The organism is Actinomycetospora termitidis, from assembly GCF_030286555.1.
Lineage (GTDB): Bacteria > Actinomycetota > Actinomycetes > Mycobacteriales > Pseudonocardiaceae > Actinomycetospora > Actinomycetospora termitidis.
Genome location: NZ_JASVWF010000007.1, coordinates 57672 through 115342, shown reverse-complemented (window position 1 = coordinate 115342; position 57671 = coordinate 57672). Strand labels below are relative to the sequence as shown.

Genomic DNA, 57671 nt, shown 5'->3' with positions numbered 1-57671 from the left:
TTGCGCGAGTAGATCGGCCGGATGATGTGGTACTGCGTGTCGAGGGTGATCAGGATGTCCTCGATGGTCTCGCGCAGGCCCAGCTTCGCCATCACGTCGAACTTCGCGCGGACGACCTCGGAGTTGCCCGGGGCCGCGACGTCCAGGTCGAACTCGGCGCTGCCGCCGCGGGAGCCCAGCGTCATGCCGCTGTCGTAGTCGACCAGGGCCACCGCGAAGGCGCCCTTGATGTTGGTCGCGGCGTTGAGGATGTAGTCGATGTCGGCCATGGGTGTCCGTCCTTCGGTACTGCTCGGGGGATGTCGGGGATCAGGTGAGGCGCCGCAGCCCGAACAGCAGGCGGCGGAGCACGGAGGGTTCGGTACTCCAACCGGGGACCCCAGCCGGCGCGGGAGCGGGCGCGACGGTTTCGGGCGGGACCGAGGGCACCGCGAGGCGCTCCCCGGGGGCGCGGCGGGGCAGGCCGGCGTCGGTGACGGCGGGCTCCTCCGCGGGCACCGGCTCGGGGGCCGGCTCGAGCGGCGGGGCGGTGATGATCGGGTACGGCACCGGGGCCGGGACCTCGGTCGTGTCGTCGTCCACCGGCGACGGCGGGGGCGGCACGACGACGACGGGTGCGAACAGCGACCCCGCCACCCGCGGCGCGGGGATCACGGGGACCGGCGCGTCCTCGGCCGACTCCCGCGCGCCGGGCACCTCGGGGGCGGAGCGCCACGTCGCGGCCTGGCGGACGGTGAGCGGACGACGGCGCGGGTCCCAGAGGCCGGGCTCCTCCTCGGCGGCGCCGTCCTCGGTCTCCGACGATGGCGCGCTGGTCCCGTCGGATGCGTGCAGGTCGCCATTCACACGCGGCGCCGCAGACTCCTCCGCCGTCGACGATGGCGCGCTGCTCCCGTCGGATGCGCGCAGATCGCCATCCACCGGCCCCGCGGCGGAGTCGCCCGCCGTCGACGATGGCGCGCTGCTCTCGTCGGATGCGCGCAGGTCGCCATTCACAGGCGCCGCCGCGGAGTCGCGGGCACCCGGTACCGCCGACGATGGCCGATCCCTGGCGTCCAGTGCGCGCAGGTCGCCATTCACCTCGACCGGCGCCGCCGGCGGGGGCGGCACCGCCTCCGGCGAGCGCAGGGCCCGCGGACCCGGGGCCGGCGGGAGGAGCGCGAGAGCGGGCACGCCGGGTCCCGCAGCGGGTCGGGTCGGCTCCGGGGCCGTCCGGGGTGCCGGCGCGAGCGGCATCGGGGCACCCGCCGACGGCATCGCGGCGGGCAGCGAGCCCGTCATCGGCGCCGACGCCGGTGGGGCGGCGGGGCCGGGGGACGAGGGACGGCCGGACACCGGGCGCGCGGGCGACGGTGCGGCCTCGAGCCGGCGCGGGCCCGGCACGGCGATCCGGTCGGGGGCCGACAGCCCGGCGAGCGCCCGGCGGGCGAGCGCGAGGTTGCCCCGCTCGCGGTCGATGCGCAGGGCGACCCACACGTCCTCGCCGCGGACCTCCGGGACCGCGCGGACGAGGTGGAACGCGGACTCCGTCGTCAGGACGACGTCCTCCATCGCGCGCCCGCGCTCGCGCGAGACGTCGGCCAGGCGGCGGGCCCAGGTCAGGACGGCGAGGTCGGCCTCCGGCGGGCCGCCGAGCTCACCGCGTACCCGCTCGCCGGACGCGTCGACGACCAGCACGTAGCGGGCCCCGGGCAGGTCGACGAGCGCCGCCACGGCGGGGGACAACCCACCGGGCGCCGACAGAGGCGTGGGGACCGCGTCAGCGGGGGACGAACCCCGACCGAGAGCGACCACGCGTTCTCCCGACATCCCGACGACGGCTTGGACCGACGCACAGTAGGTTCGCTGTGAGTGAGCAGCAACGAGTCCGATCGGCCCAACAGCCCGGGGTTCACCCGAGTGCCGAGCAGCGCTGCGTCGGTTGGCCACCCCGTGCGGGAACCTGCACGTCATTGATCCGAACGATGGATCTGCGGCAGCAATCGCACGAACGACCATGGAGGCGTCCGGCTACGTGCTAGGTCTGATCGGCGCAGCCTACGAGCACCGATCAGTCGCTCGCCCTGCTCCGGACGGCCCTGACGACCGCCGGTGACCGTCCGGACACCGACGGGAAAGTGCACCGGATCGGAGCAGTATCCGATCCCCCACGCAGCCCCGCGTCGATCATCCGATCGTCAGCGCACGGACGACGTGCACGCGACCTCGGCGAGGACCGGGTCGCGGGGGAAGCGGAGGTCCGTGCGAGCGGGCGCCCCGAGGAGGTTGTCCCGGAACCGTGTCCAGGTCATCGGGGCGGACACGGAGTCCCGCAGTTCCACGATCGCCGGGCACCGCAGCGCCCGGGACGCGGCGGCGACGTCCTCGCCGGAGACCGCCCGGCTGTCGCCCGCCGTGCCACCGCCCGCCGCCACGAACCACGCCGCAGGGAGGTTCTTGTCGTGTCCGGTCCGCCCGTCGGGCACGTTCGTGGTGTGCGCCGCGAGCGGGTCGGCGAGACCGACGGTGTCGGTGACCCGCACGTCCAGGGGCGTCAGGGCGCCGGCGGCGCCCAGGTTGAGGAAGACCAGCCCCGACGGACTGTCCGGCGCGAGCGGCACGAGGTCCCACTCCGGGCCCGCGGGCCCCGTCCCGCGGGCCATCAGCGCGACGACGGGCCGCGGGCTCTTCGCGACGAGCGCCGCGCCGCCGGCGACGTAGGGATGGGCGCGGTAGTCGTCGGCGGTCAGGGGGTGCGGGTTGCCCAGCAACTGCGTGTAGAAGCCGCGCTCGTCGGCGATGCCGGAGGCGGAGATGCCGTGGTAGTTCGGGCGCGCGGTGGTGCCGACGATCCCCGCCCAGACCACCAGCACCACCAGCGGCGCGACCGTCAACCGACGGACCGGGAGGGCCATCACCGGCAGCAGCACGCAGAAGATCGCCGGCAGGAGCATCCGGGCGTGCATGAAGTCCCCACCGACGCGGGTGACGTACCCGAGCATGCCGACCCCGGCGAGCACCGGCGCCACGGCGACCGCCACGGTCCCGGCCCGGTCCCACGCGCGGGTGCGGCGCACGTCCGGCTCGCCGGCCACGTCGTGCCGGCGCGCCCACCAGGACGACCGCGACACCCGCTGCGCGACCAGCAGCAGGGCCGCCGCCCCGAGGACCAGCGCGGGGACGAGGAGCCAGTAGGTGGCCACGGTGTCGCGCAGGTAGGAGTAGCCACGACCCCACCGCGCCACCCCGGCCTCCTTGGCCAGGGCGGTCGAGGGCACCAGCAGGCCGTAGTAGCCCGCCCGGAAGACCTCGTAGACCAGGGCCGGCGTCACGCAGATCGCCCCGAGCCCGACCAGGCGCGTCACGCCCCGCCGGTCCCGCGGCTGCTCGAGCACCGCCAGCGCCAGCCCGCCGAGGGCCGCCACGAGGGCGAGGTCCGGGCGCACGAGCGGGCCGAGCCCCAGGGCGAGCGCGACCGGCCAGGCCGCCCCGGGCCGCCGTCGGGACCCCTCCGCGGCGAACAACCGCGGCTCGCGCTGGGAGCGGCGCACCAGCAGCCACCAGGAGAAGGCCAGCCACCAGAACGACAGCCCGGTCTCCAGACCCGACGTCCCGAAGTCCCAGAACGGCGGGAGGGCGATCACCACGAGGGCACCGGCGGGGACGACCACGCGGCCCAGGCCGGTGAGCCGACGGGCCCCGTCGACCGCGAACCCGAGCGCCACCACGGAGAGCAGCCCGCCGACGACGAGCGCCGCGATCTCCGGGCGGCCCGGCAGCACGGAGAGCGGGATCAGCACCAGCGTCCACAGCGTGGAGGTGTTGGTCTCGACCCGCTCCCCGATGTTGAACACCGGGCCGTGCCCGTCGAGGATCTGGCGGACGGTGCGGAGGAAGATCAGACCGTCGTCGGAGATCCACCGGCGCTGCCAGACCAGGACGCCGTAGACGACGACGGTCAGCGTCAGGACGACTGCGGTGACCGTGACCGGACGCCGCCGCGCGCGTCGGGCCAGGTCGGCGGGGAACTCGCGGACCCGGGCGGGCGACGGCGGGACCGACGTCGTCTCGCTCAACGTCCCTCCCCCGGCCCGCCACGATGCTTCTCCGACCACGACCGGGCCTGCGCATCGGTGAGGACCGCGACCTGGTCGACGACGACGCGCAACCGCCCCGGGCCGTCCCCGGCAGCGTCCCATGCCGGTCGGAACGCGGGGTCCAGCGCGTCCGGTGCGCCGTCACACAATCGCCCGACCAGGTCCGCGAGCAGACCCCGCTCGACCTCCTGGGCGGCCAGGCGGGCCGGGTCGGACATCACCCACCGCACCGCGGCCGCCTTGAGCAGGGTCACCTCGGCGCGCGCGCCCGGCGGCACGACGAGGTCGTCGGCCGGGTCGAGCGCCTCCCGGCCGGTGGCGGCGAAGGTCCCCTCGACCGCCGCGACGACGAAGCGCCCCACGAGCTCGCTGGTCAGGCGCTTGAGCGCGACCTGGGCGGTGAGTGAGCCCGGCGAGGCGAGTTCCGCGACCGCGCGCAGCGGCGGGTAGGCGGCGAGCCGTTCCGCGGCGTCGGCGAGTTCGGCGGCGTCCCCGCCGAACGTCGCGGCCGCCAGGGCGATCAACCCGTCGTCGGGAACGGCGAGGCGGGCGGGCTCGATGCGCCCGGCGAGGATGGCGTCCTCGACGTCGTGCACGGAGTAGGCAACGTCGTCGGCCCAGTCCATGACCTGGGCCTCCAGGCAGGGACGGACGTCGGCCGGGTCGCGGATCCAGGCGAACACCTCGACGTCGTCGGCGTAGACGCCGAACTTGCGGGCGGCCCCTCTGGTCCAGGGGTACTTCATGCAGGCGTCGAGCGTGGCGCGCGTGAGGTTGAGCCCCGAGGCGGGGCCCTCCTCCAGCGTCTTCGGCTCCAGGCGGGTGAGCAGGCGCAGCGTCTGGGCGTTGCCCTCGAACCCGCCGGCGTCGGCCGCGACGGCGTCGAGCGCCCGCTCGCCGTTGTGCCCGAACGGCGGGTGGCCGATGTCGTGGGCCAGGCCCGCGGTGTCGACGACGTCCGGGTCGAGGCCGAGCTCCTCGGCCATCCCGCGCCCGATCTGCGCGACCTCCAGCGAGTGCGTCAGCCGGGTCCGCGGCACGCCCGTGACCTCGGCGTCCTCCCCCGGCCCGACCACCTGCGTCTTGCCCGCGAGCCGTCGCAGCGCCGCGGAGTGCAGCACGCGGCCCCGGTCGCGGGCGAACGGCGAGCGCCGCTCCCGGCCGCGCTTGGGCGGCTCGGGCAGGAAGCGCTCGTCCCTCGCTCCCCGGCTCACTGCAGCCCGGGGTCGGAGAAGTCCGACGAGGCGTGCGCCAGGTGGTAGTAGATCAACCCGGCGGTCTCGCGGACGATGTAGAAGAACTGGGTCCGCCGGGTCTGCGACACCGGGCCGCCCTTGGCCGGCGAGGTGGTCGCGTCGAGCCCGACGTCGCGGGCCATCGTGCGGGAGCGCAACGAGTGCCAGGGGTCGGACACGATCACGGCGGAGGCCCACCCGCGTTGCCGCGCCACCGACCCGACGGCCTCGAAGCTGCCGAGGGTGTCGCTGCCCTCGTCGATCGCGAGGACGTCCCGGTTGGGCACGCCGTGCTCGGTGAGCCACCGGTCACCGCTCTCGGCCTCGGAGAACTGGTCGCCCGCCGCGGCCCCGCCGACGGTGACGATGCGCGGGGCGACCCCCTGGCGGTACAGCGCGAGCGCGTGCTCCAGGCGGGCCTCGAGCACCGGGGACGGCCGTCCGTCGTACTGCGCGGCGCCGAGCACGAGGATCACGTCGGTCGGGGCGCGCTCGTCCACCCGGCCCAGCCACCAGACCCGTGCGGCCGTGCCGCCGACGAGGAGCAGCGCGATGACCAACGCCCCGACGACGACCCGGGGCGCCCACGTGAGCGCCGCCCGGGAACGCGTCGCCCTCGTCGGGGCGCCCTGCCCCGGCGCGCTCACGCCCCGATCTGCCCGCGGCCCGCGGACAGCGCCCCCGGGTCCCGGCCGGACCGCACCGCGAGCACCTCCGCGACGACCGACACCGCGGTCTCGGCGGGGGTGCGGGCGCCCAGGTCGAGCCCCACGGGCCCGTGGATCGCCGCCAGCTGCTCCTCGGTGATCCCGGCGGCCAGCAGCCGCTCGCGGCGGGCCGCCTGCGTGCGCCGCGACCCCAGCGCCCCCAGGAACCCGCGGCCGTGGCGCAGCCCCGCGATCAGGGACTCGTCGAACGCCGGGTCGTGGTCGAGCAGGACGAGCACGTCGGCGTCGGTGAACGCCTCGACCGCGGCCGTGGTCTCCGCGACCGTGGCCACGGCCCGGCTCCCCCAGCCCAGCACGGCGGCCTGGGCGGCGAGGGCCTCCCCGAGCGCCCCGGCGCCCACGACCAGCAGGGACGGCACCGGCACCCAGAGGTCGACCAGGACCTCGACGCCGGCCAGCTCGGTGCGGTCGGTGGCGGTGGCGCCGCGGCGCAGCAGGCCCCGCACGTGCGCGGCCGCGGCCTCGTCCAGCTCCGGCGACCCGAGGCCGCCGTGGGCCTCGTCGAGGTCGTTCCCGACGACGACGAGGGTCCGCTGCCCGTCCACGGTCGACACCAGGGCCGCCGGGACGCCGCCCGCGAACGCCCGGCCGAGCGCCCCGGCCGGGTCGGCCTCCAGCGGGTGGGCCAGCAGCGTCGCGCCGCCCGCGCAGGCGAGGCCGGCCGCCACGGCGTCGTCCTCCGCGACGTGCGCCTCCTGCGTGGCGGGCGCCGCGAGCGCGCTGCGGGCGAGCTCGACCGCGGGCGCGTCCAGCGCGCCACGCAGCAGGTCACCCGCCGTCACGACCTCGCCCATCAACGTCCCGCGCGCGGCCAGCAACTGCCCGGGCTCGACGGTGCCGAAGCCGTGCCGGGCGAGCACCCGGACGACCCCGACGGGCGCGGCCGGATCGTCGCCTCCGGCGAGGACGTCGCTCAGCTGGGTCACGACGGCCAGCGTAGGTGAGGACACCGACAGCCTCGCCGCACCCGTCGTCGGGACAGCGCCCCGGGACGAGCGAACGGCACCCTCGCAGCCTCTACGTGCGCGAGAGTGCCGTTCGCTCGGAACCGACGGGAGCGCCTCAGCAGCCGACCAGGCGGGCGGCGAGGTAGCCCTCGAGCTGGTCGAACGACACCCGCTCCTGGGTCATCGCGTCGCGGTGGCGCACCGTGGCCGCCCGGTCCTGGAGCGAGTCGAAGTCGACCGTGACGCAGAACGGCGTGCCGATCTCGTCCTGGCGGCGGTAGCGGCGCCCGATGGCCCCGGCGTCGTCGAAGTCGACGTTCCAGTGCTGCCGCAGCGTGGCGGCGACGTCGCGGGCGACCGGCGAGAGGTCCGCGTTCCTCGACAGCGGGAGCACCGCGGCCTTGACCGGCGAGAGCCGCGGGTCGAGCCGCAGCACCGTGCGCTTGTCGACCCCGCCCTTGGCGTTCGGCGCCTCGTCCTCGGTGTAGGCCTCGAGCAGGAACGCCATCATCGGGCGCCCGACGCCGGCGGCCGGCTCGATGACGTAGGGCTTGTACCGGGAGTCGGTCGCCTGGTCGTAGTAGCTCAGGTCGACGCCGGAGTGGTTCGAGTGCGTCGTGAGGTCGAAGTCGGTGCGGTTCGCGATGCCCTCGAGCTCGCCCCACTCCTGGCCCGCGTTGAACTGGAAGCGGTACTCCACGTCCACCGTGCGCTTGGAGTAGTGGGAGAGCTTCTCCTTGGGGTGCTCGTAGTGCCGCAGGTTCTCCCGGTCGATCCCCAGCCCGGTGTACCAGCGCGTGCGCTCGTCGATCCAGTACTGGTGCCACTGCTCGTCGGAGCCCGGCTCGACGAAGAACTCCATCTCCATCTGCTCGAACTCGCGCGTGCGGAAGATGAAGTTGCCCGGCGTGATCTCGTTGCGGAAGCTCTTGCCGATCTGGCCGATGCCGAACGGCGGCTTCTTGCGCGCGGTCGACATGACGTTCGCGAAGTTCACGAAGATGCCCTGCGCGGTCTCCGGGCGCAGGTAGTGCAGGCCCTCCTCGGACTCCACGGGGCCGAGGTAGGTCTTGAGCATCATGTTGAACTCGCGCGGCGCGGTGTACTGGCCGCGCACGCCGCAGTTCGGGCAGGGCACCGTCGAGAGGTCGTAGCCGACCTTGCCCTCGGCGTCGACGGTCTCCAGCGACGGGCCGCCGGTGCGCTCGGAGAAGTCCTGGGCGAGCTGGTCGGCGCGGAACCGGCGGTGGCAGTTCGTGCACTCGACCAACGGGTCGGTGAACACGTCCACGTGGCCGGACGCGACCCACACCTGGCGCGGCAGGATCACGCTGGAGTCCAGGCCGACGACGTCGTCGCGACCCTGCACCATGAACCGCCACCACTGGCGCTTGATGTTGTCCTTGAGCTCGACGCCCAGGGGCCCGTAGTCCCAGGCCGACCGGGTACCGCCGTAGATCTCACCCGAGGGGAAGACGAACCCGCGGCGCTTGCACAGGTTCACCACGGTCTCGATACGGGCGCTGCCGGTGGGGGTGGGCACTGAGAACTCTCCTGATGCTGCTCGTTCGGCCTACCCAGCGTAGCGAGCGGGTCCGGGCGGACCTCAGCCGAGGATGCTGGGGTGCTCGACCCACCCGCCGTCGGGAAGGGCCGTGGTGTTCCGCTCGAAGACGGCCTGGTCGGCCGTGGACGCCTCGGACAGGAACGGGACGACGTGCTCGCGGACGTCGAAGGGCGACAGGGCGCGGCGGTAGTCGGTCAGCGAGGCGAACACCGCGACCAGCACCCACTGCCCCGGCGCCTCGACCGCGCGGGCGAGGTCGACCCGCTCGCAGTTCGGCTGCGCGGCCAGCAGGCCGACCGCACGGCGGGCGCGGACGAGGAAGTCGGCCTCGTCGTCCGGGGAGAATCGGCACACCAGGAGCACCGGGCGGAGCTTATCGACACCGGGTGTCGGTATGGGATCGTGGAGGGCGACGAGAGGAGCGTCAGGTGCCGAGACGGACGCGCCGGGATCTGCGGGGCGACCTGCGCCGGCCGCTGCTGCCCGGGACGGGGCCGCTGGCCGGGGTGTCGCCGGTGCTGGTCTTCCTGGTCGTGGCGGTGCTCTTCGCGGTCGGCGTGATCGTCGGCGGTCCGGTGGGGGCGCTGCTGCTGGGGCTGCTCGCGATCGGGGTGGCGGTGCTGCTCGCGACCACGTGGGGGCGCATGACGCCGCCGGAGCGCCTGGCGCGCGGCGTGGTGCTCGTGGTGCTGGTGGCCGTGACGATCGGGGTGGCCCTGCGATGACCGTCTCCCACGACGCCCCGGTGTCCTCGATCCCGCCGGACGCCCCCGCACCCCTGGACCCGGCGACACTCGACGCCGCCGGCGAGTTGCTGCGGGCGCTGGCCGCACCGGTGCGGATCGCGGTCGTGATGCAGCTGCGCCGCTCGCCGCGCTGCGTCCACGAGCTGGTGGACACCCTCGGCGTCACCCAGCCGTTGATCAGCCAGCACCTGCGCGTGCTCAAGGCGGCGGGCGTGGTCCGCGGGGAGCGGCGCGGGCGCGAGGTGGTGTACCGGTTGGTCGACGACCACCTGGCCCACATCGTCGTCGACGCGGTCGAGCACGTGCAGGAGGAGTCGTGAGTGCCGAGTCCCGTCCGACCGTCGTGCCCGGGCAGCGCTCCACCCGCCAGCGCGCGGCGATCGGCGACCTGCTCGACCAGCTCGACGACTTCCGCTCCGCCCAGGACATCCACGAGGAGCTGCGACGCCGCGGCGAGGGCATCGGGCTGACCACGGTGTACCGGACGCTGCAGGCGCTCGCGGACGCCGGGGAGATCGACGTCCTGCGCACGACGGCCGGCGAGGCCTCCTATCGCCGCTGCTCCGACACGCACCACCACCACCTGGTGTGCCGCTCCTGCGGGCGCACGGTGGAGGTGGAGGGCCCGGCGGTGGAGCACTGGGCCGAGAAGGTCGCCGTGGAGCACGGCTTCGCCGAGATCGACCACACCGTCGAGATCATCGGGCTCTGCTCGGCCTGCCTCGCGGCGCGGGGCTGACGTTCGAGCGAAGGGCCCCTTCGGTCGAGTAGATCGAGCGAGGGCGCCCTTCGCTCGGGGCGGAGTGGGGGTCGCGCCTCGCCGAGAGGTACGTGAGGCACCTCGGGCGGCCCGCCGAGGTGCCTGGTGTGCCTCTCGGCGGCTGACGTCAGGCGCGCGAAACGGCGCCACCCACCCATCGGGCCGGCGAACCGGACGATGTGCGAGTGGCGCCGTCCTGACGTCAGGTGTCAGTTCCGTGCCATTGCCGGCACCGGGCGGGGGCTACTCCCGGTCGGAGCGCGGACGCCCTGCCGGCTCACGGTCGGCAGCACCGCCCGGGCCGACCTGCAGGGTGTCGTCGACCCCGTCGGCGTCCGCGCGGCCGACCTCGGCGGGCTCGGACCCGTCGGTGTCCCGGAACGGGTCGCCACCCTTGTACACGTCCGCGTACGTGACCCGCTCCTCGCCCGTGTTCGCGGTGCGCCACGGACCGTCGGCGTCGGCCGGGAACGACTGCACCCGCAGGTAGAAGTCGTCCCCGTGCTTGTCGGTGCCGTAGTCGATGGCCTGTTCGATCACCTCGGTGCCCTTGATCTCGCGCAGCACGACGGGGTCGTGGTTGAGATCGCGGGTCAGGGCGATGCACAGCAGGATCATGATGACGACGAACGGCGCCGCCACGAGGATCGTCAGGTTCTGCAGGCCGGAGAGCGCGTCCTCCCCGCCGACCAGCAGCATCACCATGGCGACGAGACCCATCGTGGCGCCCCAGAAGATCACGACCCACTTCTTCGGCTCGTCGGTGCCGCGCTGCGAGAGCGTGCCGGTGACGATCGACGCCGCGTCGGCGCCGGAGACGAAGAAGATGGCGACCAGGATCATCACGAGGATCCCGGTGATCGTGGCCAGCGGATAGGCCTGCAGCACCGAGAACAGCTGCGCCTCGGTGTCCGCGCCGGCCGGGTTCAGCCCCTGCTGCTGCTGCGTGATGGCCGTGCCACCGAAGATCGCGAACCACACCAGCGACACCAGGCTCGGCACGAGGATCACGCCGCCGACGAACTGCCGGATCGTGCGGCCGCGGCTGATCTTCGCCAGGAACATCCCGACGAACGGCGTCCAGGAGATCCACCAGGCCCAGTAGAAGACCGTCCACGACGAGAGCCAGTCGAGCATCGGCGCGCCGCCGGTGGCCTCGGTGCGCCCGACCATCTCGAAGAACTCGGAGAAGTAGGCGCCGACCGCGGTGGGCAGCAGGTCGAGGATGATCACCGTCGGGCCGACGACGAACACGAACAGCGCGAGCACCCCGGCGAGCACCATGTTGATGTTCGAGAGCCACTGGATGCCCTTGGCCACGCCCGAGACCGCGGACAGGATGAAGGCCGCCGTCAGGACGATGATGATCGGGACGAGGACCTCGTTCCCGGCGTCGGGCAGGAAGCCGGTCGCGTCGAGACCGCCGCCGATCTGGAGGGCGCCGAGCCCGAGGGACGCGGCCGACCCGAACACCGTCGCGAAGATCGCGATGATGTCGATGACCCGCCCGACGGCGCCGTTGGCCGCCTTCTCCCCGATCAGCGGGATGAACGCCTGGCTGATCAGCTGGCGACGGCCCTTGCGGAACGTCGAGTAGGCGATGGCGAGCCCGACGACGGCGTAGATCGCCCACGGGTGCAGCGTCCAGTGGAACAGCGACGTCGCCATCGCGGTGCGCAGCGACTCCACCTGGTCGCCGTTCGCGACCGACCCCGGCGGCGGCGAGGTGAAGAACGAGAGCGGCTCGGCGACCCCGTAGAACATCAGCCCGATGCCCATGCCGGCCGAGAACATCATCGCGATCCACGAGACCGTGCGGAACTCGGGCTGCTCGTCCTCGCCCCCGAGCTTGATGCGCCCGAACTTCGAGAACGCGAGGTAGAGGGCGAACACCACGAAGCCGGTGGCCGCGAGGATGAACAGCCACCCACCCGCCTGGATCAGGCCGCCGATCATGCCGCCCGAGACCGAGCTCAGCGTCTCCGTGCTGAGGATGCCCCAGAGCACGAAGACGACGGCGAGGACGGCGCCGACACCGAAGACGACCTTGTCGACCGGCACGCCCTTCACGTCGGCCGCGCTCCCGCCCTGCTCCTCCGGGGACTTCGGGGGCGGACTCTCCTGTTGCTGTGTCATACCGGTACGCCCCCCACTGCTGGTGGGCGTCCTCCTCTCCGGGTTCGACGTCCGTCGGAGCCTACGGGAGGAAAGGGACATACACCGCGCAATCGGGGGAATTCGCACCGTGACCCGGCGTCAGGAACCCTCCGTCAGATCCGCGCGGACCTGCGAGGCGGTCGACACCACGAGCATCAGCAGCGTGCCGAGCGGATCGGGCGCGAGCCCCTCGGCCGGGAAGGCGTAGCGCAGCGTCACGTCCCAACCGGCGTCGGTGTGCACGACACCGAGGGTGCCGAACAGGCCCTGACCCGCGCGCTCGGCGACCCGGCGCGGGACGTCCTCGCCCGGGAGATCCCAGGCCACGACGCACGTCAGCGAGAGCACGGCCAGGCCCTCGACCAGTTCGACGCCCTGCACCGCGCACGGCACGTCCCCGTGGCGGAAGGAGAGCGCGCCGTCGTCGTCGACGTGGACCTCGACGAACTTCTCCAGGGACTCACGGGCGGTGATCAGCAGGGTGGCGGTCGTGGCGGCCTCGCGGCTCACTCCCCCACCTCCGAGGACTGGTCCACGGCGCCACCGTAGCGACGGTCACGGGAGGCGTAGATCTCGCACGCCTGCCAGAGGTGCCGGCGGTCGAAGTCCGGGAAGAGCGTGTCCAGGAAGACCATCTCGGCGTACGCGGACTGCCAGAGCAGGAAGTTCGAGGTGCGCTGCTCCCCCGACGAGCGGACGAACAGGTCGACGTCGGGCATGTCCGGCTCGTCGAGGTGGCGGGCGATCGCGCGCTCGTCGATGCGCTCCGGGTCGATCTCCCCGCGCGCGGCCCGCCGCGCCAGCTCGCGGGCAGCGCCGACGATCTCGGCGCGCCCGCCGTAGTTGACGCACATGGTGAGGGTCACGACGTCGTTGTCCTGCGTCATCTCCTCGGCGATCTCGAGCTCCTTGATGACGCTGCGCCACAGCCGCGGCCGCTGCCCCGACCAGCGCACCCGCACGCCCATCGCGTGCATCTCGTCGCGGCGGCGGCGGATGACGTCGCGGTTGAACCCGAGCAGGAAGCGGACCTCCTCCGGGCTGCGGCGCCAGTTCTCCGTGGAGAACGCGTACGCGCTGATCCACTTCACGCCCACGTCGATGCACCCGCGCACGACGTCGAGCAGCTGCGCCTCGCCGTGCCGGTGGCCCTCGATGCGCGGCAGCCCGCGCTGGTTGGCCCACCGGCCGTTGCCGTCCATCACGAGCGCCACGTGGTTCGGCACGAGCTCGGCCGGGATCGGCGGGGCGGTGGCGCCGGAGGGGTGCGGGGTGGGCGCCATGACCGTGGGGTCGCCCGACCCTCGCAACCGGGCCCCCGACCGGCCGCGGGGCCGCTCGGCGCGTTGACGCAGGGGACTCACACGGCTCCTTCCCGTTCGCTCTCCTCGGGTGCCGCCGGCAGCCCGTCGTCCAGGTCGACGCGCGGCGCTCCCTTGCGATCGACCAGCGGCAGGGAGCGCAGCTGGCGCTCGAGGTGCCACTGCAGGTGGGCGGCGACGAGGCCCGCGGCGTCCCGGCGGGCGTCCGGCGGGCTCTGCTCGGCCGCGGTCCAGTCGCCGTCGCGCAGGGCCTCCAGCAGCCGCCACGTCCACCACGAGGGGACGACCGCGCCGCCGGGGCGGCAGGCGTCGCACACCGCACCCCCGGCCGCGACGGCGAACCGGCGGTGGAACCCGTGCGTGCCGTCAGGGGCGTCCAGGGGTGTCTCCGGCTCGGTCCCGCACCGGGCGCACTCGGTGACGGCGGGCGCGTAGCCGGCGATGACCATCGCGCGCAGCAGGTAGGCGTCCAGCACGAGGTGTGGGTCGCGCCGCCCGGCCGCGAGCCCGCGCAGGGCCCCGACCAGCAGCAGGAACAGCTCCCGCGCCGGCTCGCCCTCCTCCGGCGTGAGCCGGTCGGCGGTCTCGAGCAGCGCGCACCCGGCGGTGTAGCGCGGGTAGTCGGCGACCAGGTCCCCACCGAAGGCGTCGATCGTCTGCACCTGCGTGACGATGTCCAGGCTGCGCCCGGTGTGCAGCTGCAGGTCCACGTGACCGAACGGCTCGAGCCGCGCCCCGAACTTCGACGTGGTGCGCCGGACGCCCTTCGCGGCGGCCCGGACCTTGCCGTGCTGGTGGGTCAGCACCGTGACGATCCGATCGGCCTCGCCGAGCTTCTGACACCGCAGCACCACGCCGGTGTCACGGTAGAAGCCCACGCCGACCATCCTGGCACTCCCCTCCGACACCGCCCGGCGCTCACTCGTCCGGCCTATACGACGGCGGGTCGACCCGGTCTACTGTCACTCTCAGTCACATCGACCCGGGAAGGACCCCGCCATGACCACTCCGCAGCAGCAGCCTTTCGCTCCCGGCCCCGCCGGATACGGCACACCCGCGGCTCAGCCCGTGGGGTACGGCCCGCCCGCACCGCGCTGGAACGTCATGTCCATCGTCGCGCTGGTCGCGGCCTTCTTCATCCCGCTGGCCGCGGTGATCTGCGGCTGGGTGTCGGTCCGCCAGATCGCGCGGACCGGCGAGCAGGGCCGCGGCCTCGCGATCACGGCTCTCGTCCTCGGCGGGATCGGCTGTGCCTTCTGGGTCCTGTTCTGGGTCCTGATCATCGCGAACGGCGGGAGCTTCTCCTACTCCTACTCGCTGTAGGAGCTCCGCGCGGCCCGCGTCAGAAGCCCAGCTTGCGCAGCTGGCGCGGGTCGCGTTGCCAGTCCTTGGCCACCTTGACGAACAGGTCGAGGTGGACCTGCGTCCCGAGCATGTTCTCGATCTGCTGCCGGGAGTTCGTGCCGACCTCCTTGAGCCGCGACCCCCCGCGCCCGATCACGATCGCCTTCTGCGAGGGCCGCTCGACGAAGATCTCGGCCCGGATCTTCAGCGTCCTCCCCTCCTCCATCTCCTCGACGACGACGGCGAGCGAGTGCGGCAGCTCGTCGCGCACGCCCTCCAGGGCCGCCTCGCGGATGAACTCCGCGATCATCGTCGTCTCCGGCTCGTCCGAGAGCTCCCCCTCGGGGTAGAGCGGCGGGCCCGGCGGCATCTGACCGAGCAGCAGGTCGGTCAGGAGCTCGACCTGCTTCCCGGACACCGCCGACACCGGCACGATCTCCGCGAAGTCGGCCAGCTCCTGCAGCTCGAGGAGCCGCCCGGCGATCACCTCGGGACGCGCGAGGTCGGTCTTCGTCAGGATCCCGACGACGGGTGTGCGGTCGGCGACCTTGCGCAGCTCGGAGATGATGAACCGGTCACCCGGCCCCACCGCCTGGTCGGCCGGGGCGCAGAACCCGACGACGTCGACCTCGGCCCAGGTCGTCCGAACGACGTCGTTGAGCCGTTCCCCCAGCAGCGTGCGGGGCTTGTGCAGACCCGGGGTGTCGACGACGACGAGCTGCCCGTCGGGACGGTGGACGATCCCGCGGATGGCGTGCCGCGTCGTCTGCGGCCGCGACGAGGTGATCGCGACCTTCTGCCCGACCAGCGCGTTCGTGAGCGTCGACTTCCCGACGTTCGGACGACCCACGAAGCAGGCGAATCCGGAGCGGAAGTCCTCCGGCCAGGGCTGGGTCACGCCGCGTCCTTGCCCTCGAGCCGCGCGACGATCTCCCGCCCGATCGGCAGGGCCGCCGTCGCCGCGGGCGAGGGCGCGTTGAGCACGTGCAGCACCCGGATGTCGCCGCGGTCCGCGGTGTCCTCGCTGAACAGGAAGTCGTCCACCAGCGACCCGTCCGGCCGCACCGCCTGCGCCCGGACCCCGGCGCGGCGCATCACGTCGTGCGGCGGGTGCAGGTCGTCCGCGGTGACCCCGGGCAGCATCCGCGCGACCGCCTTCGCCATCGCGGCCTTCGACAGGGAGCGGTGCATCTCCCCGAGCCCGTAGCGCCACTGCTGGCCGGCCAGGGCGAGGAACCCGGGGTCGGTGAGGGTGCCGGCGAGCTCGCGCACCTTCAGCGTCCGCCAGTCGTATCCCTCGCGGGCCAGCGCGAGCACCGCGTTCGGACCGACGTGCACCGAGCCGTCGACGCCGCGGGTGGCGTGCACCCCGAGGAAGGGGAAGGCCGGGTCGGGCACCGGGTAGACCAGCCCGCGGATCGCGTCCGCCTTCGGTCCGCGCAGGTCGGAGTACTCCCCGCGGAACGGCACGATCCGCACGCCGGGGTCGAAGCCGGAGGCGCGCGCGATCTCGTCGGAGCGCAACCCGGCGCACACGACGACCTGGCCGGCGAGCAGGTCCCCGCGGTCGGTGTGCACGACGACGTCCTGCCGCCGGCGCACCGCCGACCGGACCGCGCGCCCGGTGTGGATGACCGCGCCCCGCGCCACGGCGAGCTCGGCGAGCTTCGCGGTGATCGCCTCGTAGTCGCAGATGCCCGTCGAGGGGACCCACAGACCGGCGACGGCCCGGACGGCGGGCTCACGGTCGCGCACGCCGGCGGCGTCGAGCTCGTGCACCTCGACCCCGTTCGCCCGTCCGCGGCGGACCAGTTCGGCCATGCGCGGCAGCTCGTCCTCGCTCGTCGCGGCGACGACCTTGCCGCACTCGACGTAGGGCAGGTCGTGCTCGGCGCAGAACGCCTTGGTCTCCGCGCAGCCCGCCACGGCCAGGCGGGCCTTCAGCGACCCCGGGGCGTAGTACAGCCCCGAGTGGATGACGTTGGAGTTCCGCCCGGTCTGGTGCCCGGCCAGCGAGGACTCCCGCTCCACGAGCGCCACCGACGTGTGCCCGGCGTCCAGCAGCGCGGTGAGCACCGCCAGCCCGACGATGCCGCCGCCGACCACGACCACGTCGTGCCGGGGACTCGGTCCGGGGATGCCCGCCACGTCAGCCACGCCGTTCCTCTCCGCTCGCCCTGACGAGCGCGTCGTCGTCCACGGACCCGGACCCGTCGTCGGGAACCTCCTCGGTCCGCGGGTTCGGGTCCCACACCAGCACGGACACGATCCGCATCCGCCCGCGGGCGTCCTCGCCACCCTCGGCGCGCAGGCGCAGCCCGCCCACCTCGGCCTCGGCGCCCGGCAGCGGGACGCGGCCCAGCCGTTGGGCGAGCAGGCCCCCGACGGTGTCGATGTCCTCGGTCTCGAACTCCACGCCGGTCGCCTCCTCGAGGTCCTCGACGGGGAGGCGGGCCGAGACCCGCAGCGCCCCGTCCTCGAGACGGTCCAGCGGGCGGTGCTCGGCGGTGTCGTACTCGTCGGTGATCTCGCCGACGATCTCCTCGAGGATGTCCTCGATCGTCACCAGGCCCGCGATGCCGCCGTACTCGTCGACGACGAGCGCCATGTGGTTCCGGGTGCGCTGCATCTCGCGCAGCAGGTCGTCGGCCTGTTTCGAGTCCGGCACGTAGGCGGCCGGGCGCATGATCTCGCCGACCGCGCCGGAGTGGTCGGCGGGCGAGTTCGCCGGGTCGTTCTGGCGCGCGGTGGTGAAGCGGACGAGGTCCTTGAGGTACACGACGCCCACGGTGTCGTCGACGTTCTCGCCGATCACGGGGATGCGCGAGTAGCCCGAGCGCAGCGCCAGCGCGAGGGCCTGCCGCACGGACTTCTCCCGCTCGATCCACACCATCTCGGTGCGCGGGACCATCACCTCGCGGACGATCGTGTCGTCCAGCTCGAACACCGACTGGATCATGGAGCGCTCGTCGTCGTCGACCAGCCCGCGCGCCTCCGCCATGTCGACCAGCTCGCGCAGCTCGACCTCCTGGCTGAACGGCCCGTCACGGAAGCCCCGGCCGGGGGTGATCGCGTTGCCGATGAGGATGAGCAGCGAGGCCAGCGGGCCGAGCAGCCGCACCAGTGCCCGGACCGGGAGGGCGACCCCGAGACCGACGCCGTACGGGTGCTGCCGACCGATCGTCCGCGGGCCCACGCCGATCAGCACGTACGACACGACGATGACGACCAGCACCGCGATCGTCACCGCCCAGCCCTCGGACGGGACGAGCTGCAGCGCGACGTAGGCGCCCAGCACCGTCGCCACCACCTCGCACGCGAGGCGCATGAGCAGCACGAGGTTGAGGTGGCGCGGCTTGTCGGCGACGACGGCGGCCAGCGCCTTCGCCCCGGCCCGGCCCTCGCGGACCAGCTGGTCGACGCGCGCCGGCGACATGGTCGTGATGGCCGCGTCGGCCGCCGCGAAGACGCCGGCCAGCGGGACCAGGATCAGCGCGGCGAGCAGTTGCCCGATCTGGGCGGAGGTCATGACGGACTCTGCTCGTCGTCCCCCGGGGCGCCCAGGCCCACCGTGCCGAGCAGCTTCTCGTCGGCCGCCCGCTGGCGCTCGCGGGTCAGCCGGTCGCGTTCGGCCCGGGCCCGCTCGGCGACCTCGCCGCGCCACGCGGTGAGGAGCTCGCCCTGCAGACCGAACATCTCGGTCTCCTCGTCGGGCTCCGCGTGGTCGTAGCCGAGCAGGTGCAGCACACCGTGCACCGTCAGCAGGTGCAGCTCGTCGTCGAGCGAGTGCCCCGCCGACACGGCCTGGTCCCGCGCGAACGCGGGGCACAGCACGATGTCGCCGAGCAGGCTCGGTCCGGACGGCGGGGCGTCCGGCCGCTTGGCCGTGTCCAGCTCGTCCATCGGGAAGCTCATGACGTCCGTCGGGCCCGGCAGGTCGAGCCACCGCTCGTGCAGCTCGGACATCGGCTCCAGCTCGACCAGCAGGATCGACAGCTCGGCGAGCGGGCTGACGCCCATCCGGTCGAGCGCGTAGCGGGCGACGTCGACGATCGGCGCCTCGTCGACGTCGACCCCGGACTCGTTGGCGATCTCGATGCTCATCGGCCACCCCGCCGGTCACGACGGTTCTGCGGCGGCCCGGTCCGTGGGGCGTTGGGCACGGCCTTCGGTCCACCGTTCTGCCGGGAGTCCCACCGGCCGTACGCGTCGATGATGTCGGCGACGAGGCGGTGCCGGACGACATCGGCGCTGGTCAGTTCGCTGAAGTGCACGTCGTCGACGCCGTCGAGGATCTGACGCACCACCTGCAGGCCGGACAGGTGCCCGCCCGGGAGGTCGACCTGCGTGATGTCACCGGTGACCACGATCTTGGAATTGAAGCCCAGCCGCGTCAGGAACATCTTCATCTGTTCGGGCGTGGTGTTCTGGGCCTCGTCGAGAATGATGAAAGCGTCATTCAAGGTCCGGCCACGCATATACGCCAGTGGTGCAATTTCAATGGTGCCGGCGGCCATCAGTTTCGGGACCGACTCCTGGTCGAGCATGTCGTGCAGCGCGTCGTACAGCGGCCGCAGATACGGGTCGATCTTCTCCGAGAGCGTGCCGGGCAGGAAGCCGAGCCGCTCCCCCGCCTCGACGGCCGGGCGGGTCAGGATGATGCGCGTGACCTGCTTGGCCTGCAGCGCCTGGACGGCCTTCGCCATCGCCAGGTAGGTCTTGCCGGTGCCGGCCGGACCGATGCCGAAGACGATCGTGTTGACGTCGATCGCGTCGACGTAGCGCTTCTGGTTCAGCGTCTTCGGCCGGATCGTGCGCCCGCGCCGCGACAGGATGTCGAGGCTCAGCACCTCGGCCGGCGACGGGCCGGCCTCGTCGGAGAGCATGCGGACGGTGCGGCGGACCGCGTCCGGGTCGATCTGCTGGCCGCGGCTGGCGAGGACCACCAGTTCGGCGAAGACCCGCTCGGCGAACGCCACGTCGGGCGGCGCGCCGGTGAGGGTCAGCTCGTTGCCGCGGACGTGGACGTCGGCGTCCAGCAGGTCCTCGGCCTCACGGAGGTTCTCGTCACGCTTGCCCAGCAGCGCGAGCAGCGCGGACTCGGGGACGACGATGCGCGACTCGCCGGACGAGTCGGTGGACGTGGGACTCAGGATGCGTGCTCCCCGTGCGGTGATGCGTGCGTGAACCAGTCTAGACCGACCCCCCGACAGTCGACCCCAGCGTCGTCGGCCGGTGCTCCTTTCTTGATCAGGAGCACACCAGGCACCCGGACCGGCGGTCCGGGGTGCCTCACGTACTCCTGATCATGGAGCGGCGAGCGCCAGCGCCGGCCCCTCCCAGCGCGAGCGCAGCCACCGGTCGTGCGAGGTCACGACGACGGTGCCCGCGGCGGCCCCCAACGCCTCCTCCAGCTCCCCGGCGAGCCGCAGCGACACGTGGTTCGTCGGCTCGTCGAGCAGGAGCAGGTCCGGGCCGACCGCGACGGCGATCGCCAGCGACAGCCGCCGCCGTTGCCCCACGCTGAGCGCCCCGACCGCCGTCCCGTGATCGCGGGGGTGCAGCAGGCCCAGGGAGCGCAGCGGCACCGCCTCGGCCACCGCGGCTCCGACGGCGTCGGCGTAGACGTCGCGGGCGGGGCGGTCGGGTCGGGCGAACTCCGGGTCCTGGGTCACCGTGGCGACCCGCCGCGCGCCCACCTGCACCGACCCGGCGTCGGGAAGGACCTGCCCGGCGAGGACGGCGAGGAGGGTGGACTTGCCCGACCCGTTCGGCCCCGTGACCAGCAGCTTCTCCCCGGGGTCGACGTCGAGCAGGTCGAGGGAGAGCCGACCCGCCACCCGGAGGTCGCGGACCGAGACGGTCGCGGCGCCACCGGTGAGCGGCGCGGCGAACCGGAGCGGCGCCGGCGGCTTCGGCAGGGCCTCCCGCTCGGCGACCTCGAGGCGGCGCTCCGCGTCGTGGACCCGCCGGGCGCGGGCCCGCTCCACTCCGGCGCCCTTGAACTTCGTGATGAACTTGTCGTTGTCGGTGGGCCCGCGACCGGCGGCGACCGAGCGCAGGTCCACGTGGGTCCGCTCCCGCAGCGCCGCGATCTCCTCCTGCTGGGCGACGAAGGTCTCCTCCCAGCGGCGCCGGGAGTCGGCCTGCGCGGCGAGGTACTCCGTGAACGACCCGCCGAACCGTCGCCCGCCGCGCCCGTCGGTGCCGAGCACGCCGGCGTCGAGGTCGTAGAGCTCGGTGGCGACGCGGTCGAGGAACGTCCGGTCGTGGCTCGCCGCGATCACGACGCCCGGGAGCTCGACGAGGCTGCGCTCGAGCAGGTCGAGGGCCTCGTCGTCGAGGTGGTTGGTCGGCTCGTCGAGCAGCAGCACCGCCGGCCGGCGCACCAGCGCCGCCGCGAGGGCGAGGCGGGTGCGCTGACCACCGGACAGCGTCCCGACGAGCCGCGACCGGTCCAGGTCCGCCACCCCGAGCACGGCCGCGGTGACCTCCGCGCGCCGGTCGGCGTCCCACGCGTCGTGGGCGATCGCCCAGGCCAGGACCTCGTCGTACTCGGCGGAAACGTCCTCGCGCACCATCCGCTCGGCCAGCTCCTCGAGCGCGCGCACCGCGTCGTGCAGCGGCCGCAGGGCCTCGTCGAGCATCGTCCCGACGGTGGATCCCTCGTCCACCTCGGGCTCCTGCGGGAGGTACACGAGGTCGGCCGGGACAGCCACCGTCCCGGCGTCGGGGACGTCCACCCCGGCCAGCAGCCGCAGCAGCGTCGACTTCCCGGTGCCGTTCTCCCCGATCAGCCCGAGGCGGGTGCCGGGGGCGACGGTGAGGTCCAGACCGTCGAGGACCGGGCGCGCGGCGAAGGTCCGGACGAGGCCGTGCGCGACGACGGGCCGGAGACCGGTGAGCAGGGCAGTAGACATGACGACGCTCCGAGGATCGGAGTGGGATGACCTCGCCGGGCGATGCCGCAGCGATGGGTCGAGGCGTCGTCAGAGCTCCATAGTGAGCGGAACTGTACCCGAGCAGCGCGTGCCCGCCATCCCCTTTCCAGGTCGTGCGTGACGCACACGGTCAGCGCGGGCGACCGACGCCCGATCCGGCATTGCGCCCCGCACACGGCCAGGGCGGGCAACCACGGTCCACCCGCACGTTGCGCCACGCACACGGCCATGGATCGCCGGGCCGCGTGAGCGTTGCGCGGCGCATCACTTGGGCGACCCCCGCCAGCCGTGTGCGTCCCGCAACGCCCCACCGCCCCGAGGCGACCCCCGCCAGCCGTGTGCGTCCCGCAACGCCTACCGCAGCAGGTCGAGCACCTCGCCGCGGATGATGTTCCAGGCCGACGTGGCCGGGTCGATGAGCTGGAAGTGGTCGACGCCGGGCAGCTCGACGAGGCGGGCCTGCCCGCGGGCCGCGGTCGCCGCCGCGACGTAGCGGCGGGACTGGTCGATCGGGACGACGTCGTCAGCTGTCCCGTGCACCGCCACCACCGGGCACGGGGCGGGGACGAGTGCCGTCGGGGAGGCCACCGCGTACCGGGCCGCCTGGGTCACGGGGTCGCCGCCGAGCAGGTCGACCACGGCCCCACCGCCGAGGTTCTGCTGCGCCCCGGCGACGAGGTCGAGCACGCCCGCCTGGGAGACGACGCCCGCCGGCACGACCACCGGGTCCGCGCCCGTCGCGGGCGCCTGGAGCCGGGTGCGGGAGCCCGCCCAGGCCGCGAGGTGGCCCCCGGCGGAGTGCCCGAGCAGGACGACCTTGCCCAGATCCAACTCGCGGCCGGCACTGCGGGCGGTCCGCACCCCCTCGGTGGCCAACAGGTCGATCGCCGCCGCGACGTCGGACAACGTCTGCGGGAACCCGCCCCCAGCGCCGACCCGGCGGTACTCCACGTTGAGCACGGCCACGTCGGAGTTGGTCAGATCGACCGCGAGCGGCGTCCCCAGTTCCAGGCCGTAGGCGGCGCGCCAGTACCCGCCGTGGATCACCACGACCACCGGCAGCGGTGCCCGCGGCGCGCCCGGCGGCAGGTGCAGCACCGCGTACTGCGCGGGATCCGGTCCGTAGCGCAGCGGCGTCGGCTCCGGCGTCCCGGGACGGGGTGCGGGGGTGGTGCCGGCGGGACTCGTCGAGCACGCCGCGAGGAGCCCCGTGAGACCGAGCAGGCCGAGCAGGCTCCGGCGCGCCATCACACCTCCCACCTGCCGGTGCGCACGCCCAGCGCGCCCAGCGCGACGACCGCCGCCGTCGAGGTCCGCAGCACGTCCGGCCCGAGCCGGACCGGGAGCGCACCGGCGTCCACCAGCGTCGCCGTCTCGCCGTCGGTGACGCCGCCCTCGGGGCCGACCAGCAGCACGATCTCCCCCTGGTCGCCGAGCGCCACGTCCGCCATCGAGACCTCCGCCGTCGCCTCCAGCAGCAGGCACGTCGTGCTTCGGATGCGCCGGGCCAGCTGGTTCGTCGTCATCGGCTCGGTGACCTCCGGGTTCCACGCCCGCCGGGCCTGCTTCGCCGCCTCCGTGACCGTGGAGCGCCACCGGCCCAGCTGCTTGGCGCCGCGCGGGCCGTCGTCCCACCGCGTCACGCACCGCTCGGCGCGCCACGGGATCACCGCGTCGATCCCGGCCTCGGTCGCCGTCTCGACGGCGAGCTCCCCGCGGTCGCCCTTCGCCAGCGCCTGGGCCAGCACCAGAGGCCTTCCCGACGGCGGGTCGGTGCGCGTCTCGAGGACCTCGGCGGTCACCCGCCCCTTCGCCACCGCCGTGACCTCGGCCCGCGCCCGCGTGCCCGCGCCGTCGCCGAGCAGGATCACCTCACCGGGCTGCACCCGCCGGACGTCGGCGGCGTGCCGGCCCTCCGGCCCGTCCAACTGGACCACACCGGACGTCGGGAACGGGTCGACCCGGAACAGCGCCGGGCGCGTCCAGTCGGCCCGGCTCACGCGTGGCGGTGGCGGATGTGACGTTCAGTGTCAGCAAGGCCGCACTGCTGACGCCGGAGGGGCGTCACCGCCCGCGTCCCGCCGCCTTGCGCCGCCCGAACAGCCCGTTATGGCGCCCGCCGGAGTACTCCGGCTGCTCCTCGCCGCGCAGGGCGGCGAGCTCGCGGAGCAGCTCGGTCTGGCGGGCGTCGAGCTTCTCCGGGACCCCGACGTCGAGGTGCACCAGCAGGTCGCCGCGGCCGTCGGTGCGCCCGGACGAGCGCAGCCGCGGCATGCCCTTGCCGCGCAGGGTGTGCACGGTGCCCGGCTGCGTGCCCGGGTCGATGTGCAGCTCCTCGTCGCCCTCGAGCGTGCGCTGGTGCAGCGTCGTGCCGAGGGCCGCGGCGGTCATGGGCAGTGTGACGTGGCAGTGCAGGTCGACACCGTCGCGCTCGAAGTACTCGTGGGGGGCCTCGGTGACCTCGACGTAGAGGTTGCCGGCCGGCCCGCCGCCCGGGCCGACCTCGCCCTGCCCGGCCATCCGGATCCGCATGCCGTCGCCGACGCCCGGGGGCACCTGGACGGTGACGGTCCGCCGGGCGCGGACCCGGCCGTCGCCGCCGCACTGCTGGCACGGGTTGGGGATGATCTCGCCGAGCCCGCGGCAGACGGGGCACGGACGCGCCGTCACGACCTGCCCGATGAACGACCGCTGCACGTTCTGGATCTCGCCGCGCCCGCCGCAGGTGTCGCACGGGATCGGGTGCGAGCCGGCCTCGGCCCCGCCGCCCTGGCAGCGCTCGCAGAGCACCGCGGTGTCGACCGTGAGCTCCCGGGCGACGCCCGCGGCGCACTCCTCGAGGGTCAGGTCGATGCGGATCAGCGCGTCCTCGCCGGGCTGCACCCGGCCGCGCGGGCCACGCCCGGAGCCGCCGCCGGCCGCGCCGAAGAACGCGTCCATGATGTCGCCGAGCCCGCCGAAGCCGGCGCCGCCGAATCCCCCGGCCCCGCCGAACCCGCCGGCACCCGCCGTCGCGTTCGGGTCGCCGCCGAGGTCGACGATGCGGCGCTTCTCCGGGTCGGAGAGCACCTCGTAGGCGCTCTTGACCTGCTGGAACCGCTCCGCGGCGTCGGGGTTGACGTCGGGGTGGAGCTCACGGGCGAGTTTGCGGTACGCCCGGCGAATCTCGTTGTCGTCGGCCTCCCGGCTCACGCCGAGAACGTCGTAGTAGTCCGTGGCCACTGTGTCCTGTCGTCCTTGATCCCTCGGGGAGCGATGGTCAGCGTCCGCCGACGATCTCGCCGACGTACCGCGCGACGGCCCGCACCGCCGCGATCGTGCTGGGGTAGTCCATGCGGGTCGGCCCGACGACGCCCATCCCGCCCAGCGCCGGCGCGGAGGCCGGGCCGTAGCCGATGGAGATCGTGGAGGTCGCCCACAGGTCCTCGGCCTCGTTCTCCTCACCGATCCGCACCGTGACCTGCGCCGGGTCGCTCGACGCCGCGAGCAGCCGCAGCACCACGACCTGCTCCTCGAGCGCCTCGAGCACCCCGCGCAGCGACGACGCGTCCGCACCCTGCCGGGCGAGGTTCGCGGTCCCGCCGAGCACCAGCCGCTCCTCGGGGTGCTCCACGAGGGCCTCGACGAGCACGACGCTCACGGTGGTGACCACCGTGCGGAGGTCCGAGGCCTCCTCGGGCAGCGCCGCGACCGCGGCCGCCGCCGTGGCCAGGGGCTTCCCGACGAGGGCCTGGTTGAGCAGGGCGCGCAACCGCGCGACGTCGTCGTCGGCGAGCACGTCCCCGAGGTCGACCACCCGCTGGTCGACCCGGCCGGTGTCGGTGATCAGCACCAGCATCAGGCGGGCCGGGGTGAGGCTGACCACCTCGATGTGCCGGACCGTCGAGCGGGTCAGCGTCGGGTACTGCACCACCGCGACCTGCCGCGTCAGCTGGGCGAGCAGGCGGACGCTGCGCCGCAGCACGTCGTCCAGGTCGACCGCGCCCTCGAGGAAGGTCGAGATCGCCTTCTTCTCGGCCGCGGACAACGGCTTGACCTGCGAGAGCCGGTCGACGAAGAGGCGGTAGCCCTTGTCGGTCGGGATCCGGCCGGCGCTGGTGTGCGGCTGGATGATGTAGCCCTCGTCCTCGAGCGCGGCCATGTCGTTGCGCACGGTCGCGCTGGAGACGCCCAGGTTGTGGCGGTCGACGATGCCCTTGCTGCCGACGGGCTCGTTCGTGGCGACGAAATCGGCGACGATCGCGCGCAGGACCGCGATGCGGCGCTCCTCGGCGTTCATCTGCTCGACCTCCTCACCGACTGCGAACCCGACACTCCATCGTAGGCGAGACATGGGTGCCGGGTCGGACGGCCGTGAGCGTGGTCGGCTCAGGATCCTTCGTGCCTACCCCACGCCGACGAGGCGCGGGAGCTCCGCGAGGACTCCCTCGAGCGACCGGACGACGACCTGCGCGGTCTCGGCGGTCTCCGGCGCGGCCAGCGGGTTCTCGGCGTGCCCGCGCCACCGGCCGAGCGCCGCCAGGGCCACCGCGCGCAGCTCGGAGGCGCCGGTGTCCTCGGCCACCCCGAGCCGTGCGGCCGGCTCCGGGCCCTGGTCGCCGAGCAGCCGCTCGGCCTCCTCGGTGAGGTCGGCGCCCCGCCCCGGGACGTCCAGCGGCCGGCGGCGCAGCCGGGTCAGCACGTCGAGCTCGACGATCCCGTGCGCGCCCGACCGCACCCGTTCCACGTCCTCGGCGAGCGCGGCCAGGACCGCCACGTCCGGGACCCGCGGGACGGCGGCCCGCGGCGCGGGCGACGGGCGGGACCCGGCCACACCCGTCGTCGGGAAGGAGCTCCGGGCCCGGGCGAGGAACCGCTCGACCGCGAGGAGCGCCGAGCGGGCCTGGAAGACGTCCCGGCGAGCGAGGAAGCGGCGGTCCAGGATCGCGCGGAGATCGTCCAGGCCGCTGCGGCGGGCGAGCTCGGCGGCCAGGGCGGCGGAGTCGTCGACGCCGCGGCGCAGCAGGGAGGTCGCGAGGCGGACACCGAACAGCCCGAACCGGTCGAGCAGCGCCAGCCGGGTGCCGGAGGGCAGCACGCCGGAGGCCTGCACGAACCGGTCAGCGGTCAGCAGCTGGGCCTCGAGCTCGGTGCGGTCGAGCCGGGCCAGGGTGCGCAGCGCGGTGAACTCGACCCCGCGCAGGGTGCGGGCGGTCTCGGCGAGCAGGCCCGCGACCGTCGTGGTCGTGGCGCACCACGACCGCAGTGCCGGGTCGGTGCGGTAGCGGCGCGCGACCTGCTGGGCCGCCATCACCGCGTCGATCCGCCCGCCCCCGACCTCGTCGGCGCGCGAGAGCACCACCAGCGTCCCGGCGGCCCCGACGTTCTCCGCGACCCGGTCGCCGTAGGACTCCAGGAACGCGACGTCGGGTTCGTGCAGGTGGCGGACGAGGTGGACGACGCAGTCGATCACGTCCTCCGGCGACTGCTCCGCGGAGCCCCACACGCTGCGCGACACCGCCGAGTCGACCCCCGGGGTGTCGATCAGCGTGACCTCGCGCAGGTGCTGCGAGGGCCAGTCGACGTGCAGCGCGGCGACCCGGGCGAGATCGAGCCGCTCGGTCTCGATGACCAACGAGCCGCGACGGTGCAGGGCCGGCAGCTCCGCCGGGTCGCCCTCCCGGCGCAGGCCGCGGTAGGTCACGCCGATGCGCGGGCTGGGCGCGTCGGCGTAGTGGGTCGTGACCCGGGTGCACTCCCCCACCCCGGTCGGCGCGATCTGCTCCCCGACCAGGGCGTTGAGCAGCGTCGACTTCCCCGCCTTCACCGACCCGGCGAGCGCCACCCGCAGCGGGCCCCCGAGCCGGGCGCGCTGGGCGGTCAGCGCGCCCACGGCGTACGGGTCGTCGGCGAAGACCGCGATCGCGTGGTCCAGGACGCCGCGCGTCTCGTCGAGCAGCCGGCTCATGCGGCACCGGTGCGGGCGAGCCGACGTTCCGAGCGAAGGGCACCGTCGCTCGACCTATCCGACTGAAGGGGCCCTTCGCTCAACTCCGCCGCGAACCCGGCCCGGCACGCCTGCACCCGCTCCGCGAGCAGTTCCACCCGCGCCAGCTCCGCCTTCACGTCCCGGAGCCGCCGGTCCCGCTGCGCGCTCTCGATCTCCTGCGCGGCCGCCGCGGCAGTCACTGCTTCCGCGACCGAGCGCGCGAGCGACTCGGCCTGCGCGGTGAAGTGGTCGCGCAGGGTGCGCTGGACGTCGCGCAGCAGGTCCCGGGAGCGCTTGCCGGCCAGGTGCAGCACCTCGTCGCCGTGGCGCCGGACCGCCTGCTTGGCCTCCGCCCGCCGTCGTTGCAGGGCCCGCTTGCGCTCGTCGCGGATCGTCTTCGACCCGAGCAGCACGCCGGCCCCCACGGAGAACGGGTTGATCAGGGCGAGCCCGGACAACGTCGTCACCATCCCGACCATCAGCACCCCGCCGTACGACCCCCGCATCCCGACGACGAGCCCGTTCGCCCACCCGATCCGCTCCAGGTCGGGCACGTCGATGCCGGGGACGTCGGGCAGCTCCGCGCGCACGACCATCCCGCCCGGCATCGTCTGCTCCAGCGGCGACTCGGGCGGCCCGGGGGCGACGACGGCCACCGCGCCGCCCGGCCCCGGCAGCTTCGACCGGACCTCGCCGCCGGAGATCGCGAAGTGGTCCGCGACCCGTTCCGCCAGCCGCCAGGTGCGCTCGCCCGCCCAGATGAACGTCGTCGTCACCGCCTCGGAGATCTCCTCGGTCAGCCACGGCGCGAACGTGTCCCAGGTCGACGCCGGGTCCGCCGCGTCCAGCGACTCCTCCGCGGCCCGCACGACGTGGCGGATGCGGTCGCGCAGGTCCCAGTCGATGTCCGAGACGAGGTCGGCGACGCCGTCGGCCAGGGTCTGCTGCCAGCGCGCGCTGCGCTCCTTGAGCTCCGCGACGCGGTCGCGGGCGGCGGTCAGCTCCGCGGCCATCGCGGCCACGCGTTCCGGGTCCTCCAGCGCGACCCGCTCGGCCTCCAGCGCCGCGCCGAACTCCGCGACCGCGTCCGCGACCTGGTCGAGCACGCCGACCGCGTGCCGCGCACCGGCCGGGTCGGCCACGTCGGCGCGCAGCAGGTCGGCCAGGGCCGGCACGCCGGACTCCTCGAGGAGCGTGGCTCCCGACAATGCATCCGAGCACGCCGATAGGGGGTCGTCGCGCTCCGCGAGGCGGCGCGCGTGGGCCGCGAGCGTCGCCGACACCGGCAGGACGGCGACCCGCTCCAGTCCCTGGGCCCGCAGGTGGCGCCGGTCGAGGTCGCGGACCTCCCGCCAGCGCGGGTGCAGGTCGGTCTTGGTCAGCGCGACGACGACCGTCGGGCACTGGCGCTCCGCCGCGCGGAGCAGCGCGAGTTCGGGTGCGGTCAGCTCGCGGGAGGCGTCGGTCACGACGACGACCGCGTGCGCGGCCGGGAACCCCGCCCGGACGGCGAGCCCGCGGGCGGAGCGCGGCCCGCCCTCGCCCGGGGTGTCCACGAGGACGAGGCCGTCGCCGACCAGCCCGGTCGGGAGCTCGACCTCGGCGTGCGACCAGGCGGCGCCGTCGGTCGGCGTCCCGCTCACCGCCGCGGTCAGCTCGGCCGACCCGACCCGCCGTCGGGAACCCGCCCCGCTCTCCTCGTCCGGCGCGGCCACCAGCGTCGCGGCCGGCTCCGGGCCGTGGCGGACGACGGTCGGGAGACGGGTCGCGACGTCGTCGTGCACCGGGCACACCGGCGTGCCCGCCAGCTCGGAGACCAGCGAGCTCTTGCCCTGCTTGAAGTCCCCGACGACGAGCACCCGGGCGCCCGGGTCCGCGAGGCGGTCGGCGGCGGCGGCGAGGTCGGCGGAGAGGTCGGGGCGGCCGTACGCGGCGGCGGCGCGCACCGCGAGGGCGGCGACCGCCCGGGCCTCACCCCGGTCCGGACCCGTCGACGCCCCGTCGTGGCTGCCCTCCCCGTCCACGCCGTCCACCCCCGAGGTCGGTCCCCCTACGTTCAACGGACCTCTGCACTAGTCCGTTCGGCCGACTCTAACGCGCGATGATCCGGATGCGGTCCGACGCGGGGCGCCCGGACGGTGGACGTGCGAACAGCCGGGACCCCCGGACGTGACGGGGGTCCCGGCTGTTCTGGACGGGTCGCGGCGGGCGCGGTCGCCACGACCCGGGTCAGGGGGCGGAGCGGGGGTCCGCCCCCTTCGTGGTCACGGGGGGCGACCACGTCGAGGTGCGTCAGTCGTCGATGTCGTCCAGGGCGTCCTCGACGGCGTCCTCCGCGGTGATCGGGCCACCGTCGGAGAAGACCGAGTCCGAGATCGAGTTGTCGGTCTCGCTGGAGGTCTCGGTGCTGGTCTCGTTGCCCGAGTCGGTGACGCTGTTGTCCGAGTTGTCGGTGTGGTCGTCGGTCGTGGTGACCGTGGCGGTGTCGGAGTTGTCCGGGGTGGCGTCGCCCTGCGAGGACGCGGCGCCCGAGCCGAAGTTGGTGGCCGACTCGTCGGTGTTCTCGCCGGTGGCCGCGTCGGTCAGCGAGACCGCCCCGCCGTTGTCGGCGCCGATCGAGCCGCCGACCGAGGTGGCGTCGCCGTCCCCGAAGGCGGCGGTGCCGTCACCGTTGCTCATGTTGCCCTCGCCGGCCTGGGCGCCCGCGCCGGTCGCGACCGGGGCCGTGATGTCCCCGCCCGCCGCGACGGCGCCGTCCCCGGAGGCGACGGTCGGGTCGATGTCCAGCGTGGTGGTGACGTCGCCGTTGGCCCGGATGTTCTGCTCGAGGTTGGTCTCGAAGTTCGTGTCGTGCGAGTCGTACGCGTAGTGGTTCGAGACGTACTGCAGCTGCTGGATGACCTTCTCGACCTCCGGCGCGTGGTGCGGGAGGACCGGGCCCGGGATCCAGTGGTGGTCGTCGCCGCCACCGTGGTGGTGGTGCTGGTCGCCGACGACCGCGACGGCCGAGGCGGACGCGGCGCGCACGTCGTCGTCGTACTTGGCGGCGACCGAGGCCGGCGCGTGGTCCATCACGAGCGGGAGGGCGTCCCGCACGTCGGCGAAGCACATGCCGTCGAGGCCGGCCGCGGCGAGGGTCGCCTGGGGGTTCGCGTCGAACTCCGCCTGGGTCTGCGGGTCGCGCAGCAGGTCGAGCAGGAACTGCAGCAGGGTCTTGGCCTCGGTAGCCGGCATCTCGTTCTCCGTGTGCTCCTTCCGGACCTCGGTGATCCGGCGTTGGGAGCAACGTTAGGAACCCCGAGGGGCCGTGCCATCGGTGTTCCCCCCGCGAACCCGATCCGGGGAGGAGGGGCATCCGACCACCCCCCACCCGGGCCTCACGGGGGACACGGACCTGCCGTCAGGACCGCGGGATCGTCGGCCAGCCCGGCAACGGCGTCGTCGAACGCGCGGGAGTCGGCGACCAGGCGCTGGGTGTCGGCCGCGTCGAGCCCGCGGACGAGCAGCACGCCGACGGCGACGGTGCCGTCGTCGCGCCGGATCTCCGTCCCCCGCGTGACGATGCCGCTGAGCAGGCCGCCCTTCACCCCGCGGGCGATCAGGCCCGGCACCGTGCTCGGCCCCTGCTCGGTGATCGCGCGGGCGCGGTCGGCGCCGGGGAACGTGGCGTGCCCGATCGCCGTCCACAGGGCCGCGAGCTGCCGGGCCGTGCCGCCGGGTCCGCCGTCCGCCCACACGGATTCCGGGACGCCGGGCGCGGGTCGCGTGTCGACGTCGGCCCGGAAGGCCGGGTCGGTGGCGTAGCGGCGGGCGAGCTCCCACTCCGCGGTCCGCCGGGCCGGACGGTCGGTGGCGGGCGGCACGAGTTCGGGCGTGTAGAGCGAGACGAGGAAGCCGGTCGTGCTGGGGAGCTCCGGGTCCGTCCAGCCCACGGCGCGCCCGGCGTCGCGCACCGCGGCATCCCCGAGCCGGGCCCGCAGCAGGTCGGGGCCCGCGTCGTCGCTCCAGATGCTGACCTGGTTCGCGATCTGGTCCAGCGTGACGGTGCGCCCGGGGTCGGCGGCCCGGGTCCCCGTGCGGGTGATGCCGAGACCGTCCAGGGCGCGGGCGTGGGCCTCCTCGTTCCCGGCGACCAGCCAGCGCTCCCACGCCCCCACGGCCACCGGCTCGTCCGCGCGCACGTGTCCGAGGGCGACCTCGCGCGCGTACGCGACGATCAGGAGCACCTTCCCGGCGGAGGCCATCGCCTGCACCGCGTCCGCCCGGTGCTCCACCCGCCGCCCGCGCCCGTCGTCGAACAGGTACGCGACGTCGTCGGGATGGGCGCGCAGATGGCCGGCCCAGCCCGGGACGGTCCCGACGTCGGGCGGCGGGCACGGGTCCGGAGCCCGGCCGGCACACCCTGCCGCCGTCAGGAACAGCAGCACGACGACGGCCAGGCGGAGCCCGAGCGCCGTCGTCATGACCCATGGTCACCATCCGGCGTCGGGACGCCGCAAGTCCCACTCGTCCCACCAGCCCCACCGTTCACCCGACTCTCGACGCCCACTCGGGTGGCGATGCCTCAACTGTGACTCTCCTTCCTCCGTTTGGCGCAGTATGTTGCGCTTGACGGGCGAGCGCTGATGTGCGGTCAACCGAGCGATGGGGGAAGCACGGTGGGTTACGACCTCGGGGTCGACCTGGGAGGCACGACGGTCGTCGCGGCGGTCCTGCGGGACGGCCGGGCGCAGGCGGAGGTCGTCCCGCTCGGGCCCGACGGCGCGCTCGTCCTGCCCGCCACGGCCCATCGCGGTTCCGACGGCGTGGTGCGCACCGGGACCGACGCAGAGCAGCGCGCGGCCGTCGAACCCGACCGCGTCGTCCGCGACGTCACGGCCCGCCTCGGCGACGACGTCCCCCTGGTCGTCGGCGACGAGCCGTGGCGCGCGGACGACGTGGCGGCCGAGATCGTGCTCGCGGCCGTCCGCCGGGTCGCGGCGAGCGAGGGTGGCGCGGCGCGCTCGCTCGCCGTGTCCCGGCCCTCGGGCTGGGGCGCTCACCGGGAACGCACGCTGCGGCGGGCGCTCGTGCGGGTGGGGCTCGGGCACGCGACGCTGGTCCCGGAGACGCGGGCCGCGGTCCTCGCCGCCGCGACGTTCGGCGGGCTCCGTGCCGGCCGGGTCGCCGCCGTCTACGACCTCGGCGGCCGCCGCTTCCGCGCCGCCGTCCTGCGTCGCGGGCAGCGGGGCATCGTCACCTCGGGGGCCGAGGGTTCGGCGGCCGCCCCGGGCACCACGACCACCGAGGTCCTCGCCGACTCCGGCGCCCCCGTCCGGGCGGGCGGCACGGACGTGGACGCCGCCGTCCTCGCCCACGTCCGCGAGGAACTCGCCCCGGACCTCGACGCCGCCCTCGGCGCGCTCGACGACGCCGCCGCCCGCCTCGCCCTCGCCGACCTCCGCGACGCCGCCCGCGCGGCCAAGGAGCGCCTCTCCGCCGACACCGAGGCCGAGGTCCCGGTCGCGGTCGGCGCGCTGTCCACGACCGTGCGCATCACCCGCGCCGACCTCGAGACCCGGATCACCCCGCTCGTCGCCGCCACCGTCGACAGCTTCGTCACCACGATCGAGGCCGCGGGGATCACGCCGGACCAGGTCGTCCTCGTCGGCGGTTCCGCCCGCATCCCGCTGGTCGCGCGCCTGCTCGCCGAGGAACTCGGCCGCCCGGTGCGCCCCGAGCTGGACCCGGTCACGATCGTCGCCCAGGGTGCCGCCCTCGCCGCCGCCGAGCACGCCGCGGCCCGACGTCACGAGAGCGGCCCGCCGTCGGGCTCCTTCCCGACGGCGGGTCGTCCCTCCGGCTCCTTCCCGACGGCGGGTGCGGCGTCGGGCGGGCCCTCCTCCGGGGCGTTCCCCGCCGCGTCCGGGACGCCGACGACCGGCCCGGCCTCCGGGTCGTTCGCCTCCACGGCGGCGGACGTGCACGAGCGTCGACGCGCGGACTCCGACCGCCGGCAGCGCGCCGAGGAGGTCGCGGGAGCGGGTACCGGACGGCGGGCCGCGTCCGGAGCCGCCATGACCGCGGCGGTCGCCGTCGGCGCATCCGCCGCCCGGAGTCGCGCGCGGTCGTCGGCCACCGGACCCGCCCCGCAGCCCGCGGCGGACCCCGACTGGGGCCCCGCGTCCACGGTCGCCACCGGCGAGTCGGCCGAGGCCCCGGAAGCGCGCCGCGGCTCGACGGCCCTCATGGAGCGCCCGCGCATCGGGGACGACGTGCCGCGCCCACCGGTCACCACCGCAGCCGCCCCCGTCGGCGAGCTCGCCCCCCGCGGGCCGATCTACCGCTACCGCGGGTGGATCCTCGTCGCCCTGCTCGTCATCGCGCTGGCCGCCGTGGCCACGACCGTTCCCATCCCCGGTCTGACCTCGGCCCGCACCAGCACCCCCGCACCGGCCACGACGACTCCCCCGGCCCCCGCGCCTCCCGCCGCCGCTCCGCCCCCGGCACCGGCCGCGCCGGCACCCACCTCGGCGCCGGCGGCCGCCGACCCCACGACCGACAGCGGGTCGGCCAGCGACACCGGGTCCGACGAGTCCTCCGGGACCACCCGCCGGACCGCCCCCTCGTCGACCCGGGCCTCCCGGACCCCGGCCGCCCAGCAGAACGTGCGTCCCGCCCCCGCAGCCCCCGTCGCGCAGGTCCCGGCCCAGGTCCCCGCGCAGGTTCCCGCCCAGACGCAGCCCGCCGAGCTCCCGCCCGCGACGTCAGTCCCGGCCGAGCCCGCCGCCCAGGCGCCGACCGTCTTCCCGACCGCCGCCGAGACCCCCGTCGCCGCCGGCACCGAGGCCCCGTCCTCCAGCGGCGCGGCGACCCCGACCTCCGGGACGGCCTCGTGACCCCCGCCGACGACCCCTGCCCCGGCCTCGACGACCCGACCCCGGACGACGACGCGGGTGCCGCCGCCCGAGCGGCCCTCGCCGGCGACCTCGGCACCGCGCTGCGGCTCGCCGACTCCGCCCTGCGCACCGGCGACCACGACGGTCGGCTGCTGGGCGCCCGGGTGCTCGCCGCGGTCCTGCCCCAGCGAGGTCTCCTGGCCCGTGCCGCGGAGGTCCACCGCTGGCTCGCCCGCCAGGCCCCCGGCAGCTCGCCGGACGCGGTGCTCAGCCTGCTCGGCACGGGCGCGCTCGACGAGGCCCGGGACGCCGTCGCCGCGCCCGCGGATGCGCTGCCCGGCCTGCGCGGTGGGGCGGACGCGCTGGTCGCCGAGGGTCTGCTCGCCTCGGTCGACGGCCGCGACGGCTCGGCGGGCACGTCGCTCTCCCTGCTGGTCCGGGCGACGACCTCCCTGGCCGCCACCGCGGAACGCACCCCGCTGGCCGACTCCCCCGCGGCCCTCGGCGCCCTGCTCGCCCTGCACCGCGGCGAGCCGGAGCTGGCCGAACCCCTGCTCGACCTCGCGGTCGACGCCGACCTCGGTGGCCCCGCCCTGCGCCGACGGCACCTCCTCCTGCGCGCGTGGTCGGCCATGCTCCGCGACGACGAGCCCGCGGCCCGCTCCGCCCTCGCCGCCGCCCACGACCAGCCCGGCACGACGGAGCCCCGCGACGAGCTGCTGGCCGTGGCGTGCGAGGTCGCCCTGGCCCGCCGCGACGGCGACACCCGGCGTCTCCTCGAGCTCTGGTCACGCGCCCGGCAGGCCCTGCTGCGCCACCCGGTCGACCTGTACTGCCTGCTGCCGGTCGGCGAGCTCGCGATCGCCGCCGCGCGCCTCGGCGAGGACCCGTGGGTCGAACCCCACCTCGCTGCGGCCGGGACACTGCTCGCCGCCCTCGGTGACCCGCCGTCGTGGTCGACCGCCTGGCACTGGGCCCGCCTCCAGGCCGCGATCACCGCGGACGACCGCACCACCGCCGGCACCCACGCCGCCGCCCTCGACACCGCGGCCACCGTGAACGACCGCGCCGCCGCCCCGGCCCGCGCCGCCCACGTGTGGCTCGAGGTGCTGGCCGGACAGATCGACGCCGAGGCCGTGACCGCCGCCGCGACCGCGCTCCGCGCCGTCGGCCTCGCCCGCGACGGCGCCCGCCTCGCCGGCGAGGCCGCCATCCGCACCACCGACCGCACCGACTCCGCCACGCTGCTCGCCTGCGCCCGCACCGTGACGGCCGCGCGGACCCCCACCGCTCCCGGCCCCGTTCCCGCCCTTCCCGACGACGGGGCCTCCCGGGCCACCGTCGTCACGCGGGCCCGCCGCGAGGCCGCGTCCGGACAGCTCACCGACCGCGAACGCGACATCGCCGAACTCGTCCTCGAGGGCATGACCTACCGCGAGATCGCCGGCCGCCTCTTCCTCTCGACGAAGACGGTGGAGCACCACGTGGCCCGCATCCGCCGCCGTCTGGGCTCCGAGAGCCGCGCGGAGCTCTTCAGCGAACTCCGCGTGCTGGTCGGCGCCGCTCCGTGACGATCGCGGCCACGGAGCGCGACCTCGGGCCTGCGACCGTGCCCGAGAAGCGATTCCACCGGAAGCGGTTCTCGGGCACACCCGGCGACGCTCGCGCCTGCCGTCGCACACACCGAGGAACCGCTTCCGCTGGACGCGGATCTCCGGCACGCCATCGGCCATGACGGCCTGACCACACGACGCCGTGCAAGACCGCTTCCGTCGGAATCGCTTTCCCGGTGCGATCTCCCGGCGCCGCCTCCCGCCCGGGTCGCCCCCGAGAACCGCTTCCGCCGGACTCGGATGTCCGGCATGGTCCGAGGCTCGGGGTCACGCCGCGCGACGATCGTGCGTCAGTCGAGTACGGGCGGTGGCTGCCGGAGCCGCTGGGCGTGCAGGCGCCGAGCCCGTAACGACATCCGGGCGCCCAGGGTCGCCTCGTGCAGGGCGTCGACGAGGATCCGCACGAGACCGACCGTGTCGGCCAGGGCCGACCGCCGCTCCAGCCGGGCGTGGCCCGCGGCGCTCTTCATCGCCCGGCGGACGAGGAACCGGAGCCGGTCGTCCTCGTCGTCACGCTGCTGGTGCGGCACGAGGGTCACGACGAACCGCTGCAGGTGGTGCGGGTCGGGCGCGCGTTCGAGGTGACCCTCACGCTCCAGGCGACGCAACAGCTTGGACAGCGCGCCGCGCGTCAGACCGGTGCGGTCGGCGAGCAGGTCCGTCGTCAGCGGTCCGGCCACGCGCAGGTACTCGAGGCAGGCCAGTTCGTGCACCGTCAACCCCAGGCGCCCCGCGGCGAGCAACCGGAGGCGGTTCACCAGCGGCACGACGTCGTCGAGGACCAGCGCGGCGAGCTCGTCGCCCGCGGCACGCCGCACCCGCTCCAGCTCGCCGCGCTCCCGTCCGTCCACGACGACAGCGTGACCGATCGGCCCCGTGCTCCGGGGCCGATCGGGACTACACGTCCACCGACGCCGCCTCCGGGTCGCCCGCCGAGCCGCGCACCGGCAGCGTCGCAAAGAAGGCCGGAGGCTCGGACCAGGGGTCCGTGACCGTCCCCGCCTCGGCGTCCCGCACGGTCCGCCACACCCGGTCCGGGGTCAGCGGCATGTCGACGTGTCGCACGCCGAGGTGGGCCAGGGCGTCCACGACGGCGTTCTGCACCGCCGGCGTCGATCCGACCGTCGCCGCCTCGCCGATGCCCTTGGCGCCCAGCGGGTTGTAGGGCGTCGGGGTCTCGGTGGTCGCGGCCTCGAACGGCGGGACCTCGGCGGCGGTCGGCAGCAGGTAGGCCGCGAAGGAGCCGGTCGTCGGGTTGCCGTCCTCGTCGTAGGAGAAGCCCTCCCACAGCGCCTGCGAGATCCCCTGGGCGAGCCCGCCGTGCTGCTGGCCCGCGACCAGGGTCGGGTTCAGCACCCGCCCGCAGTCGTCGACCGCGACGTGGCGGACCGGCGTGACCCGGCCGGTGTCCAGGTCGACCTCGACGACGCTGACGTGCGCGCCGAAGGGGTAGGTCGCGCCCTGCTGCGACTCGTCGCGGACCTCCGCGAGCTCGACACCCTGCTCGTGGGCGGCGACCGCGACCTCGCGCCAGGACATCGAGCGGTCGGGGACCCCGGCGACGCCGAGCCGGCCGTCGTCGTCGACCACGACGTCGTCGGGCGAGGCCTCCAGCGCGCTCGCCACCACCTCGCGGGCCCGCTCCAGCACGGTGTCCGCGGCGACCAGCACGCTCGACCCGGCCAGCTGCAGCGAGCGGGACCCGCCCGTGCCGCCGCCGCGTGGCACGACCGCGGTGTCCGACTGCACGAACCGGACCTGGTCCATCGGGATGCCGAGCCGGTCGGTGACGATCATCGCGAACGACGTCGCGTGGCCCTGGCCGTGGGCGGAGGTGCCGACGGAGACCGTCGCGCCGCCGTCGTCGTCGACCGAGACCTTCCCGTACTCCGCGCCGCCGCCACCCGCGGTGACCTCGACGTAGACCGCGAGGCCGACGCCGAGCACGACGCGGTCCCCCCGGTCCCGGCGGCGGGCCTGCTCGGCCCGCAGCTCGTCGTACCCGGCGAGCTCGAGGGCCTTGTCGAGCGCCTTGGCGTACTCGCCGGAGTCGTACAGCGAGCCGGTGACCGTGGTCAGCGGGAAGTCCTCCGGCGCGAGGAAGTTGCGCCGCCGGATCTCGGCCGGGTCGAGGTCCAGCTCGGCCGCGGCCAGGTCCATCATCCGCTCGAGCATCGCCGCCGCCTCCGGGCGACCGGCCCCGCGGAAGGCGCCCATCGGCGTCGTCGTCGTGAGGACCGCGGCCGCGTCGTAGGCGATCGACGGGATGCGGTAGACGCCCTGGGCCATGTTGCGGGTGGGTCCGAGGGCGAGCGCGCCGCCGAACCCGGCGTACGCCCCGGCGTCCCCGACGACCCGGGCGTGCAGACCGACGATCGTCCCGTCGCGGCGCAGTCCCAGCTCGGCGTACTGCACCTGCCCGCGGCCGTGCGGCATCGCGGTGAGGTTCTCGCTGCGGGTCTCGGTCCAGGTCACGACCCGGCCGAGGCGCCGCGCGGTCTCGATGACGACGGCGTGCTCCGGCGCCATCCCGGCCTTGCCGCCGAACCCGCCGCCGACGTGCGGCGCGACGACCCGCACCCGCTCGAGGTCCCAGCCCCACTGCTCCGCGACCTGCCCGCGCAGGCCGTGCGGCATCTGCGTCGAGACGTGGACGGTGATGTCGTGGGGCTCGTCCGGACCGCCGGGCGCCGCGGTGACGGAGTTGCCCTCCATCGGCGCGACGGCGAGGCGCTGGTTGACGAGGCGGGCGCGGACGACGACATCGGCGCCGTCGAGCGGACGGACGTCGTCGGGGTCGCGGAAGCCGGCCGCGAGGTTGGAGCCGAGGTCCTCGAACTGCAGCGGGGCGCCGTCGGCGAGGGCGGCCTCGGGGTCGACGACGGGCTCGAGCGGGTCGTAGTCGACCTCGACGAGCTCGGCGGCGTCGACCGCCTCCGCGGTGGTGGTGGCGACGACCGCGGCGACCATGTCGCCGACGAACCGCACCTTGCCGCGGGCGAGCAGCGGCCGCGCGCAGGCGTCGTTGAGGACCATGAACGGGCGGTGGTCGGGCACGTCCGCCAGGTCGTCGCCGGTGAGGACCGCGACGACGCCGGGCGCCTCGCGGGCCTTCGTGGCGTCGACCGACTCCAGCCGGGCGTGGGCGAGCGGGGAGCGCACGAACACCACGTGCAGCGCTCCGGGCGGGACGATGTTGTCGACGTAGGTGGCGTGGCCCCGGATCAGCTCCGGGTCCTCGACGCGGCGGACGGACGTTCCGAGGATCGATCCTGGCACGCCCGTGACGCTATGCCTTCGAGCGCGCTCGAACGCAAGGTGTGGCCGCGATCTACCGGCCCGTGAACACCCGGACGACGCTGCCCGCGGACGCGCCGACCGCCAGCGTCCCGCTCGCCGTCCGCACGCCACCGACCGCGAGCGGCTCCGTCTCCCCCGCCGAGGTCGCGCTCCACACCGTCACGAGCAGCAGCCACCGCATGAGCGTGTAGACGAACAGCAGCAGGCCGACCAGCGCGCCCAGGGTCGCGACGGCGGGCGAGTGCACGATCAGCGCCAGGTACAGCCCGCCGAGCTGCTGGAGCAGGGCCAGCCCGAGGGCGCCGACCGCCGCCGGCACGAGCACCTCGCCGATCGGGCGCCGGGCCCGCGGCAGCTTCGCGAGGCACCACCCGACCACGACCCAGTTCGCCAGCAGCCCCAGCACCAGCGAACCCGCCGTCAGGAACACGCGGGAACCGACGGTGCCGGAGAGCCCGACGAGGTCCAGCACCCGGGTGCCGATCCGCCCGGTGAGCGCCGCGGACGTGAACGACAGGACCAGCGCGAGGCCGATCCCCAGCAGGGTCAGCACGTCGGACGCGACGGTGCGCAGCAGCCGGCCCCGCGGTCGGGGCTGGCCGAGCACCGCGGTCACCGAGTCGCGGACGTGCGAGATCCAGCTCCAGCCGGAGAACAGGGCGACCGCGAGCGCGACGACGCCGAGACTCCCGCGCTCCGCGACCACGATGTGCACCACCCTGCCGACCGCGCCCGACGCGCCGACGGGCAGGGCGAGCGCGAGGGCCGCGTCGAGCTGGGCAAGGACCTCGGCGTCGGCCGCGAGCACGAACCCGGCCACGGACACCGCCAGCATCAGCAGCGGGACCAGCGCGAGCAGGGTGAAGAAGGTGAGCGCGGCCGCGTGGTGGTTGCCGTCGCGGTCGCGGTAGTGCGCCAGCGTCCGCACGAGCCGACGGACCTCGGCGGACTCCGCGACCCGCCGTCGCCACCGCCCGAACCGGCCCATCAGCCCGGCACGATCGCGGGCAGGACCTCGGAGATGCCGTCGCGCAGGACGACGGCGGCGAGGCGGTCGTACGGGGTCGGCTCCGCGTTCACGATGACGACGTCCGCGCCGGCGGCCGACGCGAGGTCGACCAGGCCGGCGGCCGGGTGCACGCCGAGCGAGGTCCCGACGGCGAGGAAGAGGTCGCAGCCGAGCGCCGCGTCCCGGGCCCGGGAGAGCACGTCCATGTCGAGCATCTCGCCGAACATGATCGTCGTCGCCTTGAGGACGCCACCGCAGCGCTCGCACTCCGGGTCGTCGTCGCCCGCGCGCACCCGCTCCAGCGCGTCGGCCATCGGCGCGACGGCACCGCAGGTCAGGCACACCGTGTGGTGGTTCGTGCCGTGCAGCTCGACGACCGAGTCCGCCGACGAGCCGGCCGCCTGGTGCAGCTCGTCGATGTTCTGCGTGAGCAGGGCGACGAGCTTGCCGGAGCGCTCGAGAGCAGCCAGCGCCTCGTGCGCCCGACCCGGGCGGGCGGTGAACATCGGGTGCTCGACCCGGTCCTGCCACGCGGCCCGCCGGACCTCGGGGTCGGCGCGGTAGTTGTCGAAGTTCCAGATCAGCTCGGCCGCCGGGTTCTTCGTCCACACCCCCTGCGGCCCGCGGAAGTCGGGGATGCCCGAGTCGGTGGAGACGCCGGCGCCGGTCAGCACGGTGATGCGGTGCGCGCCGGCGATCAGGTCCCGGGCCCGCTCGATGTCGTCGGAGGAAGACACGGGGGCCACCGTGTCACAGGCGTCGACCGCCCTCGTGAGTACGGCTACTCACGAGCGCATCACGCACGCCGGCCGGGTTCGCCAGCGCCACGAGGTGCCCGCCCTCGACCACCTCGGCCTCGATCCCGAGCCGCTCGTGGGCCAGCCGCGTCACGAACGGGAGCGGGAAGAGGCGGTCGTGGCGGGCGGCGAGCACGCGGGTCGGGACGTCGGGCCAGCGCTCGAGCGGGTTCGGCGCGCCGAACACCCCGCCCGCCTGGTCCCGCTCCTCGCCGGAGAGCAGGTCGGCGAGGACGTCCGGCGGGAGGTCGTGGAAGAAGGTCACGTGCGGGTCGAACGACGGGCCGGGGAGCAGGACGTCCGGGTCCAGCCCCTCGGCCGCGGCGAACTCGCGGACCGCGCCGACGTGCCCGGTCGCGTCCCACCACGCTCCCGCGGTCTCCCCGGGCGCCGGGATCATCGGTGCCAGCAGCACCACACCTGCCGTCGGGAACCGGGAGGCGGCCAACGGCGCCGTGAACGCCCCCAGCGACTGCGCGACGAGCACGACGGGCTCGTCGCGCTCCCCCACGGCCGCCGCGACCGTGTCGACGTAGGTGCCGAGGTCGGCGTCCTCGTCCTGTGCGGGGAGGTCGACCGCGACCGCCTCGTGGCCGGCCTCGACCAGCAGCGGCGCGAGGCGCATCCAGTACCGGTGGTCGCCCCCGGCGCCGGGGACCAGGACGAACGTCGTCATGCCTCCAGTGAAGCGAGGTCCGCCGCGGAGAGCGAGACCGACCCCGCGCCGACGTTCTCCTCGAGGTGGGCGACCGAGCGCGTCCCCGGGATGACCATCGACTCCGGCGAGCGCGACAGCACCCACGCGAGCCCGACCTGGGACGCCGTGGCGCCGGTGCGTTCGGCGACCGTCCGGACGGCGGGAAGCGTCGCGACATGGGTCTGCCCCGGAAAGGCGCTCCCGAGCGGGAAGTAGGGCACCCAGGCGATGCCGTGCTCACGGCAGAGGTCGAGCACCGGCTCGGACGACCGGTCCACCAGGGAGTACGCGTTCTGCACGCAGACGACACCGACCGGCAGCGCGTGCCGCAGCTGCTCCGCGGACACGTGCGAGAGACCGATCGCACCGATCTTGCCCTCGTCGCGCAGGGCGGTCATGACGGCGAGCTGGTCGTCCAGGTCGACGACCTGGTCGCCCTCGGCCACGAGCCCGGGCGGGGCGTCGGCGCGGCGGAGGTTGACGACGTCGAGCCGCTCCGCGCCCAGCGAGCGCAGGTTCGCCTCGACCTGCGCGCGCAGCTGCTCGGGCTGTTGGGCCAAGCGCAGCGGGATCTCCCCGTCGGCGGGTTCGGCACCGACCTTGGTGGCGATCACGACGTCCTCGTACGGCGCGAGCGCGGCCCGGATCCGGCGGTTGACCACGCCGTCGCCGTAGAACTCGGCGGTGTCGACGTGGTCCACGCCCAGCTCGCGGGCGCGGCGCAGGACGGCGACGGGCTCGTCGTCCGGTCCCTCCTCGCGCAGTTGCATCGCGCCGTACCCGACGCGCGCGACCTCGTGCTCCCCCAGCTTCGCGGTGCCTCCGGGACGCATGGCTCCACCCCTCGTTCGTCGGTGATCCGGAGTAGCCTCCGGTTCTGCCGACGACGCTACACCCGAAACGGAGGCACCTCCACTTATGCCGCGCGCCGATGCCGCCCGTAACCGCGCCCGCCTGCTCGACGCCGCCGCGGACGCCTTCGCCGCGGGCGGCGAGGTGACGCTGGAGAAGGTCGCGCGCGACGCCGGCGTCGGGATCGGCACGCTCTACCGGCACTTCCCGACCCGCGAGACGCTCGTCGAGGCGGTGTACCGCAACGAGCTCGAGGCCCTGTGCCGCGACCTGGACATCCGGCCCGACGCAGCGACCGGCTTCCGCGCCTGGCTGGACCGCTACGCCGAGTTCGTCCTCACCAAGCGCGGCATGGCCGACACGTTCCGCGCGATGGTCGCGGACGGGTCGCTCGCGTCGCTGCGCACGCGCGAGTCGGTCGACGCCGCCGTCGGGACCTTCCTGACGGCGGGCGCGGCCGACGGTTCCCTGCGCCCCGGCATCGAGCCGGACGACCTGGTGACCCTGCTGGTGGGGACGTTCGTGACGATGCAGGACGTCGACGACCGCGCCCGCACGGCCCGGCTGCTGGACCTCGTGGTGTGCGCTGCGCGCCCGTGAGGCCGGGGCGTCAGAAGGGCGGGTCGTCGTCCGCGGGTGGAGGTGGCCGGCGGTTCCGGTCGATGGCCCGGATGGCCACGACCGTCGCGCGCGCCGCACTCGTGACGTGGCCGTAGCGGTTGCGACGGGGCTTCCAGGGCGTGGTGTCACGGGGCGGGCCGAACGCCGAGAGGGGCAGGGCGGGTCCGGTCGCCGCAGGGATCTCGATGACGGGCTCGAAGGGTTCGGGCCGCACCTCGTGGCGGGTGCCGTTGGGGCTGGTCCAGACGAAGTGCCCGGCGTCGGGTTGCTCGAGGACCCACCCGGCGGCCGGTGTGTGCTTGAGCCGGTGGTGCCGTCGGCACAGCGGCCCGAGGTTGTCCGGGAGCGTGAGACCGTCGTCCGTCACCGCGACGGTGTGGTCGAGGTCGGCGCCGTAGGCCGGCCGTGAGCAGCCGGGGAATCGACACGTCCGGTCCCGGGCTCGGACCCAGTCGTCGAGGTCGGCGCCGGGGAACCGGCGGTCGGCGTCGCGGTCACTGCGGGCCGGGTGCCGCTCGGGATGGGCGCGGGCGTGCGCCAGCGCAGCCTGGGCGGACGCGACGAGGTCGCCGTGCAGCGCCTCCGCGGGAACGAGGGCGTCGAGTTCGTCGGTGAAGGCCACGAGTTCGACGATCTGGGCGCGGTGCGGGTCGTCGGGCGCGCTGAGCCCGTCGCCGGGTGGCCCGACGAGCAGGGAGTGTTCGAGGAACCCGGTGGTGCGGTCGTAGAGGTGCAGGCGCCATCGGGCCGCCCGCCGCCGCAGGGCGAGCGCGCGACCGGTCGGAGCGGCGACGACACCCCAGCCCGGCACCTCGGCGGGGCGACGGTCGAGCCTGAGCAGGGTCGGGAGGCCCAACCGGACGGCAACCCGTCGACGGAACGGCAGCCTCGACCCGAGAGCGTGGGACCGACCCGGATCGCCCGGGCCGTCATCGTCCGCGCCGTCATCGTCCGGGCCACCGTCCTCCGGGCCACCGTCATCCGGGCCACCGTCGTCCGGGCCACCGTCGTCCGGGCCGCCAGCGGCAGGTTCTCCGGCGAGGAGTTCCGCGGCCAGGCGGGCGACCAGGTCGGGATCGCCGTGGCCGAGATGATCGCGGCCGAGCAGCCGGACGAACACGTGCGCCTGCACCACGCCCTCGCTCATGTCGACGTTCGCGGCGCGGAGCCCGACCAGGACCGCGTCGGCGACCGCGACGAGGTGGTCGTAGGCGTCCTTCGCAGCCTCCCAGGGCAGGTCGAGACCGGACAGCTCGGCCGCCCCCGAGGGCCCGATCCGCGCCAGCACGCGTGCGCGGGCGATCGCCGCAGCTCGGCGCGCCTCGTCCCAGTCGGGATCGATCTCCGCGGCGGCGACCTCGATCATCTCGCGCAGCTTCTGGTGCGGGGTGCGCGGTGCTCGGGCGAGCAGCCGATCGACCACCGCGACCGCCCGGTCTCGGTCGAGCTCGCGCAGGGTCGAGACGAACAACCACGCCTTCGTCGGCTCCAGGGCGCCGGAGGCCATCGCCTCACCGAGAGCGGGCAGCCGCTCGAGAACGCCGTCGGCAAGTTCCAGCCGCGCTCCGGCCATGGACGCCGACCACCCCAGCGCGGCCGCGGCCACCGCCCCGTCGTCCCGACCGGTCTCACGGACCGTCGTCCCCGCCCGCGAGCGACACGCCTCCCGCAGCCACCGCAGCTTCGTCCACGCGGCGCGGTTCTCGGCGGCGAACGCCGCCCGCAGCTCGTCCTCCGCGAGCTCACCGGGCACCGCGGACGGCTCGAGCTCGACCGGTGCCGCAGAGGCAACGGTCGGTTCGAGCGGCAGCGCGGTCATGGCTCAAGTGTCGAACACCTGTTCGAGAAGATCCAGCCGCCGATCGTACGAACTCGATCACCGCCGATCGGCCTCACCGGGCCGAAGGCCTCCTCAGGAACCGCCCCGCCGGCTCGCCGACGACCTTGCCGTCGGCGAACACCGTGCGGCCCCGCAGGAACGTGCGCGTGACGGTCGAGCCGATCTCCAGGCCGCGGAACGGAGTGTACTCCTGGGTGGACTCCGAGTCCGCCGGGTCCACGGTCCACGAACGGTCCGGGTCGACCAGCGCGATGTCGGCGTCGAAGCCGGGCGCGAGGTCGCCCTTGGTCGCGCCGAGCCCGAAGCGCTGCGCCGGCGCCGTCGAGGTCAGCTCGGCGATCCGTGACAGCGGCAGGCCCCGCTTCAGGCCCTCCCCCACGAGCCCGGGCAGCAGGTACTCCGTGCCGCCGAACCCGGACTTGGCGGCGAACACGTCCTCGTGGTCGTCCCCGAACTTCGTCGCTTCCTTGCAGCACGCGTGGTCGGACACGACCCACGACACGTCGCCCGCCAGCACGTGCCGCCACAGCGCCTCGACGTCCTCGCGCGGGCGCAGCGGCGGGTTGACCTTGCCGCCCACGCCGTCCGCGGTGTGGATGTCGGCGAGCAGGTGCCCGACGGTGACCTCCCGGCGGAAGTCCACGTGCGGGAACGTCTGCGCCATCAGCATCGCGGCCTCGAGCGCCTTGGCCGACGACAGGTGCAGCAGGTTGATCGTCGGGAGCCCGGTCTCGTGCGCGAGGTACGAGGCGATCGTGACGGCGAGTCCCTCGGAGTGCGGCGGCCGCGAGGCGCTGTAGGCCTCCAGCCCGGAGAGCGTCCCCTCCTGCTCGACGATCTTCGTGTACGCCGTCATGATCTCCGCGGTCTCGCAGTGCAGCGACAGCGAGATGGCGTCGGCGATGTCCGGGCGGGCCTCGCGGGCGCGCTGGATGCCGCGCATGACGAACTCGAAGTGGGCGATGTCGTAGCGCTCGCCCTCGGGGATCATGAGGAAGTCGTTCTGGGCGTTCGAGCGACCGTGCAGCCCGTGGCTGCCGTAGAACATGAAGATCTTGAACGACGTGACGCCGTGCTCGTCGACCAGCGTCGGGATCTCGTCGATGTGGCCAGCCGACATCGGCGCGAGGTGGAAGGCGTAGTCGACGTACGAGCGGCCGTCGGACGCCGCCAGCACCCGCGGGAAGAACTCCGAGTACGGCCCGCCGGTGTTCAGGTAATACTGGCCGGTCCGCATGTAGGTCAGCGAGGTCGTGACGCCGCCCTGGGCGCACGCGCGGCTCTCGGTGGCGGTGTCCTCCTCCAGCGGGTTGTAGATCCCCCAGTGCTGGTGGGCGTCCACGACGCCAGGGAACGCGAGCTGGCCGCGCCCGTCAACGACCTCACGGGCGTCGTCGCCGAGGTCCGGACCGACCGCGGCGACACGGCCGTCGTCGACGGCGATGTCGCCGAGAGCCGCGTCACCGACGCCCGGCCGGACGACGCGGACGTTGCGGAGGATCAGGTCGTGCGTCATGCGTGAACCTTCCTGACGGTGGATGCCTGCGAGGCGCAGTGGTCGGCGGCGCGATAGGCCAGGCCGAGGGCGGGGAGCAGGCCGTTGCCCGCGAGGTAGCCGGCGGCGCCGTGGCCGGACATGCCGACCGCCGCGCCCCCGGAGGCGTAGAGCGAGCCCAGCGGGACGCCGCCCGCGTCGAGCACCCGGGCGTCGGCGTCGACGTGCAGCCCGCCCTGGGTGTGGAACAGGGCCGGGACGATCTCGACGGCGGCGTAGGGCGCCTCGAGCGGAGCGGCCACTGATCGGCGTCCAACCCGGTCGAGGGCGGCCTCCCCGCGCGCGACGGCCGCGGCGTCCGCGATCTCGGCCTCGAGCACGGCCGCGTCGACGCCGATCCGCTCCGCGAGCTCCTCGACCGAGTCCCCGCGCCGCACCGCCCCCGCCTCGAGGACGTCGACGTAGTCGGTGAACCCGCGGGTCAGCGCGTCGATCCGCTCGTCGAGGACCACCCAGCCGCGGGCGCCGGGGCGGGCGGCGAGCATCGCGGCGTACTCGGAGTAGCCGACGGTCTCGTCGCCGAAGCGGCGCCCGTCGGCGTCGACGACGATCGCGCCGTTCATGACGGTGGTCCACGTGACGAGCGTCCGCGCGGCGGCGGAGAGCCCGGCATGGCCCTGGTAGGCGTCGAGGTACCCGGATGCCGCGCCCAGCTCGGCGCCGAAGCGCAGCGCGTCGCCGGTGGAGTACTCGCTGCCGTGGTAGGCGGCGTCGGCGATCTCGGGCAGGTGGCGCGCGACGAGCTCCGGGGCGGCGCCGTAGCCGTTCGTCGCGAGCAGCACCGCGGACGCCGTCAGCTCCTCGGACCCGCCGTCGGGACGGGTCAAAGTCACCCGCCACTCCGAGCGAAGGGGCCCTTCGCTCGAACTACTCGACGGAAGGTGCCCTTCGCTCGAAACGGGAGCCAGCCCCGTGAGCCGCGCCGGGCACATCACGTCGATCGACGACGACGCCTCAGCCGCGTCGGCGAGCGCACGCAGCAGCGTCGAGCCGTGGTGGCCGGGCACCGTGTGGCAGCGCCGCACGGAGTGGCCGGGGTAGTCGACGGCGGCCAGCTCGACCGGCAGCCCGACGTGGTCGGCCAGCCACTCGACGAGCTCCGCCCCGAGGTGCGCGAGGGTCGCGGCGACGACCGGGTCGGCTTCGCCGTGGGTCTTGGCGGCGACGTCGGCGAGGAAGCGCTCCGGGGTGTCCTCGACGCCCGCGGCGCGCTGGAAGCGGCTGCCCGGGCCGGGGATCATCGCGGTCGACATGGCGGTGTTGTTGCCCCGCCGGTAGTGCGGGTTCGCCTCGGCGACCACCACCGACAGTCCCTGCTCGGCGGCGCGCAGCGCCCCGGCCAGGCCACCGCCAGCCCCGGCGACCAGCAGGTCGACGTCGGCCATGCCCGACCTCCGTTCCGTTCAGAGAAACGCACACTGACTCGTGCGTCGCTGCTCATGAGAGCAGCTCACGGCCGCGAGCACAACGGGACGACACGACCGGCTTGACGGCACCCGCCGTCACGATGAACCCTGTGTTTCTTCCAGCGGTACGAGGAGGTCGAGAGTGCCCGAACAGACCGGCGGGACCGAGGCGACGGCCCGGGTGGCCGACGTGCTGCTGCTGTTCGTCGACGGCCCGTCGACCCAGGGGGTCTCGCACATCGCGCGGGAGCTGGGGCTGTCCAAGGCGGTGGTCCACCGCATCCTGACCTCGCTCGCGAGCCGCGGGATGGTCGCCCTCGACCCGGTCAGCCGCGAGTACCGGCTCGGCCCGGCCGCCGCGGCGATCGGGTCGCGGGCGCTGCGCGAGTCCGACCTGCGCCAGGCCGCGCTGCCGCTGATGCGCGAGCTGCGCGACGAGACCCGCGAGACCGCCACGCTCTCCACGCCGGTGCCGCACGGCCGGGTCTACCTGGACCAGGTCGTCGGCACCCACGAGATCAAGATGACCGTCGAGCTGGGCCGCCGGTTCCCGCTGCACGCCGGCTCCTCGGGCAAGTGCATGCTCGCGTTCCTCGCGCCGGAGGAACGCGACCAGGTCCTCGCCGAGCCCCTCGAGGCCCTCACCCCGGGCACCGTCGTCGACCCCGACGTCCTGCGCCCCGAGCTGGACCGGATCGTCGAGCTGGGCTACGCCGCGTCCGCCGGCGAGCGCCAGGCCGACGCCGGGTCGGTCGCGGCCCCCGTCTTCGGGGTGTCCGGCGACGTGCTCGGCGCCATCTCGGTGTGCGGCCCCCGCTACCGCGTCACCGACGAGTTCGTCACCGCGATCGCGCCGCGCGTCGTCGCGGTTGCCGACCGCATCTCCCACCGTCTCGGCGCCGCTCCGCGACGCCCGGAAAGGACCGCATGACCGCCCTCGCCGGACTCAAGGTGCTCGACGTCGCGACGCTGTTCGCGGGTCCGCTCGCCGCCACCCTGCTCGGCGACCACGGCGCCGACGTCATCAAGATCGAGCACCCCCGCGGCGACCCCAGCCGCACGCACGGCGCCGCGAAGGACGGCGTCGGGCTGTGGTGGAAGATGCTCGGCCGCAACAAGCGCTCGGTCACCCTCGTCCTCTCCACCCCGGAGGGCCAGGAGGTGTTCCGCGAGCTCGCGGCGGACGCCGACGTGATCATCGAGAACTTCCGGCCCGGCACGCTCGAGCGCTGGGGCCTCGGCCCGGACGTGCTGCGCGAGCGCAATCCCGGCCTCGTCGTCGCCCGCGTCACCGGTTTCGGCCAGTTCGGGCCGTACGCCTCGCGCCCGGGGTTCGGCACGCTCGCCGAGGCGATGAGCGGCTTCGCCGCGATCACCGGCGAGCCCGACGGGCCGCCCACCCTCCCGCCCTTCGGACTCGCCGACGGCGTCACCGCGCTGACCACGGCCTTCGCGATCATGACGGCGCTGCGGGCGCGCGAGCAGACCGGGCGCGGCCAGGACGTCGACATGGCGATCATCGAGCCGCTGCTCACGGTGCTCGGCCCGCAGGTCATCGCCTACGACCAGCTCGGCGAGCTCCAGCCGCGGCACGGCAACCGATCGTCGAACAACGCCCCGCGCAACACCTACGAGTGCGCCGACGGCCGGTGGGTCGCCGTCTCGACGAGCGCGCAGTCGATCGCCGAGCGCGTCATGCGACTGGTCGGGCACCCGGAGCTGATCGACGAGCCGTGGTTCGCGGCCGGGTGGTCACGCGCGCAGCACGCCGACGAGCTCGACGAGGCGGTCGGCTCCTGGATCGCGGCGCGCGACCGCGACGAGGTCGTGGAGGCGTTCGAGAAGGCCGAGGCCGCCGTCGCGCCGATCTACACCGCGGCCGACGTCCTGGCCGACCCGCAGTACGCGGCGCTGGAGAGCATCGTGACCGTCGACGACGACGAGCTCGGCCCGGTCCGCTTCCAGAACGTCCCCTTCCGGCTCTCGGAGACCCCGGGCGCGGTCCGGACGGCGGGTCCGGCCCTGGGCCGCCACACCGCGGAGGTCCTCGCGGAGCACGGCGTCGACGCCGAGCGGCTCGAGCAGCTCCGGGCGGCGGGCGCGGTATGAGCGGCTACGGCATCGCCCGCAGCTGGCTCTACGTCCCCGGCCACCGCCCGGACCTCGTCGCGAAGGCCCTGGACGGCGAGGCCGAGGCGGTGGTCGTCGACCTCGAGGATGCGGTGCCCGCCGGATCCAAGGCCCTGGCCCGGGAGACGTTGGCTCGGCTGAGCAGCACGAAGCCGCTGTGGGTCCGGATGAATCTTCCCGACGACGAGGCGGGTCGGCTCGATCTCGACGTCCTCGCCGGCCTGCCGATCGACGGGGTCCGCGTGCCCAAGGCGACCGACCCCGCCGTCGTGAAGGATCTGGCGCAGGCACTCGGGAAGCCGCTGCACCTGCTGCTCGAGTCCGCCCTCGGCGTGGAGCGGGCGTTCGAGCTGGCCAGAGTCCACGAGCTCGTCGTCGGACTCTCCCTCGGCGAGGCCGACCTGGCCGCCGACCTGCGTGTCCGCGACCGGGCTGCGCTCGAGTGGGCGCGCCAGCGGGTCGTCGTGGCGAGCCGGGCCGCCGGGTTGGCGAGTCCGGTCGCGCCGGTGTGGACCGACGTCGCCGACCTCACCGGGCTGGCCGCCGACACCGCCGCCGCCCGCGACCGCGGCTTCCACGGCCGGTCGGTGATCCACCCGCGGCAGGTCCCGGTGGTCCACCGAGCCTTCACCGCTACGCCCGACGAGCTCGCCCGCGCCCGGGCGCTGCTCGCCTCGCTCGAGGACTCGACCGAGACCGCCTTCCTCGACGCGGACGGCCGCTTCGTCGACCCCGCCGTCGTCGCGGGAGCCAGAGCCCTGCTCGCCCAGAACGAGGAGACCCGATGACCACCGCCACACCGACCCGCGCCCTGCTCGACGCGATCGCCGGCGGCGTGCGCACCGTCGAGCTCGGCCAGCCGCTGTTCACCGGCATGCCGTGCTCGCCGAACCACCCCGGCTTCCGGATGACGCTGATCCGTCGCCACGGCGACATGGTCCGTCCCGACGGCGGGTCCGCCTCCAACGAGATGATCGTGACCGGCGGGCACGTCGGCACCCACGTCGACGCGCTCTCGCACGTCAGCCACGAGGGCTGCCTGCACGGCGGGGTCGACGCGGCCGAGGCGCAGGTCGGCGGGGTGCACCGCGAGCACGGCGCGGAGACGATCCCGCCGATGATCACCCGCGGCGTGCTGCTCGACGTGGCCGCCGCCCGCGGGGTGGACGTGCTGGAGCCGGGCGAGGCCGTGACGGCCGCCGACCTGGCCGCGGCCGGCCCGGAGCCGGGCCCGGGCGACGTCGCGGTGATCCGCACCGGCTGGGCGCGGCACTTCGGGACCGCCGCGACCTACCTCGGCCAGGCCGACGGCGTCCCGGGCGTCGACGAGAGCGGCGCTGCGTGGCTCGCCGAGCGCGGCGTCGTCGCGGCCGGCAGCGACACCACCGCCTTCGAGCGCATCCCGCCGGGCGCCGGGCACGCCGTGCTGCCGGTGCACCGGATCCTGCTGGTGGAGAACGGCATCCACATCATCGAGCACCTGGCGCTGGAGGACGCCCACGACGCGGGCCTCACCGAGTTCGTGTTCGTCATGGCGCCGCTGCGCATCGTGGGCGGCACCGGCTCCCCGGTCCGGCCGGTGGCGGTGCTCGCGTGACCGCCGTCGTGACCCGCACCCCCGCCCAGCAGGTCGCCGACCTCGCCGTCCGGGTCGTGGCCGAGGGCCTGCCCGCCGAGCTGCGCGACGACCTCGCCGCGCGCACCGTCGACCTGCTCGGCAACTGCCTGGCCGCCCGGCGCGAGGAGCCCGGCCGGATCGTCTCGGCCGTCGTCGACGAGTGGGGCGGGCGCGGCGCGGCGACGTCGTTCGCCACCGGGGAGCAGCTCCCCGCCCCCTCGGCCGCCCTGGTCAACGGCACGCTCGCCCACTCGCTGGACTTCGACGACACCCACCTGCCGTCGGTCCTGCACCCGTCGGCCGCCGTGCTGCCCGCCGCGTTCGCCGCCGCCGAGGCCGCGGGCGCGAGCGGGCCCGCCTTCCTCGACGCGGCCGCCGTCGGGGTGGAGCTGACCTGCCGGCTCGGGATGGCCGGGTACGACGAGGAGCTCGGCAACTCCGTGTTCTTCGAGTACGGCCAGCACGCGACCGCGATCTGCGGGGCCGTGGGCGCCGCCGTCGCGGCCGGGATGCTGCGCGGGCTCGACGCCGACCAGCTCACCTCGGCGATCGGCATCGCCGCCTCCATGGGCGCCGGCGTCATCGAGGCCAACCGCACCGGCGGCACCGTCAAGCGGGTGCACTGCGGGTGGGCGGCGCACGCCGGGGTCGCGGCCGCGGACCTCGCCCGCCACGGCCTCACCGGCCCGCCGACCGTCCTCGAGGGGCGCTTCGGTTTCCTGCAGGCGTTCTGCGGCGACCGGGTGCGGATCGAGGAGGTCACCGAGGGGCTCGGCGAGCGCTGGGAGACCCTGCGCGTGTTCTACAAGCCCTACCCCTGCAACCACTTCACGCACGCCGGCATCGACGCCGCACTCGCCCTGCGCGACCGCGGAATCCGTCCCGACGACGTCGAGCGGCTCGTCCTGGGCGTGCCCGCCCCGGTGCTGCGCACGATCGCGGAGCCGGCCGCGGAGAAGGCCCACCCGCGCTCCGGGTACCACGCGGCGTTCTCCGGGCCCTACACCGTCGCGGCGGCCCTGACCGGTGACCGCGGTGGCCTGGGGGTCTCGCACGCCGACTTCACCGACGCCGCGGCGGCCGACCCGGCCCGGCTCGCCGTGGCCGCCCTGGTGGAGTGCGTTCCCGACGACGAGGCCACGGCCGGCTTCCCGCGCGCCTTCCCCGCCGTCCTCACCGCGCACCTGCGCTCCGGGGAGGTCGTCACCGAGCGGGTCCGCGACAACCGCGGCGGGCCGGTGCGCCCGCTCTCGGCCGCCGAGCACGAGACGAAGTTCGTCATGAACGCCGGCTCCGGGGCGGGCGACCTGGCGGCCCGCGTCTGGGACCTGCGGGACTCCACCACCCCGGCGGACCTCGCTCGTTCCTTCTACCGGAACGATTGACAATTCAGGGTCACGGGTCGGAGCTGCACCATTGACCCGATCTCCGTCGAGCACCATTCTTCACGTCAACGCCATTCGGCATTCGTTCCTATCAGCGGAACGCGCTACGGACAGGTGAGGACCATGCCCACCCGCTTTCGTTGGGTCACGATCGGACTGATCGTCGCCCTGATCGTCATCAACTACGTCGACCGGAGCGCGATCTCGTACGCGGTCACGCCGTTCAAGACCGAGTTCGGGATCACCGACACCCAGTACGGCGTCGTCTCGAGCGTCTTCTCGATCGGCTACGCGGTCTTCGCGTTCCTCTCCGGTCCGCTCGTCGACCGGTTCGGCCCACGCAAGGTGCTCATCGCCGCGGTCGCGCTGTTCTCCCTGACGACGGCGCTGGTGCCGCTCGCGGGTGGGTTCGTCGGCCTGCTGCTCATCCGCATCGTGCTCGGCGCGGCGGAGGCTCCGGCCTTCCCGGCCGCCACCCGCACCGCGGGCCGCTGGCTCCCGGCGTCGGAGCGCGGCTTCGCGCTCGCCCTGATCGGCGGCGTCGCCGTCTCCGGCAGCCTGCTGATCGCCGGGCCGCTGCTCACCCAGCTCATGGGCGCCGTCGGGTGGCGCGGGATGTTCTGGGTGATCGGCGGGTTCGGGCTGCTGTGGATCGTCGTCGCGCTCGGCCTGCTGCGCAGCACCCCGGAGGAGGCCACACAGCCCAACGACGCCGAGCGCGCCCTCATCGCCGCCGGCCGCGAGGCCGAGATCGCGCACGAGACCCCGGGCCGCACCGACTGGAGCGCCCTGCTGCGCAACCGCAACCTCTGGATCTGCGCGATCGGCTACTTCGCGTGGGGATTCATGTTCTGGGGCTTCATGTACTGGCTCCCGCAGTACCTCTCGACCTCGTTCGGGCTGTCGATCAAGGCGGTCGGCGCGTTCGCGATCGCGCCGTGGGCGGCGGGCATCGTCGGTGCCCTGGTCGGCGGGTTCCTCGTCGACCGGGTCTACCGGCGGACGCAGAGCGTGCGCAGCCGCTACACGATCATGGGCGTCGCGCTGCTGCTCTCGGGCGCCTCGCTGATCCCGGTGTTCCTCGACCCGACCCTCACCGTCGCGCTGATCTTCATCTCCTGCGGCGTCGGCTTCGGGTTCGTCACCGGCGGCATCTGGTGGGTCGCCTCCATCGACGCCGCACCGAGCCAGCCGGGCACCGCCGCCGGCTTCGCCGACGCGGCGTTCGCGATCTCCGGCGTCATCGCACCGGTCGCGATGGGCGCGATCGTCGACAGCACCGGCACGTTCACCAGCGGGTTCGTGACGATGAGCGTGCTCGCCCTGGTCGGCGCGCTCCTGATGCTGTTCGCCACCCGCGAGCCGGCCCGCACCACCGTGGCCCCGGCGCCCGAGACGGTCTGACCCGGTGGCGCAGCCGGACGAGGTCCGGGCCGCCTGAGACGGCAAGATCCTGTCGGTGGGAGCGGACCGCTCGGTCCCCGCCCCACTTCGCGCGGTGGAACGGGATCTTGCCTTCTCCGACGAGACGCCGCGGAACGGGATCCGTGCGGCCGGAGACGGCGAGATCCTGGCGGTGGGAGCGGACCGCTCGGTCCGCGCCCCACTTCGCGCGGTAGAACGAGATCTTGCCGGTCGTCCTACAGCCGGGCGAGCGCGTCGGCCGGTCCGGTCCACACGTGCGCGTCCCACCCGTGGGCGCGGGCGGCCTCGACGTTGACGGGCTTGTCGTCGAAGAAGGTGCACTCGCCCGGCGTGGTGCCGTAGGCGCGGTCGGCGGCGGCGTAGATCGCGGGGTCGGGCTTGACCAGGCCGACCTCCGCGGAGAACACGAGCGTCTCGAAGCGCTGCGACCAGGTCGCCGTGCGGACGGTCCGGGCCAGATGTGCCGGTGCGTTGGAGAGCACGGCCGTCCGCCGATCGCCGAGCGCGGCCAGAAACTCCGCCGACTCCGCCGGGAGGTCCGCCCACTTCGTCGCGTCGATCGCGGTCAGCTCGGCGGCGTCGCCGTCCGAGATCGTGGCGCCGAGCGCCGCACCGACCGCGGTCCAGTAGGCGAGGTCGGCCCCGCCGAGGTCATAGGCCTCCCGCGGCCCGTAGTAGACCGCCTCCAGCGCCGGCCTCGACACCCCGAGCCGCTCGGCGACAGCCGTCATCACCGCGTCCGACGCCACCAGCACGCCACCGAGGTCCAGGACGATCACGGTGGTCGACCGTAGCCCGGCCGTCGTCGACCGTCCCTGCCTCGCCTTGTCGCGGGGAACCCACGGCCCGCCCCCACCATGTCGCTGGGAATCCCAACGACAAGGTGCCGCCGGACCGCGGAGAACCCGCGACAAGGCGCGGCGGCCCCGCCCAACCGTGTGCGGCACGCACATCCGGCGTCAGCTCACGCCGCCCCGCCCAACCGTGCGCGCCACGCACATCCGGCGCCGGCTCACACCGCCCTGCCCGACCGTGTGCGTCGCGCACACCATCCGGATCACCGCAGCGCCCCCTCGCACGAGCGCACCACCGCCCGCGCCACCTCCGCCGCCGCCCTCGAGGTCAGCGGGGACTCCGCCCGGGTCCGCCACCGGTCCAGTGCCTCGAGCGTCGCGGCCCGCACGTCCTCGCCCGGCGCGACGCCCAACCGCGCGTGCGGGTCCGGGCCATCCCCGCCGAGCAGCCGCTCCGCCTCCGGCTGGGTCTCCGCGGGCATCGTCACCTGGCCCTGGCGCAGGGCCGCGAGCAGGCGTTGCTCGGTGAACTCGTGGGCGCCGGTGAGCACCCGCTCGAGCTCCGCGGCGACCCCGCCCGAGTCCGGCCGCGGCGCCCGCGCGAGCACCATCTCCACCGCGAGCAGCGCCGACCGCGCCTTGTGCACGTCGCGCCGCCCGACCACCCGCGACCCCAGCACGTCCCGCAGCTCCTCCAGCCCGGAGCGCTTGACCAGCTCCTCGGCCAGCGACACGGAGTCCGTGACGCCCCGCCCGGTCCGCGCCCCGCGACGCAGCACCGTGGTCGCGGACCGGATGCCGAACACCCCGAACCGGTCCATCAGCGCCCGGCGGGCCGGTGCGTCGAGCCGCGTCCCGTCCGGGTCGGAGGCCAGGGCCTCGGCGACGACGGCGGGTGGGTCGGCCGCACAGAACCGGTCCGCAGACAGCAGCAGCGCGTCGACCTCGGCCCGCGGCGCCCGGGCCAGCGCCTGCAACGTCGTGAACTCCGCCTGGCGCAGCGTCCGCGCGCTCTCGGCGAGCAGCCCGTCGACCGCCACGACCGTCTGGCACAGCGGCCGCAGCGCCGGGTCGTCGCGGTAGGCCTCCGCGACCCGACCCGCCGTCGTGACCGCATCGAGCCCGCCGCCGCCGATCTCGTCGGCGCGCGACAGCACCACGACCGTCCCCGACGCCCCGACCGCGCCCAGTCCGCCGGCCCCTCCCCGGGCGAGGTCGGCGAACGCCTCGAGGAACCCGACGTCGTTCCGGTGGGCGTGGCGCATGAGGTAGACGACCGCGTCCGCCCCGGACGGCCGGTCGTCCGGCGTGACGAAGGCCAGCGTGCGCCGCGAGTTGGTCTCGCGGATGGAGTCGAGGCCGGGGGTGTCGACGAGTGTGGTCTCCGCCAGTCCGCGTGAGGGCCAGTCGACGAGCAGCCGGCCCACCCGCGCGGGATCGACGCCCCGCAGGTCGATCCGCAGCCCCTCGCGGTCCTGCACGAACGGCACCGGGCCCCGCCGGCCGTCGGTGTCCTCGCGCAGCACCGCGGGCGACGGCGCGTCCCGGTACCAGGTGACCAGCCGGGTGCACTCCCCCGCGTCCGTCGCCGCGACCCGCTCCCCGACCAGCGCGTTCAGCAGCGTCGACTTCCCCGCCTTCAGCGTCCCGGCCAGCGCCACCCGCAGCGGTTCGTCCAGGCGCGACCGCGCGTCGTGGAGCACCGCGCGCGCCCAGTCGGTCGCCGGATCCGGCCCACCCGTGGCGTACAGGCGTTGCGCGTTCCCGACGACGGCCCGGGCCTGGTCGGTCAGGCGGGCGGCGGGAGCGGGCGCGCTCACGCCCCGACCAGCCGGGCCGGCCCGACGCTCTCCCGCACCGTCCGCGCCCGCGCCGCGAGCGACTCGATCCGCTCCAGCTCCGCCTCGACGTCCGCGAGCCGCGCCGTCCGCTTCGCCCCGTCCGCCTCCACCGCCTTCGC

The 57671-nt window shown here is 74.7% G+C and carries 51 protein-coding genes (2 of these 51 cut by a window edge); 13 read left to right on the top strand and 38 right to left on the bottom strand.

Annotated features, from left to right (window positions below; translation table 11 throughout):
• The 8 genes from QRT03_RS25600 to QRT03_RS25565 form a co-directional block, all read right to left on the bottom strand.
• Positions 1 to 269, bottom strand: partial view of a hypothetical protein gene (locus QRT03_RS25600; protein ID WP_286055951.1) — the 5' portion only. 166 nt of this gene lie to the left of the window's left edge; only the first 269 of its 435 coding nucleotides appear in the window; the start codon lies at positions 267 to 269; its stop codon lies off the left edge, out of view.
• Positions 270 to 309: 40 nt separating this feature from the next.
• Positions 310 to 1713 carry a hypothetical protein gene (locus QRT03_RS25595; protein WP_286055950.1) on the bottom strand — a complete coding sequence of 468 codons (1404 nt, stop codon included), beginning with the start codon at positions 1711 to 1713 and terminating at the stop codon, positions 310 to 312.
• 464 nt (positions 1714 to 2177) lie between these two features.
• On the bottom strand, positions 2178 to 4055 hold the full coding sequence (locus QRT03_RS25590; protein ID WP_286055949.1) for an arabinofuranosyltransferase AftB family protein: 1878 nt from the start codon (positions 4053 to 4055) through the stop codon (positions 2178 to 2180).
• Positions 4052 to 5290, bottom strand: a complete 1239-nt coding sequence (locus QRT03_RS25585; RefSeq protein WP_425604903.1) for a deoxyguanosinetriphosphate triphosphohydrolase — start codon at positions 5288 to 5290, stop codon at positions 4052 to 4054. The genes QRT03_RS25590 and QRT03_RS25585 overlap by 4 nt, the downstream gene beginning before the upstream one ends.
• Complete coding sequence (locus QRT03_RS25580) at positions 5287 to 5958, bottom strand: YdcF family protein (protein WP_345783288.1); 672 nt, start codon at positions 5956 to 5958, stop codon at positions 5287 to 5289. The genes QRT03_RS25585 and QRT03_RS25580 overlap by 4 nt, the downstream gene beginning before the upstream one ends.
• Positions 5955 to 6965: an XdhC family protein gene (locus QRT03_RS25575; RefSeq protein WP_286055948.1), complete on the bottom strand. Its 1011-nt coding sequence runs from the start codon at positions 6963 to 6965 to the stop codon at positions 5955 to 5957. The genes QRT03_RS25580 and QRT03_RS25575 overlap by 4 nt, the downstream gene beginning before the upstream one ends.
• A 136-nt stretch (positions 6966 to 7101) precedes the next feature.
• Positions 7102 to 8529, bottom strand: coding sequence for a glycine--tRNA ligase (locus QRT03_RS25570; protein WP_286055947.1), 1428 nt, complete (start codon positions 8527 to 8529; stop codon positions 7102 to 7104).
• A gap of 63 nt (positions 8530 to 8592) precedes the next feature.
• Positions 8593 to 8916, bottom strand: coding sequence for an antibiotic biosynthesis monooxygenase family protein (locus QRT03_RS25565; protein ID WP_286055946.1), 324 nt, complete (start codon positions 8914 to 8916; stop codon positions 8593 to 8595).
• A gap of 65 nt (positions 8917 to 8981) precedes the next feature.
• Here QRT03_RS25565 and QRT03_RS25560 point away from each other — a divergent pair, with 65 nt between their 5' ends.
• From QRT03_RS25560 to QRT03_RS25550, 3 genes are read left to right on the top strand one after another with little or no spacing between them, the layout of a single operon-like run.
• Entirely contained in the window at positions 8982 to 9278 is a 297-nt protein-coding gene (locus QRT03_RS25560; RefSeq protein WP_286055945.1) for a hypothetical protein, read from the top strand.
• Positions 9275 to 9619 (top strand): ArsR/SmtB family transcription factor, encoded by a 345-nt coding sequence (locus QRT03_RS25555; RefSeq protein ID WP_286055944.1) that lies wholly within the window; start codon positions 9275 to 9277, stop codon positions 9617 to 9619. The genes QRT03_RS25560 and QRT03_RS25555 overlap by 4 nt, the downstream gene beginning before the upstream one ends.
• Complete coding sequence (locus tag QRT03_RS25550; RefSeq protein ID WP_286055943.1) at positions 9616 to 10038, top strand: Fur family transcriptional regulator; 423 nt, start codon at positions 9616 to 9618, stop codon at positions 10036 to 10038. The genes QRT03_RS25555 and QRT03_RS25550 overlap by 4 nt, the downstream gene beginning before the upstream one ends.
• A gap of 264 nt (positions 10039 to 10302) precedes the next feature.
• Here the strand turns inward: QRT03_RS25550 and QRT03_RS25545 are convergent, their stop codons facing one another.
• The 4 genes from QRT03_RS25545 to recO all read right to left on the bottom strand — a co-directional run bounded on the left by QRT03_RS25545 (position 10303) and on the right by recO (position 14425).
• The gene (locus QRT03_RS25545) at positions 10303 to 12195 is read right to left on the bottom strand and encodes a BCCT family transporter (protein WP_286055942.1); all 1893 of its coding nucleotides are present in this window, start codon (positions 12193 to 12195) and stop codon (positions 10303 to 10305) included.
• 120 nt (positions 12196 to 12315) lie between these two features.
• Entirely contained in the window at positions 12316 to 12726 is a 411-nt protein-coding gene (locus QRT03_RS25540; RefSeq protein WP_286055941.1) for a hypothetical protein, read from the bottom strand.
• The gene (locus QRT03_RS25535) at positions 12723 to 13499 is read right to left on the bottom strand and encodes an isoprenyl transferase (RefSeq protein ID WP_286056216.1); all 777 of its coding nucleotides are present in this window, start codon (positions 13497 to 13499) and stop codon (positions 12723 to 12725) included. The genes QRT03_RS25540 and QRT03_RS25535 overlap by 4 nt, the downstream gene beginning before the upstream one ends.
• A 77-nt stretch (positions 13500 to 13576) precedes the next feature.
• On the bottom strand, positions 13577 to 14425 hold the full coding sequence (gene recO, locus QRT03_RS25530; RefSeq protein WP_286055939.1) for a DNA repair protein RecO: 849 nt from the start codon (positions 14423 to 14425) through the stop codon (positions 13577 to 13579).
• Positions 14426 to 14537: 112 nt separating this feature from the next.
• On the opposite strand from recO, the gene QRT03_RS25525 reads away from it, so the two are divergent.
• Positions 14538 to 14861 carry a DUF4190 domain-containing protein gene (locus tag QRT03_RS25525; protein WP_286055938.1) on the top strand — a complete coding sequence of 108 codons (324 nt, stop codon included), beginning with the start codon at positions 14538 to 14540 and terminating at the stop codon, positions 14859 to 14861.
• Between the two features lie 19 nt (positions 14862 to 14880).
• Here QRT03_RS25525 and era read toward each other — a convergent pair whose 3' ends face one another.
• The 14 genes from era to QRT03_RS25455 all read right to left on the bottom strand — a co-directional run bounded on the left by era (position 14881) and on the right by QRT03_RS25455 (position 32254).
• Positions 14881 to 15780 carry a GTPase Era gene (era, locus tag QRT03_RS25520; protein ID WP_286055937.1) on the bottom strand — a complete coding sequence of 300 codons (900 nt, stop codon included), beginning with the start codon at positions 15778 to 15780 and terminating at the stop codon, positions 14881 to 14883.
• On the bottom strand, positions 15777 to 17039 hold the full coding sequence (gene lhgO / locus QRT03_RS25515; protein WP_286055936.1) for an L-2-hydroxyglutarate oxidase: 1263 nt from the start codon (positions 17037 to 17039) through the stop codon (positions 15777 to 15779). The genes era and lhgO overlap by 4 nt, the downstream gene beginning before the upstream one ends.
• Positions 17032 to 18411 carry a hemolysin family protein gene (locus QRT03_RS25510; RefSeq protein ID WP_286055935.1) on the bottom strand — a complete coding sequence of 460 codons (1380 nt, stop codon included), beginning with the start codon at positions 18409 to 18411 and terminating at the stop codon, positions 17032 to 17034. The genes lhgO and QRT03_RS25510 overlap by 8 nt, the downstream gene beginning before the upstream one ends.
• The gene (gene ybeY / locus QRT03_RS25505; RefSeq protein WP_286055934.1) at positions 18408 to 18986 is read right to left on the bottom strand and encodes an rRNA maturation RNase YbeY; all 579 of its coding nucleotides are present in this window, start codon (positions 18984 to 18986) and stop codon (positions 18408 to 18410) included. Before ybeY ends, QRT03_RS25510 begins: the two co-directional genes overlap by 4 nt.
• On the bottom strand, positions 18983 to 20038 hold the full coding sequence (locus tag QRT03_RS25500) for a PhoH family protein (RefSeq protein WP_286056215.1): 1056 nt from the start codon (positions 20036 to 20038) through the stop codon (positions 18983 to 18985). Before QRT03_RS25500 ends, ybeY begins: the two co-directional genes overlap by 4 nt.
• Before the next feature lie 150 nt (positions 20039 to 20188).
• Positions 20189 to 21802 carry an ABC-F family ATP-binding cassette domain-containing protein gene (locus QRT03_RS25495; protein WP_286055933.1) on the bottom strand — a complete coding sequence of 538 codons (1614 nt, stop codon included), beginning with the start codon at positions 21800 to 21802 and terminating at the stop codon, positions 20189 to 20191.
• 375 nt (positions 21803 to 22177) lie between these two features.
• On the bottom strand, positions 22178 to 23071 hold the full coding sequence (locus QRT03_RS25490) for an alpha/beta hydrolase family protein (RefSeq protein WP_286055932.1): 894 nt from the start codon (positions 23069 to 23071) through the stop codon (positions 22178 to 22180).
• Entirely contained in the window at positions 23071 to 23823 is a 753-nt protein-coding gene (locus tag QRT03_RS25485) for a 16S rRNA (uracil(1498)-N(3))-methyltransferase (protein ID WP_286055931.1), read from the bottom strand. The genes QRT03_RS25490 and QRT03_RS25485 overlap by 1 nt, the downstream gene beginning before the upstream one ends.
• A 64-nt stretch (positions 23824 to 23887) precedes the next feature.
• Positions 23888 to 25045 (bottom strand): molecular chaperone DnaJ, encoded by a 1158-nt coding sequence (dnaJ, locus tag QRT03_RS25480; RefSeq protein ID WP_286055930.1) that lies wholly within the window; start codon positions 25043 to 25045, stop codon positions 23888 to 23890.
• A gap of 37 nt (positions 25046 to 25082) precedes the next feature.
• Positions 25083 to 26102, bottom strand: a complete 1020-nt coding sequence (hrcA, locus tag QRT03_RS25475; RefSeq protein ID WP_286055929.1) for a heat-inducible transcriptional repressor HrcA — start codon at positions 26100 to 26102, stop codon at positions 25083 to 25085.
• A 105-nt stretch (positions 26103 to 26207) separates the two neighbouring features.
• Positions 26208 to 27770, bottom strand: coding sequence for a dynamin family protein (locus tag QRT03_RS25470; protein WP_286055927.1), 1563 nt, complete (start codon positions 27768 to 27770; stop codon positions 26208 to 26210).
• Complete coding sequence (locus QRT03_RS25465; protein WP_286055926.1) at positions 27767 to 29824, bottom strand: dynamin family protein; 2058 nt, start codon at positions 29822 to 29824, stop codon at positions 27767 to 27769. Before QRT03_RS25465 ends, QRT03_RS25470 begins: the two co-directional genes overlap by 4 nt.
• Positions 29825 to 30083: 259 nt before the next feature.
• Positions 30084 to 31025 (bottom strand): IniB N-terminal domain-containing protein, encoded by a 942-nt coding sequence (locus QRT03_RS25460; protein ID WP_286055925.1) that lies wholly within the window; start codon positions 31023 to 31025, stop codon positions 30084 to 30086.
• A gap of 143 nt (positions 31026 to 31168) precedes the next feature.
• Entirely contained in the window at positions 31169 to 32254 is a 1086-nt protein-coding gene (locus tag QRT03_RS25455; protein ID WP_286055924.1) for a serine hydrolase, read from the bottom strand.
• 195 nt (positions 32255 to 32449) lie between these two features.
• Between QRT03_RS25455 and QRT03_RS25450 the strand changes: the two genes are divergently transcribed.
• Entirely contained in the window at positions 32450 to 34669 is a 2220-nt protein-coding gene (locus QRT03_RS25450; protein WP_286055923.1) for an Hsp70 family protein, read from the top strand.
• Complete coding sequence (locus QRT03_RS25445; RefSeq protein ID WP_286055921.1) at positions 34666 to 36240, top strand: helix-turn-helix domain-containing protein; 1575 nt, start codon at positions 34666 to 34668, stop codon at positions 36238 to 36240. Before QRT03_RS25450 ends, QRT03_RS25445 begins: the two co-directional genes overlap by 4 nt.
• A gap of 332 nt (positions 36241 to 36572) precedes the next feature.
• On the opposite strand, the gene QRT03_RS25440 is transcribed toward QRT03_RS25445, so the two are convergent.
• Genes QRT03_RS25440 through QRT03_RS25415 form a run of 6 tightly spaced genes read right to left on the bottom strand, consistent with a single transcriptional unit; the run spans position 36573 to position 42918 of the window.
• On the bottom strand, positions 36573 to 37133 hold the full coding sequence (locus QRT03_RS25440) for a MarR family transcriptional regulator (RefSeq protein ID WP_286055920.1): 561 nt from the start codon (positions 37131 to 37133) through the stop codon (positions 36573 to 36575).
• Positions 37134 to 37179: 46 nt separating this feature from the next.
• A complete protein-coding gene (locus tag QRT03_RS25435; protein WP_286055919.1) occupies positions 37180 to 39561 on the bottom strand; it encodes a xanthine dehydrogenase family protein molybdopterin-binding subunit in 2382 nt (793 codons plus the stop codon).
• A 52-nt stretch (positions 39562 to 39613) separates the two neighbouring features.
• Entirely contained in the window at positions 39614 to 40570 is a 957-nt protein-coding gene (locus QRT03_RS25430) for a YihY/virulence factor BrkB family protein (RefSeq protein ID WP_286055918.1), read from the bottom strand.
• Entirely contained in the window at positions 40570 to 41328 is a 759-nt protein-coding gene (locus QRT03_RS25425) for an SIR2 family NAD-dependent protein deacylase (protein ID WP_286055917.1), read from the bottom strand. Before QRT03_RS25425 ends, QRT03_RS25430 begins: the two co-directional genes overlap by 1 nt.
• A 13-nt stretch (positions 41329 to 41341) precedes the next feature.
• Positions 41342 to 42064 carry an alpha/beta hydrolase gene (locus tag QRT03_RS25420; RefSeq protein WP_286055916.1) on the bottom strand — a complete coding sequence of 241 codons (723 nt, stop codon included), beginning with the start codon at positions 42062 to 42064 and terminating at the stop codon, positions 41342 to 41344.
• Positions 42061 to 42918, bottom strand: a complete 858-nt coding sequence (locus QRT03_RS25415) for an aldo/keto reductase (RefSeq protein ID WP_286055915.1) — start codon at positions 42916 to 42918, stop codon at positions 42061 to 42063. The genes QRT03_RS25420 and QRT03_RS25415 overlap by 4 nt, the downstream gene beginning before the upstream one ends.
• Positions 42919 to 43003: 85 nt before the next feature.
• On the opposite strand from QRT03_RS25415, the gene QRT03_RS25410 reads away from it, so the two are divergent.
• Positions 43004 to 43537, top strand: a complete 534-nt coding sequence (locus tag QRT03_RS25410; RefSeq protein ID WP_286055914.1) for a TetR/AcrR family transcriptional regulator — start codon at positions 43004 to 43006, stop codon at positions 43535 to 43537.
• A 10-nt stretch (positions 43538 to 43547) separates the two neighbouring features.
• On the opposite strand, the gene QRT03_RS25405 is transcribed toward QRT03_RS25410, so the two are convergent.
• From QRT03_RS25405 to QRT03_RS25395, 3 genes are all read right to left on the bottom strand, one after another.
• Positions 43548 to 45377: an HNH endonuclease signature motif containing protein gene (locus QRT03_RS25405; protein WP_286055913.1), complete on the bottom strand. Its 1830-nt coding sequence runs from the start codon at positions 45375 to 45377 to the stop codon at positions 43548 to 43550.
• A gap of 73 nt (positions 45378 to 45450) precedes the next feature.
• Positions 45451 to 46914, bottom strand: a complete 1464-nt coding sequence (locus QRT03_RS25400) for a dihydroorotase (protein WP_286055912.1) — start codon at positions 46912 to 46914, stop codon at positions 45451 to 45453.
• Positions 46911 to 48338 carry an FAD-dependent oxidoreductase gene (locus QRT03_RS25395; protein WP_286055911.1) on the bottom strand — a complete coding sequence of 476 codons (1428 nt, stop codon included), beginning with the start codon at positions 48336 to 48338 and terminating at the stop codon, positions 46911 to 46913. The genes QRT03_RS25400 and QRT03_RS25395 overlap by 4 nt, the downstream gene beginning before the upstream one ends.
• A gap of 163 nt (positions 48339 to 48501) precedes the next feature.
• On the opposite strand from QRT03_RS25395, the gene QRT03_RS25390 reads away from it, so the two are divergent.
• From QRT03_RS25390 to QRT03_RS25365, 6 genes are all read left to right on the top strand, one after another.
• Positions 48502 to 49290: an IclR family transcriptional regulator gene (locus QRT03_RS25390; RefSeq protein WP_286055910.1), complete on the top strand. Its 789-nt coding sequence runs from the start codon at positions 48502 to 48504 to the stop codon at positions 49288 to 49290.
• Positions 49287 to 50468 carry a CaiB/BaiF CoA transferase family protein gene (locus QRT03_RS25385; RefSeq protein WP_286055909.1) on the top strand — a complete coding sequence of 394 codons (1182 nt, stop codon included), beginning with the start codon at positions 49287 to 49289 and terminating at the stop codon, positions 50466 to 50468. The genes QRT03_RS25390 and QRT03_RS25385 overlap by 4 nt, the downstream gene beginning before the upstream one ends.
• On the top strand, positions 50465 to 51277 hold the full coding sequence (locus QRT03_RS25380; RefSeq protein ID WP_286055908.1) for an HpcH/HpaI aldolase/citrate lyase family protein: 813 nt from the start codon (positions 50465 to 50467) through the stop codon (positions 51275 to 51277). Before QRT03_RS25385 ends, QRT03_RS25380 begins: the two co-directional genes overlap by 4 nt.
• Positions 51274 to 52086, top strand: coding sequence for a cyclase family protein (locus QRT03_RS25375; RefSeq protein ID WP_286055907.1), 813 nt, complete (start codon positions 51274 to 51276; stop codon positions 52084 to 52086). The genes QRT03_RS25380 and QRT03_RS25375 overlap by 4 nt, the downstream gene beginning before the upstream one ends.
• Positions 52083 to 53492, top strand: a complete 1410-nt coding sequence (locus tag QRT03_RS25370; protein WP_286055905.1) for an MmgE/PrpD family protein — start codon at positions 52083 to 52085, stop codon at positions 53490 to 53492. Before QRT03_RS25375 ends, QRT03_RS25370 begins: the two co-directional genes overlap by 4 nt.
• Before the next feature lie 123 nt (positions 53493 to 53615).
• Positions 53616 to 54896, top strand: coding sequence for an MFS transporter (locus tag QRT03_RS25365; RefSeq protein ID WP_286055904.1), 1281 nt, complete (start codon positions 53616 to 53618; stop codon positions 54894 to 54896).
• Positions 54897 to 55132: 236 nt separating this feature from the next.
• Here QRT03_RS25365 and QRT03_RS25360 read toward each other — a convergent pair whose 3' ends face one another.
• The 3 genes from QRT03_RS25360 to QRT03_RS25350 form a co-directional block, all read right to left on the bottom strand.
• Complete coding sequence (locus tag QRT03_RS25360; RefSeq protein ID WP_286055903.1) at positions 55133 to 55696, bottom strand: HAD-IA family hydrolase; 564 nt, start codon at positions 55694 to 55696, stop codon at positions 55133 to 55135.
• A gap of 278 nt (positions 55697 to 55974) precedes the next feature.
• Positions 55975 to 57531: a dynamin family protein gene (locus QRT03_RS25355; protein WP_286055902.1), complete on the bottom strand. Its 1557-nt coding sequence runs from the start codon at positions 57529 to 57531 to the stop codon at positions 55975 to 55977.
• Positions 57528 to 57671, bottom strand: the end of a protein-coding gene (locus QRT03_RS25350) for a dynamin family protein (RefSeq protein ID WP_286055901.1). The gene runs 1683 nt beyond the window's last position; the window shows 144 of its 1827 coding nt (coding positions 1684-1827); its start codon lies off the right edge, out of view; the stop codon is at positions 57528 to 57530. The genes QRT03_RS25355 and QRT03_RS25350 overlap by 4 nt, the downstream gene beginning before the upstream one ends.

What these genes read in the sequence shown, in the direction of transcription:
- QRT03_RS25430 (WP_286055918.1), bottom strand. Translation starts at nt 40,570, where the DNA reads ATGGGCCGGTTCGGGCGGTGGCGACGGCGGGTCGCGGAGTCCGCCGAG.
- hrcA (WP_286055929.1), bottom strand. Translation starts at nt 26,102, where the DNA reads ATGAACGCCGAGGAGCGCCGCATCGCGGTCCTGCGCGCGATCGTCGCC.
- recO (WP_286055939.1), bottom strand. Translation starts at nt 14,425, where the DNA reads ATGGTCGGCGTGGGCTTCTACCGTGACACCGGCGTGGTGCTGCGGTGT.
- QRT03_RS25380 (WP_286055908.1), top strand. Translation starts at nt 50,465, where the DNA reads ATGAGCGGCTACGGCATCGCCCGCAGCTGGCTCTACGTCCCCGGCCAC.
- QRT03_RS25405 (WP_286055913.1), bottom strand. Translation starts at nt 45,377, where the DNA reads ATGACCGCGCTGCCGCTCGAACCGACCGTTGCCTCTGCGGCACCGGTC.
- QRT03_RS25375 (WP_286055907.1), top strand. Translation starts at nt 51,274, where the DNA reads ATGACCACCGCCACACCGACCCGCGCCCTGCTCGACGCGATCGCCGGC.
- QRT03_RS25365 (WP_286055904.1), top strand. Translation starts at nt 53,616, where the DNA reads ATGCCCACCCGCTTTCGTTGGGTCACGATCGGACTGATCGTCGCCCTG.
- QRT03_RS25400 (WP_286055912.1), bottom strand. Translation starts at nt 46,914, where the DNA reads ATGACGCACGACCTGATCCTCCGCAACGTCCGCGTCGTCCGGCCGGGC.
- QRT03_RS25490 (WP_286055932.1), bottom strand. Translation starts at nt 23,071, where the DNA reads ATGGCGCGCCGGAGCCTGCTCGGCCTGCTCGGTCTCACGGGGCTCCTC.
- QRT03_RS25455 (WP_286055924.1), bottom strand. Translation starts at nt 32,254, where the DNA reads ATGACGACGGCGCTCGGGCTCCGCCTGGCCGTCGTCGTGCTGCTGTTC.
- QRT03_RS25410 (WP_286055914.1), top strand. Translation starts at nt 43,004, where the DNA reads ATGCCGCGCGCCGATGCCGCCCGTAACCGCGCCCGCCTGCTCGACGCC.
- QRT03_RS25555 (WP_286055944.1), top strand. Translation starts at nt 9,275, where the DNA reads ATGACCGTCTCCCACGACGCCCCGGTGTCCTCGATCCCGCCGGACGCC.
- ybeY (WP_286055934.1), bottom strand. Translation starts at nt 18,986, where the DNA reads ATGAGCATCGAGATCGCCAACGAGTCCGGGGTCGACGTCGACGAGGCG.
- QRT03_RS25525 (WP_286055938.1), top strand. Translation starts at nt 14,538, where the DNA reads ATGACCACTCCGCAGCAGCAGCCTTTCGCTCCCGGCCCCGCCGGATAC.
- QRT03_RS25510 (WP_286055935.1), bottom strand. Translation starts at nt 18,411, where the DNA reads ATGACCTCCGCCCAGATCGGGCAACTGCTCGCCGCGCTGATCCTGGTC.
- QRT03_RS25535 (WP_286056216.1), bottom strand. Translation starts at nt 13,499, where the DNA reads ATGGCGCCCACCCCGCACCCCTCCGGCGCCACCGCCCCGCCGATCCCG.
- QRT03_RS25395 (WP_286055911.1), bottom strand. Translation starts at nt 48,338, where the DNA reads ATGGCCGACGTCGACCTGCTGGTCGCCGGGGCTGGCGGTGGCCTGGCC.
- QRT03_RS25415 (WP_286055915.1), bottom strand. Translation starts at nt 42,918, where the DNA reads ATGCGTCCCGGAGGCACCGCGAAGCTGGGGGAGCACGAGGTCGCGCGC.
- QRT03_RS25460 (WP_286055925.1), bottom strand. Translation starts at nt 31,025, where the DNA reads ATGCCGGCTACCGAGGCCAAGACCCTGCTGCAGTTCCTGCTCGACCTG.
- QRT03_RS25420 (WP_286055916.1), bottom strand. Translation starts at nt 42,064, where the DNA reads ATGACGACGTTCGTCCTGGTCCCCGGCGCCGGGGGCGACCACCGGTAC.
- QRT03_RS25385 (WP_286055909.1), top strand. Translation starts at nt 49,287, where the DNA reads ATGACCGCCCTCGCCGGACTCAAGGTGCTCGACGTCGCGACGCTGTTC.
- QRT03_RS25495 (WP_286055933.1), bottom strand. Translation starts at nt 21,802, where the DNA reads ATGTCTACTGCCCTGCTCACCGGTCTCCGGCCCGTCGTCGCGCACGGC.
- QRT03_RS25470 (WP_286055927.1), bottom strand. Translation starts at nt 27,770, where the DNA reads ATGAGCCGGCTGCTCGACGAGACGCGCGGCGTCCTGGACCACGCGATC.
- QRT03_RS25545 (WP_286055942.1), bottom strand. Translation starts at nt 12,195, where the DNA reads ATGACACAGCAACAGGAGAGTCCGCCCCCGAAGTCCCCGGAGGAGCAG.